Source organism: Pseudomonas sp. ADPe, from assembly GCF_014843515.1.
Taxonomy (GTDB): Bacteria; Pseudomonadota; Gammaproteobacteria; order Pseudomonadales; family Pseudomonadaceae; genus Pseudomonas; species Pseudomonas citronellolis.
Window position 1 is genome coordinate 170,499 of sequence record NZ_CP062122.1, and the last position, 55,708, is coordinate 226,206.

Annotated in this window: 55 protein-coding genes and 1 tRNA gene (2 of these 56 only partly in view); 32 read left to right on the plus strand and 24 right to left on the minus strand. The window is 66.5% G+C overall.

The features are described 5' to 3' along the window. Positions 1 to 242: the end of a sulfite exporter TauE/SafE family protein gene (locus tag IG194_RS00680; protein WP_058490135.1), read on the plus strand. 553 nt of this gene lie to the left of the window's left edge; the window shows 242 of its 795 coding nt (coding positions 554-795); its start codon lies off the left edge, out of view; the stop codon is at positions 240 to 242. Between the two features lie 20 nt (positions 243 to 262). Here IG194_RS00680 and IG194_RS00685 read toward each other — a convergent pair whose 3' ends face one another. Further along, the gene (locus IG194_RS00685) at positions 263 to 496 is read right to left on the minus strand and encodes a metal-sensing transcriptional repressor (protein ID WP_009623131.1); all 234 of its coding nucleotides are present in this window, start codon (positions 494 to 496) and stop codon (positions 263 to 265) included. Positions 497 to 680: 184 nt separating this feature from the next. After that, complete coding sequence (locus tag IG194_RS00690) at positions 681 to 878, minus strand: DUF2892 domain-containing protein (RefSeq protein WP_043272038.1); 198 nt, start codon at positions 876 to 878, stop codon at positions 681 to 683. 182 nt (positions 879 to 1,060) lie between these two features. Here IG194_RS00690 and cydP point away from each other — a divergent pair, with 182 nt between their 5' ends. The 5 genes from cydP to IG194_RS00715 are packed head-to-tail and all read left to right on the plus strand — an operon-like array spanning position 1,061 to position 4,400. Further along, a complete protein-coding gene (cydP, locus tag IG194_RS00695) occupies positions 1,061 to 1,270 on the plus strand; it encodes a cytochrome oxidase putative small subunit CydP (protein ID WP_225617154.1) in 210 nt (69 codons plus the stop codon). Beyond that, entirely contained in the window at positions 1,270 to 2,844 is a 1,575-nt protein-coding gene (locus IG194_RS00700; RefSeq protein ID WP_064987542.1) for a cytochrome ubiquinol oxidase subunit I, read from the plus strand. Before cydP ends, IG194_RS00700 begins: the two co-directional genes overlap by 1 nt. Positions 2,845 to 2,854: 10 nt before the next feature. Next, on the plus strand, positions 2,855 to 3,991 hold the full coding sequence (gene cydB / locus IG194_RS00705) for a cytochrome d ubiquinol oxidase subunit II (protein WP_058490137.1): 1,137 nt from the start codon (positions 2,855 to 2,857) through the stop codon (positions 3,989 to 3,991). 12 nt (positions 3,992 to 4,003) lie between these two features. Further along, positions 4,004 to 4,120: a cytochrome bd-I oxidase subunit CydX gene (cydX, locus tag IG194_RS00710; RefSeq protein ID WP_009623142.1), complete on the plus strand. Its 117-nt coding sequence runs from the start codon at positions 4,004 to 4,006 to the stop codon at positions 4,118 to 4,120. Next, on the plus strand, positions 4,101 to 4,400 hold the full coding sequence (locus IG194_RS00715; RefSeq protein ID WP_043318342.1) for a cyd operon YbgE family protein: 300 nt from the start codon (positions 4,101 to 4,103) through the stop codon (positions 4,398 to 4,400). Before cydX ends, IG194_RS00715 begins: the two co-directional genes overlap by 20 nt. A 1,095-nt stretch (positions 4,401 to 5,495) precedes the next feature. Here the strand turns inward: IG194_RS00715 and IG194_RS00720 are convergent. The 12 genes from IG194_RS00720 to IG194_RS00775 all read right to left on the minus strand — a co-directional run bounded on the left by IG194_RS00720 (position 5,496) and on the right by IG194_RS00775 (position 18,634). After that, the gene (locus tag IG194_RS00720) at positions 5,496 to 6,773 is read right to left on the minus strand and encodes a putative porin (protein WP_058490138.1); all 1,278 of its coding nucleotides are present in this window, start codon (positions 6,771 to 6,773) and stop codon (positions 5,496 to 5,498) included. Positions 6,774 to 7,123: 350 nt separating this feature from the next. After that, a complete protein-coding gene (locus tag IG194_RS00725) occupies positions 7,124 to 8,512 on the minus strand; it encodes a 4Fe-4S binding protein (protein WP_058490139.1) in 1,389 nt (462 codons plus the stop codon). Then, positions 8,509 to 9,360 carry an FTR1 family iron permease gene (locus tag IG194_RS00730; protein WP_058490140.1) on the minus strand — a complete coding sequence of 284 codons (852 nt, stop codon included), beginning with the start codon at positions 9,358 to 9,360 and terminating at the stop codon, positions 8,509 to 8,511. Before IG194_RS00730 ends, IG194_RS00725 begins: the two co-directional genes overlap by 4 nt. Before the next feature lie 13 nt (positions 9,361 to 9,373). Next, on the minus strand, positions 9,374 to 9,700 hold the full coding sequence (locus IG194_RS00735; RefSeq protein WP_009623168.1) for a cupredoxin domain-containing protein: 327 nt from the start codon (positions 9,698 to 9,700) through the stop codon (positions 9,374 to 9,376). A 60-nt stretch (positions 9,701 to 9,760) separates the two neighbouring features. Continuing rightward, positions 9,761 to 10,291, minus strand: coding sequence for an iron transporter (locus IG194_RS00740; RefSeq protein WP_009623170.1), 531 nt, complete (start codon positions 10,289 to 10,291; stop codon positions 9,761 to 9,763). A 233-nt stretch (positions 10,292 to 10,524) separates the two neighbouring features. Further along, on the minus strand, positions 10,525 to 11,775 hold the full coding sequence (locus IG194_RS00745; protein WP_058490141.1) for an OprD family porin: 1,251 nt from the start codon (positions 11,773 to 11,775) through the stop codon (positions 10,525 to 10,527). A 76-nt stretch (positions 11,776 to 11,851) separates the two neighbouring features. After that, positions 11,852 to 12,781 carry an electron transfer flavoprotein subunit alpha/FixB family protein gene (locus tag IG194_RS00750; protein ID WP_058490142.1) on the minus strand — a complete coding sequence of 310 codons (930 nt, stop codon included), beginning with the start codon at positions 12,779 to 12,781 and terminating at the stop codon, positions 11,852 to 11,854. Then, positions 12,781 to 13,530: an electron transfer flavoprotein subunit beta/FixA family protein gene (locus IG194_RS00755; RefSeq protein ID WP_058490143.1), complete on the minus strand. Its 750-nt coding sequence runs from the start codon at positions 13,528 to 13,530 to the stop codon at positions 12,781 to 12,783. Before IG194_RS00755 ends, IG194_RS00750 begins: the two co-directional genes overlap by 1 nt. A gap of 291 nt (positions 13,531 to 13,821) precedes the next feature. After that, a complete protein-coding gene (locus IG194_RS00760) occupies positions 13,822 to 15,057 on the minus strand; it encodes a CaiB/BaiF CoA transferase family protein (protein WP_058490144.1) in 1,236 nt (411 codons plus the stop codon). Between the two features lie 22 nt (positions 15,058 to 15,079). Next, on the minus strand, positions 15,080 to 16,282 hold the full coding sequence (locus tag IG194_RS00765; RefSeq protein ID WP_058490145.1) for a 3-oxoadipyl-CoA thiolase: 1,203 nt from the start codon (positions 16,280 to 16,282) through the stop codon (positions 15,080 to 15,082). A gap of 33 nt (positions 16,283 to 16,315) precedes the next feature. Then, positions 16,316 to 17,845 (minus strand): 3-hydroxyacyl-CoA dehydrogenase, encoded by a 1,530-nt coding sequence (locus tag IG194_RS00770; RefSeq protein ID WP_058490146.1) that lies wholly within the window; start codon positions 17,843 to 17,845, stop codon positions 16,316 to 16,318. Positions 17,846 to 17,848: 3 nt separating this feature from the next. After that, a complete protein-coding gene (locus IG194_RS00775) occupies positions 17,849 to 18,634 on the minus strand; it encodes an enoyl-CoA hydratase (RefSeq protein WP_009623183.1) in 786 nt (261 codons plus the stop codon). A gap of 243 nt (positions 18,635 to 18,877) precedes the next feature. On the opposite strand from IG194_RS00775, the gene IG194_RS00780 reads away from it, so the two are divergent. The 3 genes from IG194_RS00780 (at position 18,878) to IG194_RS00790 (ending at position 22,329) form a co-directional block, all read left to right on the plus strand. Further along, entirely contained in the window at positions 18,878 to 19,744 is an 867-nt protein-coding gene (locus IG194_RS00780) for an IclR family transcriptional regulator (RefSeq protein ID WP_043272054.1), read from the plus strand. A 59-nt stretch (positions 19,745 to 19,803) separates the two neighbouring features. Beyond that, on the plus strand, positions 19,804 to 20,958 hold the full coding sequence (locus IG194_RS00785; RefSeq protein WP_058490147.1) for an acyl-CoA dehydrogenase family protein: 1,155 nt from the start codon (positions 19,804 to 19,806) through the stop codon (positions 20,956 to 20,958). Between the two features lie 99 nt (positions 20,959 to 21,057). Continuing rightward, positions 21,058 to 22,329 carry an MFS transporter gene (locus IG194_RS00790; protein ID WP_009623190.1) on the plus strand — a complete coding sequence of 424 codons (1,272 nt, stop codon included), beginning with the start codon at positions 21,058 to 21,060 and terminating at the stop codon, positions 22,327 to 22,329. 444 nt (positions 22,330 to 22,773) lie between these two features. Here the strand turns inward: IG194_RS00790 and IG194_RS00795 are convergent. Beyond that, positions 22,774 to 22,861, minus strand: a tRNA-Ser gene (locus tag IG194_RS00795). 129 nt (positions 22,862 to 22,990) lie between these two features. On the opposite strand from IG194_RS00795, the gene IG194_RS00800 reads away from it, so the two are divergent. The 7 genes from IG194_RS00800 (at position 22,991) to IG194_RS00830 (ending at position 27,237) form a co-directional block, all read left to right on the plus strand. Beyond that, a complete protein-coding gene (locus tag IG194_RS00800) occupies positions 22,991 to 23,656 on the plus strand; it encodes a Bax inhibitor-1/YccA family protein (protein WP_009623200.1) in 666 nt (221 codons plus the stop codon). Between the two features lie 115 nt (positions 23,657 to 23,771). Then, positions 23,772 to 24,164: a sulfurtransferase complex subunit TusD gene (gene tusD / locus IG194_RS00805; RefSeq protein ID WP_058490148.1), complete on the plus strand. Its 393-nt coding sequence runs from the start codon at positions 23,772 to 23,774 to the stop codon at positions 24,162 to 24,164. Then, positions 24,164 to 24,523 (plus strand): sulfurtransferase complex subunit TusC, encoded by a 360-nt coding sequence (tusC, locus tag IG194_RS00810; RefSeq protein WP_043272058.1) that lies wholly within the window; start codon positions 24,164 to 24,166, stop codon positions 24,521 to 24,523. Before tusD ends, tusC begins: the two co-directional genes overlap by 1 nt. Next, positions 24,523 to 24,822, plus strand: coding sequence for a sulfurtransferase complex subunit TusB (gene tusB / locus IG194_RS00815; protein WP_043272059.1), 300 nt, complete (start codon positions 24,523 to 24,525; stop codon positions 24,820 to 24,822). The genes tusC and tusB overlap by 1 nt, the downstream gene beginning before the upstream one ends. After that, complete coding sequence (locus tag IG194_RS00820) at positions 24,819 to 25,154, plus strand: TusE/DsrC/DsvC family sulfur relay protein (RefSeq protein WP_009623204.1); 336 nt, start codon at positions 24,819 to 24,821, stop codon at positions 25,152 to 25,154. Before tusB ends, IG194_RS00820 begins: the two co-directional genes overlap by 4 nt. Then, positions 25,151 to 26,152, plus strand: coding sequence for a glycosyl transferase family protein (locus IG194_RS00825; protein WP_058490149.1), 1,002 nt, complete (start codon positions 25,151 to 25,153; stop codon positions 26,150 to 26,152). Before IG194_RS00820 ends, IG194_RS00825 begins: the two co-directional genes overlap by 4 nt. An 83-nt stretch (positions 26,153 to 26,235) precedes the next feature. Continuing rightward, the gene (locus tag IG194_RS00830) at positions 26,236 to 27,237 is read left to right on the plus strand and encodes a glutathione S-transferase family protein (RefSeq protein ID WP_058490150.1); all 1,002 of its coding nucleotides are present in this window, start codon (positions 26,236 to 26,238) and stop codon (positions 27,235 to 27,237) included. Positions 27,238 to 27,561: 324 nt separating this feature from the next. On the opposite strand, the gene IG194_RS00835 is transcribed toward IG194_RS00830, so the two are convergent. Genes IG194_RS00835 through ftsK form a run of 6 tightly spaced genes read right to left on the minus strand, consistent with a single transcriptional unit; the run spans position 27,562 to position 35,057 of the window. Continuing rightward, positions 27,562 to 27,891: a lysozyme inhibitor LprI family protein gene (locus IG194_RS00835; RefSeq protein WP_058491017.1), complete on the minus strand. Its 330-nt coding sequence runs from the start codon at positions 27,889 to 27,891 to the stop codon at positions 27,562 to 27,564. Between the two features lie 17 nt (positions 27,892 to 27,908). Next, entirely contained in the window at positions 27,909 to 29,294 is a 1,386-nt protein-coding gene (gene cysG, locus IG194_RS00840) for a siroheme synthase CysG (protein ID WP_058071887.1), read from the minus strand. A 1-nt stretch (position 29,295) separates the two neighbouring features. Continuing rightward, positions 29,296 to 30,576 carry a serine--tRNA ligase gene (gene serS / locus IG194_RS00845; RefSeq protein WP_009623213.1) on the minus strand — a complete coding sequence of 427 codons (1,281 nt, stop codon included), beginning with the start codon at positions 30,574 to 30,576 and terminating at the stop codon, positions 29,296 to 29,298. A 42-nt stretch (positions 30,577 to 30,618) separates the two neighbouring features. Then, entirely contained in the window at positions 30,619 to 31,944 is a 1,326-nt protein-coding gene (locus IG194_RS00850; protein WP_043318300.1) for a replication-associated recombination protein A, read from the minus strand. A gap of 38 nt (positions 31,945 to 31,982) precedes the next feature. Further along, positions 31,983 to 32,606 (minus strand): outer membrane lipoprotein chaperone LolA, encoded by a 624-nt coding sequence (lolA, locus tag IG194_RS00855; RefSeq protein ID WP_058071886.1) that lies wholly within the window; start codon positions 32,604 to 32,606, stop codon positions 31,983 to 31,985. Positions 32,607 to 32,618: 12 nt separating this feature from the next. Further along, positions 32,619 to 35,057, minus strand: a complete 2,439-nt coding sequence (gene ftsK, locus IG194_RS00860) for a DNA translocase FtsK (protein ID WP_009623226.1) — start codon at positions 35,055 to 35,057, stop codon at positions 32,619 to 32,621. 193 nt (positions 35,058 to 35,250) lie between these two features. Between ftsK and trxB the strand changes: the two genes are divergently transcribed. The 4 genes from trxB to infA all read left to right on the plus strand — a co-directional run bounded on the left by trxB (position 35,251) and on the right by infA (position 38,005). Continuing rightward, complete coding sequence (trxB, locus tag IG194_RS00865; protein WP_009623228.1) at positions 35,251 to 36,204, plus strand: thioredoxin-disulfide reductase; 954 nt, start codon at positions 35,251 to 35,253, stop codon at positions 36,202 to 36,204. 37 nt (positions 36,205 to 36,241) lie between these two features. After that, entirely contained in the window at positions 36,242 to 36,946 is a 705-nt protein-coding gene (gene aat / locus IG194_RS00870) for a leucyl/phenylalanyl-tRNA--protein transferase (protein ID WP_058490151.1), read from the plus strand. 31 nt (positions 36,947 to 36,977) lie between these two features. After that, positions 36,978 to 37,685, plus strand: coding sequence for an arginyltransferase (locus tag IG194_RS00875; RefSeq protein WP_043272068.1), 708 nt, complete (start codon positions 36,978 to 36,980; stop codon positions 37,683 to 37,685). Positions 37,686 to 37,786: 101 nt separating this feature from the next. Next, on the plus strand, positions 37,787 to 38,005 hold the full coding sequence (gene infA / locus IG194_RS00880) for a translation initiation factor IF-1 (protein WP_002553999.1): 219 nt from the start codon (positions 37,787 to 37,789) through the stop codon (positions 38,003 to 38,005). Between the two features lie 87 nt (positions 38,006 to 38,092). On the opposite strand, the gene clpA is transcribed toward infA, so the two are convergent. After that, positions 38,093 to 40,366, minus strand: coding sequence for an ATP-dependent Clp protease ATP-binding subunit ClpA (gene clpA, locus IG194_RS00885; protein WP_043272069.1), 2,274 nt, complete (start codon positions 40,364 to 40,366; stop codon positions 38,093 to 38,095). Between the two features lie 27 nt (positions 40,367 to 40,393). Beyond that, the gene (gene clpS, locus IG194_RS00890) at positions 40,394 to 40,756 is read right to left on the minus strand and encodes an ATP-dependent Clp protease adapter ClpS (protein WP_024128657.1); all 363 of its coding nucleotides are present in this window, start codon (positions 40,754 to 40,756) and stop codon (positions 40,394 to 40,396) included. 227 nt (positions 40,757 to 40,983) lie between these two features. Between clpS and cspD the strand changes: the two genes are divergently transcribed. Further along, positions 40,984 to 41,259 (plus strand): cold shock domain-containing protein CspD, encoded by a 276-nt coding sequence (gene cspD / locus IG194_RS00895; protein ID WP_058490152.1) that lies wholly within the window; start codon positions 40,984 to 40,986, stop codon positions 41,257 to 41,259. An 80-nt stretch (positions 41,260 to 41,339) separates the two neighbouring features. Here cspD and icd read toward each other — a convergent pair whose 3' ends face one another. Continuing rightward, complete coding sequence (gene icd / locus IG194_RS00900; protein WP_058490153.1) at positions 41,340 to 42,596, minus strand: NADP-dependent isocitrate dehydrogenase; 1,257 nt, start codon at positions 42,594 to 42,596, stop codon at positions 41,340 to 41,342. A 397-nt stretch (positions 42,597 to 42,993) separates the two neighbouring features. Here icd and IG194_RS00905 point away from each other — a divergent pair, with 397 nt between their 5' ends. The 11 genes from IG194_RS00905 to IG194_RS00955 all read left to right on the plus strand — a co-directional run. Next, positions 42,994 to 45,216, plus strand: a complete 2,223-nt coding sequence (locus IG194_RS00905; RefSeq protein WP_058490154.1) for an NADP-dependent isocitrate dehydrogenase — start codon at positions 42,994 to 42,996, stop codon at positions 45,214 to 45,216. A gap of 424 nt (positions 45,217 to 45,640) precedes the next feature. Continuing rightward, complete coding sequence (locus tag IG194_RS00910; protein WP_043318288.1) at positions 45,641 to 46,108, plus strand: NUDIX hydrolase; 468 nt, start codon at positions 45,641 to 45,643, stop codon at positions 46,106 to 46,108. A gap of 40 nt (positions 46,109 to 46,148) precedes the next feature. Beyond that, entirely contained in the window at positions 46,149 to 47,288 is a 1,140-nt protein-coding gene (gene mnmA, locus IG194_RS00915) for a tRNA 2-thiouridine(34) synthase MnmA (RefSeq protein WP_058490155.1), read from the plus strand. Beyond that, a complete protein-coding gene (hflD, locus tag IG194_RS00920) occupies positions 47,285 to 47,911 on the plus strand; it encodes a high frequency lysogenization protein HflD (protein WP_009623241.1) in 627 nt (208 codons plus the stop codon). The genes mnmA and hflD overlap by 4 nt, the downstream gene beginning before the upstream one ends. Before the next feature lie 114 nt (positions 47,912 to 48,025). Next, positions 48,026 to 49,396, plus strand: a complete 1,371-nt coding sequence (gene purB, locus IG194_RS00925; protein ID WP_009623243.1) for an adenylosuccinate lyase — start codon at positions 48,026 to 48,028, stop codon at positions 49,394 to 49,396. Between the two features lie 60 nt (positions 49,397 to 49,456). After that, complete coding sequence (locus IG194_RS00930) at positions 49,457 to 50,632, plus strand: cupin domain-containing protein (RefSeq protein ID WP_043272074.1); 1,176 nt, start codon at positions 49,457 to 49,459, stop codon at positions 50,630 to 50,632. Continuing rightward, entirely contained in the window at positions 50,625 to 51,053 is a 429-nt protein-coding gene (locus IG194_RS00935; RefSeq protein ID WP_009623246.1) for a GNAT family N-acetyltransferase, read from the plus strand. Before IG194_RS00930 ends, IG194_RS00935 begins: the two co-directional genes overlap by 8 nt. 10 nt (positions 51,054 to 51,063) lie before the next feature. Then, entirely contained in the window at positions 51,064 to 51,681 is a 618-nt protein-coding gene (locus IG194_RS00940) for a hypothetical protein (RefSeq protein WP_058490156.1), read from the plus strand. Beyond that, complete coding sequence (locus IG194_RS00945; protein WP_058490157.1) at positions 51,678 to 52,493, plus strand: secretin N-terminal domain-containing protein; 816 nt, start codon at positions 51,678 to 51,680, stop codon at positions 52,491 to 52,493. The genes IG194_RS00940 and IG194_RS00945 overlap by 4 nt, the downstream gene beginning before the upstream one ends. A 489-nt stretch (positions 52,494 to 52,982) precedes the next feature. After that, a complete protein-coding gene (locus IG194_RS00950; RefSeq protein ID WP_058490158.1) occupies positions 52,983 to 54,578 on the plus strand; it encodes an isocitrate lyase in 1,596 nt (531 codons plus the stop codon). A 938-nt stretch (positions 54,579 to 55,516) separates the two neighbouring features. Next, a protein-coding gene (locus IG194_RS00955) for an NADH-quinone oxidoreductase subunit A (RefSeq protein ID WP_009623254.1) crosses the window boundary here: on the plus strand, positions 55,517 to 55,708 show its 5' end (the start). 222 nt of this gene lie beyond the right edge of the window; the window shows 192 of its 414 coding nt (coding positions 1-192); its start codon is at positions 55,517 to 55,519; its stop codon lies off the right edge, out of view.

Genomic DNA, 55,708 nt, shown 5'->3' on the forward strand with positions numbered 1-55,708 from the left:
TGGTGGCGGTGACCGCCTTCGGCCTGACCACCGCGCTCAACTACGCGCGCTCGGGCCTGGTGGACTGGCCGCTGGCGGTGGTGTTCATCGGCGGCGGGGTGGCCGGCGGGCTGTGCGGCGCCTGGCTGGCGACGCGCCTGTCGCGCAGCCAGGGCACCCTGAACCTGGTGTCGGCGGCGATGATCGGCGCCACCGCGCTGTACATGCTCTACCGCAGCCTGGGGGCGCTGGGCGTCATATGAACGGCCGGGCAGCGCACCGCTCAGGTGTACTTGGTGAAGATCGCCCGGACCCGCTGCAGCGTCTGCGCCGCGTCCTGCTCCTGGTCCTCGAACGCCTCTTCCAGCAGGCAGGCGAGCAGCTCCTGGTAGGCCTTTTCCAGGGCCTTGCGCGCCGCGCGGAACTGCAGCGCGATGGTCTCGCACTCCTCGCCCCGGCGGATCATGGCCTGCAACCCGCGTATCTGGCCCTCGACCCGGGCCAGGCGGTTGAGCATCGCTTCCTGGGGGGTGATATCGCTTTTTCTGCTCACGTGTACCTTCCAACGCGCATCCCGAGGTGAAGGCTCCATGGGGTTCCCATCCACGGCAACCCGGCGCCCGGGCGTGAGGGTAGCGTTGTTCGGCGGGCACAGCCAGCCCGGCGGCGGGGCAGCCGCCGGGCATGGCCCGCGCCCGGCCTCAGGAGCGCTTGCAGCTCCCGCAGGTGCTGATGCCCAGCAGCGGGTAGGCCGGGCAGAAACGGAAGATGCCGGTGGCCAGCGGCACCACGCCGATCCACCCCCACCAGCCGATCACGCCGGCGAGGCTCAGCCCGATCAGCAGCAGCCCCACGACGATGCGCACAACGCGATCGATGGTCCCCACATTCGCTTTCATGACGATCTCCTTGGTCAGGTCCCGCGCTGGCCATCCAGGGCGGTGAAGATGAGCGGCCGGCTTGCCGGGTCGGGCGCCGGACGAGGGTCCAGGCGCCCGCTGCGTCAATCTGCCATCTCATTGGAAGGGCATTTCCAACATACCCTATGGGGTATTACAGCAGTCGCTCCGGAGGTGCACAAGTGAGTGCGTCAATCTGCTACCCGAAGCTGGTGAAGGAACTGGCGGCCATCCTGCTGATCAAGCTGGTGCTGCTCCTGGCCATCAAGGCCATCTGGTTCGACCACCCCACCCTTCCCGCCGAGGGCGAACGGCAGGTCAGCGCGCACCTGCTGGGCACCCCCGACCCCGTATCCACCCCCACCTCATCCCCCGCCAAGGAGTCCCCGTGATGATTTCCGAAGCCGTAGTCGACCTGTCACGCCTGCAGTTCGCGATGACGGCGATGTACCACTTCCTGTTCGTGCCCCTGACGCTAGGCCTCGCCTTCCTGCTGGCGATCATGGAGTCGGTCTACGTGATGACCGGCAAGCAGGTGTACAAGGACATGACGCAGTTCTGGGGCAAGCTGTTCGGCATCAACTTCGCCCTCGGCGTCACCACCGGGCTGACCATGGAGTTCCAGTTCGGCACCAACTGGGCCTACTACTCCCACTACGTCGGCGACATCTTCGGCGCGCCCCTGGCCATCGAGGGGCTGATGGCGTTCTTCCTCGAATCCACCTTCATCGGCCTGTTCTTCTTCGGCTGGGATCGCCTGTCCAAGGTCCAGCACCTGAGCGTGACCTGGCTGGTGGCGCTGGGCTCGAACCTCTCGGCGCTGTGGATCCTGATCGCCAACGGCTGGATGCAGAACCCGGTGGGCGCGGAGTTCAACTTCCAGACCATGCGCATGGAGCTGACCGACTTCGGCGCGCTGCTGTTCAACCCGGTGGCCCAGGTCAAGTTCGTCCACACCGTGGCCGCCGGCTACGTGACCGGGGCGATCTTCGTCCTGGCCATCTCCAGCTACTACCTGCTGAAGAAGCGCGACCAAGGCTTCGCCCGCCGCTCCTTCGCCATCGCCTCGGCCTTCGGCCTGGCCTCGATCCTCTCGGTGATCATCCTCGGCGACGAGTCCGGCTACGAGATCGGCGACGTGCAGAAGACCAAGCTGGCCGCCATCGAGGCCGAGTGGAACACCGAGCAGGCGCCGGCCGGCTTCACCCTGTTCGGCATCCCCGACCAGGAGCAGATGCGCACCCATTACGCGATCAGGATTCCCTATGCGCTGGGCATCATCGCCACCCGCTCGCTGGACAAGGAGGTCACCGGCATCAAGGACCTGCTGGTGCAGCACGAGGCGCGCATCCGCAACGGCATGCAGGCCTACGCGCTGCTGGAGCGGCTGCGCGGCGGCGACACCTCCGCGGCCACCCTCGCCGCCTTCGATGATGTGAAGCAGGACCTGGGCTACGGCCTGCTGCTGAAGAAGTACACCGACAAGGTGGTGGACGCCAGCGAAGAGCAGATCCGCCTGGCCACCCTGGACACCATCCCCGACGTGCTCACGCTGTTCTTCAGCTTCCGCGCCATGGTCGCCTGCGGCTTCCTCATGCTCGCCCTGTTCGCCTGCGCCTTCTGGGCCTCGGCGCGCAAGAACGAGGAGCGCAAGCCCTGGCTGCTGAAGTGGGCGCTGCTGAGCCTGCCGCTGCCCTGGATCGCCGCGCAGACCGGCTGGTACGTCGCCGAGCACGGCCGCCAGCCCTGGTCCATCGGCGAGGTGCTGCCGGTGCACCTGTCCGCCTCCAGCCTGGGCACCCACGACCTGTGGGGCTCGCTGATCGCGCTGGTGGCCTTCTACAGCCTGCTGCTGGTGGTGGAGCTGTACCTGATGATCAGGTTCGCCCGCCTCGGCCCGTCGAGCCTGCACACCGGCCGCTACCACTTCGAGCAGGGCGCCGCGCAGCGCCCGGCCATTGCCTGAGGAGCCCGCCATGGACTACGAAACCCTGAAGATCACCTGGTGGGTGCTGATCGGCGTGCTGCTGATCGGCTTCGCCCTCACCGACGGCTTCGACATGGGCGCCATGGCGCTGCTGCCCTTCGTCGCCCGGGACGACCACGAGCGCCGCGTGGCGATCAACACCATCGCCCCGCACTGGGACGGCAACCAGGTGTGGTTCATCACCGCCGGCGGCGCGCTCTTCGCCGCCTGGCCGATGGTCTACGCCACCGCCTTCTCCGGGCTCTACTGGGCCATGCTGCTGGTGCTGTTCGCGCTGTTCTGCCGGCCAGTGGGCTTCGACTACCGCAGCAAGCTGGAGAACCCGCGCTGGCGCGCGGCCTGGGACTGGGCGCTGTTCGTCGGCGGCTGCGTCCCGGCGCTGGTGTTCGGCGTGGCCTTCGGCAACCTGTTCCTGGGCCTGCCGTTCAACCTCGACGAAATGATGCGGCCGACCTACAGCGGCTCGTTCTTCGCCCTGCTCAACCCCTTCGCCCTGCTCGCCGGGGTGGTCAGCCTGAGCATGCTCTGCCTGCACGGCGGCGCCTGGCTGATGCTGCGCACCGACGGCGCCCTGGCCGAACGCTCGCGCCGCGCCGCGCAACTGTGCGCGCTGGTGTACCTGGCGGCCTTCATCGGCGCCGGGCTGTGGCTCAGCCTGGGCATGCACGGCTTCAGCCTGGCCTCGGCGGTGGACGGCAACGCCGTGCTCAACCCGCTGCACAAGCAGGTGACGCTGGACAACGCCGGCTGGCTGGCCAACTACCACAAGCAACCGCTGACCATGCTGGCCCCGGCGCTGGGCATCCTCGGCGGGCTGCTCGCCCTGGCCAGCGCCAGCGGCAACAGGGGCGGCCTGGCCTTCCTCGGCAGCGCCCTGGCCATCGTCGGCACTATCTGCACCGCCGGCTTCGCCCTGTTCCCCTTCGTCTTCCCCTCCAGCGAGAACCCGGCGGCCAGCCTGACGCTGTGGGACGCGGTGTCCAGCCACAAGACCCTCGGCATCATGTTCGCCGTGGCCTGCATCTTCGTGCCGCTGATCCTCTGCTACACGCTCTGGGGCTACGTGCGCATGTGGGGCCGGCTGAGCCGCGGGCACATCGACGCCAACCCCCACGGACTCTACTGAGGAGCGACAAGCATGTGGTACTTCACCTGGATTCTCGGTGTGCTGCTGGCCTGCAGCTTCGGCATCATCAACGCCCTCTGGCTGGAAACCACCCAGGACCTGGACAGCGATGACCGCCGCCAGTCCTGAGCGCGCCCTGCGCCGCCGCTGGAGCCGCGCGCTGTCGTTGCTGCTGGCGGCGCCGCTGGCGCTGGTGCTGCTGATCCACCCGGCGCTGATGCTCGACGCCAACGGCGGCTACAGCCACGGCCTGCTGATGCTGGTGATGCTCGGCGTGAGCGGCGGCTTCGTCCACGGCGTGGGCTTCGACCCGCGCGGCCGGCTATGGGCGCTGCTGTTCGGGCCGCCCGTGGCCTGGCCGCTGATGCTGCTGGGCTATGGCCTGCTGCTCTATGCGCGGACGAGTTGAGGCCGGCTCACATCGAAAGCGCCAGGCCAAACCTGAACAACAGTTGAACGGTGCGGTCATCGCGCATGGAAACAGTCCGGAAGCCTTGACCCAGGTCATTCGTTTCCGGCCTCCGGCGAAAACATAGTGGAACCGAGCGCCCGAGGGGGCCAGGCATGGACGCCGGCGAGTTATCCCACCCTCGGGCGCTCCCCCATCGCAGCGTAGGGCGCATAACGCCCCAGGGCGTTATCCGCCGTTGGCCCCGACTCCGGCGTTCCGGCCGTCGTAGGATGGGTTGAGCTTGCGATACCCATCGGGCCATGGTGATGGGTATCGCTTCGCTCAACCCATCCTACGAAAAGCGCCTCGCATGGCGGGTAAGACAAGCTGCCACGGCACCGTGCCCATGTAGGAGCGGACCTTGTCCGCGATTTTCGGCTGCGGGCCGGAACATTGGTGACAGGTCTAAGAGCCCCTCTCCCTAACCCTCTCCCTGAAGGGAGAGGGGACCGTTGGGCAGGGTTTGATGTTATGGCGTTAGCCGGCAATCTCGGCAGTTTCCGGCAGGAACCACTACCTTTCTCGGCACGGACAAGCCCCCTCTCCCTTCAGGGCGGGGCGCGCAGCCGAGGGCTGGGGAGAGGGCGCTCCAAAGCCCAACACCCAAAGCCGCAGGCACACACCATTCGCAAGCGCGATTCGCGGATGAGATCCGCTACGGGCGGCCCCGGCACCGTGCCCCATGTAGGAGCGCGCCCTGCGCGCGAAATCGCGGGCAGGACCCTACGGTTCCAGGAAGCACGGCTTTTCGTAGGATGGGTTGAGCTTGCGAAACCCATGCGGTTGCGCTGATGGGTATCGCTTCGCTCAACCCATCCTACGAAGAGCACCTCGGCGCAAGACAGTTGCTCCTACGCAAAGCTCTCCGATCCCCCATGAAAAAGCCGCCACGACGCATGGGGTCGTCGTGGCGGCCAAGGGGAATGAATCGGACGGCCGAAGCCGGCATTCACGAACTCAAGGTGGCTTGAATGAAGTCAATGGACAACCCTCGATATAGGGAGCATGCGGTATCAACTGATACTTCGAAAAATCTTTAAATCCGCAACTAACCTAGAACTTCGCCTCCAGGTCCAATTGCAACGTATCGATATCCGCATCTTTACGCGAACCACTGGCGGCATCCAACCTGGCCATGAAATAAGTGGCACCCAGGGCGAAGTTCTTGTCGATGTCGTAGGCAACCTTGAACTTGTGACCACGAGATGCGGTGTAACCATTGGCGAAGTCCGAATCGGTAAATGCCCCGACCACCGCATTACGCTGCACATCGCGATAGTTGTAGTCGAAGCTGAAGTCACCCACCTTGGTCTTCGCGCCGGTCAGCCAGGCAGTATCTTCGTTGCTATCGGTCGCCTGGTTGACCACGTATTGCCCATAAAGCGAAAGCGGAACCGGCAGGTTGCCGAAGTCCAGCTGGCCGAAGCCTTCGTAGAGGCGGAAGTCCCTGGTGGTGTTGCCGTTGGCGGAAAGCTGGCAGGGCGTCGTGGTGGCCGAGCCGCAGGCACTGTCGGTGTCGTTGTCGTAGGCGTAGAGGCTCGCCCCGAGGGTCGCCTTGATGCCGTCGATGGGCGCGAAGCGGGCGCCGAACTGGCCGCTGTACAGGCGCAGGTCGTGCTGGAAGGCGTAGCCTTCGCCGTCGACGTTGTCCTTCAGGTTGAAGTAGCCGGCGCTGCCGAACAGCTCGGCGCTGCCACCCAGCGGGTATTTGTAGGTGGCGGCGAAGCCTTCGGGGTTGATGTCACCGTCCCAGATGACATCGCCTTCGCTAACCCACGGCTGGTTCATCTTGCCGCCGATCAGGTGCAGGTTCTTCACCACCGCGGGGTGGAAGTCGATGTAGGCCTGGTCCAGCCACAGCTGCTTCTTGTCGAAGTAGTTGTCCATGCTCTGGTTGGTCGAGCGGGCGTCGTCGCCACTGCCGGTGGCGATGCGGATGCCGGTGTCCACCTGCGGGTTGATCTGGCTGTAGAAGGCGACCCGCGCGCGGATGCGCTGGCGGTTCTGGTCGCCCTTGCTGCCGCTGTTCTGCGCATGCACGGTTTCCTGGCGCACGCGGACGTCGCCCTTCACCTGGGTCCTGGCGGCCCAGGCGATGCTCTGCTCGAAGGCGCTCATTTGCTCCTTCTTCGCCTTGGCCTGCTCCGCAGCGGCCTGGTTCTCCCTGTCCAGCTCGGCCGTGAGTTCGGTGTACTGGGCGGCGCTGATCGAGCCATTGGCCTTGAGCATTTCCAACAGCCTGGCATCGACCCCCGCCTGCGCCGGCACACTCAGAACGAGCAATGCCCCGGCACAAATCCCCATCCCGCCCAGTGCAGAAATACTACGCATCAAGAATCTCCTGAAATCCGATAAAGACGGCAACTGCCACCCAATTAATTCGGTTCCCACAAAGTTCTCCGCCACCGGCGAATACCTTGTCCCCAAACCGGGGCCGATTCTTGTTTTTCGAATATTTCAGAATGATTTCAAGCGAAGGCGGAACATGAACCAGCAGAACATCAAGAGCCCCTGCAGCCCTTATGGATTGCGGATTCATATACTATTTGGCGAGGGTGTTTTTACGCGCAGCGGCTATATTGGCGAGCGGGAAATACCTAGCATTTTAAAAGTGAAGAACCCTCCTATCTTCGGTCGAGTGGAAGTTCTTCCGAGTCGCTGGATAGATTGGCCTCGCCGCCTCAGTTCCAACCCCAGAACATCAACCACCAGCCGCCCAGCACCGGCACGCAGGCCAGCGCCAGGCAGGCCAGCGCGGCTGGCTGGCGCAGGGGCGCGACACCGCGGCGACGGAGGATCCGCCAGCCCAGCCACAGCGTCCAGGCACAGGCGCCCGCCAGCAGCAGGGCCCGCGCCGGCTGCACCCAGCCGAGGGCCAGCCCTTCGTAGCGCAGCAGTTTCACCGTGGTGGCAGAAAGCCCCAGGAACAGCCCGCAGCCGCCCAGGGGAATCAGCGCCTGGGCCAGGTGCCCGTGCAGCCCCCGCCCTTTCCCCGACACCCTGCCGGCCAGGCGCAGCAGCGCCGTCAGCCAGGTGCCCATGAGCAGCGCCCAGGCCAGCACGTAGAAAACCAGCACGCCGCCGTCGAGCCAGGTGAAGAGGTCGTTGTTCTGCGGGTAATGCGTCAGCACCCACCAGGGCGCGTTGGCCTCCAGCGGCCAGAGGATGCCCCGCTCCACTAGCCACTCCGCACTCGTCTGCTTGAGCGCGATGAACCAGGGGCTGAGCGTCCAGTTGAAGGCGCCCATGGCCAGGCCGATCACCCCGAACAGCAGCAGGCGCGCCGGCCAGGGGCTTTCCGTGCGCTGGCCGTGCACGACGATTTCCTCGTTCGGCCAGCGCGGGCTCAGGGCCACGGCGCCGCGCTGGCCGCTGCAGCGGCCGCAGGAATGGCAGTCGGCGCAGCCGCTCATGCGGCGGATGTCGATCAGCGGGGCGCAGTTGGGCGTCGGCAGGTGCGGCCCGGCATTGGCCAGCCAGCGCGCCTCGTCGACGCGGAAGTGCACCGGCGCCAGCCGCGCGAGCAGGTTGAACACGCCGCTGACCGGGCACAGGTAGCGGCACCAGACGCGCTTGCCGCGCCCGTAGAGGAAGCCCACCAGCATCGCCGCCAGGGTCGAGCCGCCGAGGATCAGCAGCGCCGGCAGCGCGTAGTCGTAGACGCTGACCAGTTGCCCGTACAGGGTGGTCAGGCAGAAGGCCAGGAACGGCCAGCCGCCCCAGCGCATCCAGCGCGGCACGCCGCGCCCGCGGCCATGCCGGCTCGCCCATTCGCTGAGCGCGCCCTCGGGACAGAACAGCCCGCACCAGAGCCGCCCGAACAGCAGCATCGACAGCAGCACGAAGGGCCACCAGATGCCCCAGAACACGAACTGCGCGAACACCGCCAGGTTGTCCAGCATGCGCGCCTGGGCCGGCGGCAGGTCCAGGCACGCCGGGACGATCAGCAGCACCGCGTAGAACAGCACCACGGTCCATTGCAGGGCGCGGATCAGCCCGGCATGCCGGCGCATGCCGTCCCCCAGCCGGGCCAACGACCGGGTCAGCAAGAGGGAAGGCGCGCCCTTCATGCCAGCCGGGCCTCGACACGGCGCTCACCGCGCCGGCACAGGTAGCTCGCCAGCGCCCAGTAGGCCGGCAACAGCAGCACCGCCAGCAGCGAGGGCGCGGCGCGGTATCCGGCGAAGCCGGCCAGGGCGGCACCCAGGCCGTGGCCGTCACTGAGCCAGGCGGAGGTGTCCCAGAGCGGATCGCCGAACAGCCCGTAGCACCATTCGGGCAGGTCCAGCGCCATGACCTGCCCCGCCACCCGGTCCAGCGCCGCCATCAGCAGGGCGCCGCCGAGCAGCAGCAGGAGGACTTCGCTGACGCGGAAGAAGCGCCGCCAGGTGAGTATCCGCGAGGACCACTGCAGCGCGGCGTAGGTGGCCAGCGCCAGCAGGAAGCCGAGCACGCCGCCCAGGGCGAACCAGCTCCAGTCCGCCCCCTGCTGCGCGCCGATGCCATAGAGGAACACCACCGTCTCGCTGCCTTCGCGGGCCACCGCCAGCATCGCCAGCAGCAGCACGCCCCAGCCGCCATCCTCGGTGATGCTGCGCTCGGCGTCCCGCTCCAGCTGGCGCTTCATGCCGCGCCCATGGCGGTGCATCCACACCACCATCTGCAGGATCAGCAGGCTGGCGCAGAGCACCATGGCGGCCTGGAACCATTCGCCGGACGGCCCCGCCAGCCACTCCCCGGCGAGCATGAACAGCGCGGCCAGCGAGCAGGCCAGCACGACGCCCAGCCCTACCCCGCTCCAGAGCATGCGCAGGCCACGCGCCGGCTCCGGGCGATGGCAGAGCCAGGCATGCAGGATGCCGACGACCAGCAGCGCCTCGACGCTCTCGCGCCAGACGATGAACAAGGATTGCAGCATGCTTGGCTCCCGGTCAGTGCGCCACGATCTCGCCTTGCGGCAGGTCCATGTGGAATTCGTCGAAGAAGGGATAGCGGCCGGGACGCAGGGGGTGGATCACCACGAACGAGGTGACGCCCGGCGAGAGCACCTTCTCCACCCGCAGCGGCGTGCTCTCGAACTCGGCCGGCCCGCTGCCGGCGTTGCGCACCACGACCTTGAAGCGCTGCCCGGCGGGCACTTCCAGGGTCTGGGGGGTGAAGTGGCCATCGTTGATGGTCAACTCATAGGTGGGAAGCGGCGCTGCCTGCGCGGCAACGGCGAACGACAGTGCCAGCAGGCAGAAGAACGAGCGCAACATGACGGCCTCGCGACTCTCGGGGAAGGTAACGCCGCACCCGCAACGGGTGCGGCCCGCGCATCAATAGCCGCCTTTCTTGCCGATGCCGGCGTAGGTGAAGTCGTATTCCACCTTGCAGGTCTCGAACCAGGGCGCCACGCCGGTTTCCTTGTCGACGTGGCGGCCGAACATGGAGGCCTCCGACGGCGGCAGGATGGTGTAGGTCAGGTGGTACTTGCCCGGGCCGAGCAGCTTGATGTTGTCGCCGTAGTGCGGGCCGTCGCTGGCCACCATGCCGTGGAAGTCGCCCTTGAGGACCTGGTCGCTGCCGTCCTTGCGCAACTCGTAGGCCACCCGCAGGTAGGGAATCCAGCTGCCTTCCTGGAAGCCGTTGGGGTTGTCGGCGGTGGCGGCGATGTCGGCCTCAAGGTGCACGTCGGACTGCGCGGCGGCGCGCATCATCCCGGGCGGGTCCATCTCGATCGGCTGCAGGTACACCGCGCCGATCTCCATCCCGCCGCAGGCCTGCGGCGCGCCGATGGGGTACTCCTTGGCCGCCGCGAACGGGGCGGCGAGCGCCAGTATCACGGGAACGGCGCGGTTGATTCGCATGGTCTTCTCCTTGGCTCGACAGATGAGGAATCGCGAGCTCGCATTTAGGGACCAAACGACGCCATTGAGAATGATTTGTATCAAGAATTCCTGAAGTAAATCCGCAAACCTGCGCGGCGAGGACAGGAAGACCAGGGCTGTCCACTTCCAGGCTCACGGCGTTGATCGCCGATAGGCCTGCCCGGCGCAGAAGAGGGAGCGCCAGGCGGCGCTCCCCTTTTCCCGGCCCTGCCCTACCAGAGCGGCAAGGTGTAGCTGGCGATCAGCCGCGTCTCGTCCAGGTCGTTGCCGAAGCTGCTGCGGAAGGTGCTGTTGCGCACCTTGAAGCCGAGGTTCTTCAGCGCCCCGTCCTGCACCACGTAGCCGATGTCGGTGTCGCGCTCCCACTCCTTGCCGTCGCCCTGGCCGTTGAGCAGGTCGACGTTGTCGCCGCGCAGGTAGCGCGTCATCAGGCTCAGGCCGGGCAGGCCGAGGGCGGCGAAGTTGTAATCGTAGCGCAGTTGCCAGGAGCGTTCGTCCTTGTTGGCGAAGTCGCCGATCTGCACGTAGTTGACCAGGTACGGATCGGTGCCGGTCAGGTAAGCGAAGCCGGTGTCGCCGGACATGCGCTGGTAGCCCAGGCCGAAGGCGTGGTTGTCGAGCCTGTAGGTGAACATCGCGTTGAGCGCGCGGTTGTCGATGTTGCTGCCGCCGTCGTCGGTGGAGCGTGCCCAGCGGATGTCGGACTTCAGCGACTGGCCGGCGGCGATCGGCAGCACGTGCACCAGGCCCAGGTAGTGCTGGCGGTAGAGGTCTTCGAGATTGGCGTAGTGGTAGCTGGTGCTCAGGCGCTCGCTCCAGCGGTAGGTGCCGCCGGCCAGGTTGAAGCGGTCGCTGCTGAGGTGGCTGCCGGCGTCGATGTTGCGCTTGTTGCCGCGGGTGACGCTGAGGTCTTCGGCGTTGGACGAGTCGCGCTGCTTGACCTGGCGCAGCTGGCCGGCCTGCAGGTCGAGGTCGTCGAGTTCCTTCGACTCCACCAGCGCGCCCTGGAAGGTCTGCGGCAGCAGGCGGGTGTCGTTGTACTGCACCACCGGCAGCTTAGGCAGCAGGGTGCCGACTTTCAGGGTGCTGCGGGAGAAGCGCAGCTTGGCGGTCAGGCCGAGGTCGCTGTAGTCGTCGGCGGCGCGGCCGCTGCTGGCGGAATACGGCAGCAGCCCGGAGCCGGAGCGGTCGGGGCTGGAATCGAGCTTGAGGCCCAGCAGGCCGAGGGCATCGATGCCCACGCCGACGGTGCCGTCGGTGTAGCCGGACTCGTAGCGCAGCAGGAAGCCCTGCGCCCACTCCTCCGAGTAGGACTGTTTGGCGCCGCTCTGGCGGTAGTCGCGGTTGAAGTAGAAGTTGCGCATTTCCAGGCTGGCCTTGCTGTCGGCCAGGAACCCGGCATGGGCGAACGGGGGCAGCAGCGCCAGTCCGGAGACCAGCACAGGGAGTCGACGAATAGTCATTGTTGTTGTTTCTTTGCAGGGTGTTGGCGAAACGCCGGGCCGGCGGAGTCCGGCCCGGCAAGGGATGGGCTGGGGCTCAGACGGCCTTTTCCAGCGCCGGTACGAGCTCGAACAGATCGCCCACCAGGCCGTAGTCGGCGACCTGGAAGATCGGCGCCTCCTCGTCCTTGTTGATGGCCACGATGACCTTGGAGTCCTTCATGCCCGCCAGGTGCTGGATGGCGCCGGAGATGCCCACCGCGATGTAGAGCTGCGGCGCGACTATCTTGCCGGTCTGGCCGACCTGCATGTCGTTCGGCACGAAGCCGGCGTCGACCGCGGCGCGGGAAGCGCCGACGGCAGCGCCCAGCTTGTCGGCCAGGGCGTAGAGCAGCTTGAAGTTGTCGCCGTTGCCCATGCCGCGGCCACCGGAGACCACGATCCTGGCGGCAGTCAGCTCCGGGCGGTCGGACTTGGCCAGCTCTTCGCCAATGAAAGTCGAGCTGCGGGCATCGAAGACCTCGCCCAGCGCCTCGATGCTGGCACTGCCGCCTTCGGCGCTCACCGCATCGAAACCGGTGGTGCGTACGCTGATGACCTTGATCGGCGCCGAGGACTGCACGGTGGCGATGGCGTTGCCGGCGTAGATCGGGCGCTTGAAGGTGTCGGCGCTGAGCACGTCGACGATCTCGGAAATCTGGTCGACATCCAACAGCGCAGCGACGCGCGGCAGGTAGTTCTTGCCGTTGGTGGTGGCCGGGGCCAGCAGGTGGGTGAAGTTCTGGGCGATGGAAACCACCAGCGGCGCGATGTTCTCCGGCAGCTGGTGGGCGTAGGCGGCGTCGTCGGCGACCAGCACCCTGGCAACGCCCGCGATCTTGGCGGCGGCTTCGGCCACGGCGCCGACGTTCTGGCCGGCGACCAGCAGGGCGACATCGCCACCGATCTTCTGTGCGGCAGCGACAGTGTTCAGCGTCGCCGCGGCCAGCGCGCCATTCGAATGTTCTGCAATAACCAGGACAGCCATCAGATCACCTTCGCTTCGTTCTTCAGTTTCTCGACCAGTTCGGCCACGGACTTGACCTTGATGCCGGCGCTGCGGGCCGCCGGCGCCTCGACCTTTAGGGTCTTGACGGTGGAGCCGGTGGACACGCCGAGAGCGTCCGGGGTGATCACCTCCAGCGGCTTCTTCTTCGCCTTCATGATGTTCGGCAGCGATGCGTAGCGCGGCTCGTTCAGGCGCAGGTCGGTGGTGACGATCGCCGGCAGGTTCAGCGCGACGGTCTGCAGGCCGCCGTCGATTTCACGGGTGACATTCACCTTGTCGCCTGCGACTTCGACCTTGGAGGCGAAGGTGCCCTGGGCATAGCCAGTCAGCGCGGCGAGCATCTGGCCGGTCTGGTTGTTGTCGCTGTCGATGGCCTGCTTGCCGAGGATCACCAGTTGCGGCTGCTCCTTGTCGACCACGGCCTTGAGCAGCTTGGCGACGGCCAGGGAGTTCAGCTCGTCGTTCGACTCGACCAACAGGGCGCGGTCGGCGCCCAGGGCCAGGGCGGTGCGCAGTTGTTCCTGGGCGGCGCCGGGGCCGACCGAGACCACCACGATCTCACTGGCGACGCCCTTTTCCTTCAGGCGCACAGCCTCTTCCACGGCGATTTCGCAAAAGGGGTTCATGGACATCTTCACGTTGGCGAGATCGACGCCGGAGTTGTCCGCTTTCACCCGGACCTTCACGTTGTAATCGACCACGCGCTTTACCGCGACCACTACCTTCATTCGACTCTCCTCTGGGTTGCAGGTGCGTAGGGCGAATAACCGTTCGCGGTTATCCGCCGCTTGACCTTGGTTTGGCGACGCGCGGGGCTAGACCTCGGCAGCACCGCCCGCAATTGGTGTGGGCTCGCGAGCAAGCTCGCTCCTACGATGCGTCCGCCTCCGAGCCCACCTGTCGTACCAACCGCGCCGAAGGGCTCTTCGTAGGATGGGTTGAGCTTGCGATACCCATCGGCCCCCAGTGATGGGTATCGCTTCGCTCAACCCATCCTACGAAGCTTGCTCGCGAACGCTTCACTCGCCGAGCTGCTCGATCACGCCCTTGGCCTTGAGCTCCGCCAGGCGCGCCTCGTCCAGCCCCAGCCGGCGCTTGAGCACCTCGTCGGTGTGCTCGCCGAGCATGGGTGCCGGGCGCTGGTACTGCACCGGCGTCTCGGACAGCTTGAGCGGGCTGCCGACCATCCTGAAGCCGGGGTTGAGGGCGTGGGGAATCTCCACCAGCATGTCGCGCGCCAGCACCTGCGGCTCGTCCAGGGCGCGGCCGATGTCGTTGATCACGCCGACCGGCACCTTGACCGCGTGGATACGGGCCACCCAGTTGTCGGCGCTGTCCTTGCGGAAGTGCTCGGCCAGTTGGCCGACGATGGCCTCGCGGTTGCGCACGCGGTCGGCGTTGCGGGCGAAGCGCGGGTCCTTGGGCAGCTGCGGCAGGCCGATGGCGTCGCACAGGGCGACGAACTGGCTGTCGTTGCCGCAGGCGATGATGAAGTCCCTGTCGCTGCCGGAGAACACCTGGTACGGCACGATGTTGACGTGGGCGTTGCCCTGCCGCCCCGGCGAGCGCCCGGTGGCGAGGTAGTTCTGGCTCTGGTTGCCGAGCATGGCCACCTGCACGTCCAGCAGGGCCATGTCGCAGTGCTGGCCGCGGCCGGTCTTCTCCCGCGCCAGCAACGCGGCCTGGATGGCGACCACCGAGTACAGCCCGGTCATCACGTCGGACACCGCCACGCCGACCTTCTGCGGGCCGGCGCCGGGCACGCCGTCCTTCTCGCCGGTGATGCTCATCAGCCCGCCCATGCCCTGGATGATGAAGTCGTAGCCGGGCTCTTCCGCGCGCGGCCCGGTCTGGCCGAAACCGGTGATGGAGCAGTACACCAGGCGCGGGTTGAGCTTGGACAGGCTTTCGTAGTCCAGCCCGTACTTGGCCAGCGAGCCGGCCTTGTAGTTCTCGATCAGCACGTCGCATTCGCCAGCCAGCGCGCGCACCAGCGCCTGGCCCTCGGGGCTGGCCAGGTTCAGCGCCACCGACAGCTTGTTGCGGTTGGTCGACTGGTAGTACGACGCCTCGGGGCTGTCCGAGCCGTCCGCCGCCTTCATGTAGGGCGGGCCCCAGCCGCGGGTGTCGTCGCCCACGCCGGGCCGTTCGATCTTGATCACCTCCGCGCCCAGGTCGGCCAGGATCTGGCCGCACCAGGGGCCGGCCAGGACACGGCTGAGGTCGAGTACGCGGTATCCGCTCAAAGCGCCCATCTTCATCTCCTCACTGGCGCGCTCACACGCGCTCGATAACCATGGCGAGCCCCTGGCCCACGCCGATGCACAGGCTGATCACCGCATAGCGTTGACCACTGCGCTGCAGTTGTCGCGCCACGCTCAGCGCCAGCCGCGCGCCGGAAGCCCCCAGCGGGTGGCCGACGGCGATGGCGCCGCCGTTGGGGTTGACCCGCGGATCGTCGAAGGCGACGCCCAGGCCGCTCAGGCAGCCGAGCACCTGGGCGGCGAAGGCCTCGTTGATCTCGATGATGTCCATGTCGGCGAGGCCCAGACCGGCGCGGGCCAGCGCCTTGTTGATCGCCTCTACCGGGCCGACGCCCATGATCCGCGGCTCCACGCCCACCGCCGCGGCGGAGAGGATTCGCGCCAGCGGTGCGAGCCCATGGCGCTCGCCGGCCTCTGCGGAGCCGATCAACAGCGCCGCCGCGCCATCGTTCACCCCCGAGGCGTTGCCGGCGGTGACCACGCCGCCCTCGAACAGCGGCTTCAGGCGCGCCAGCGCGGCTTCGTCGGAGTCCGGGCGTGGGTGCTCGTCCTGCTCGATCACCTTCGGCGGCGTCTTGCGTCCGGTGGGCACGCTCACCGGGACGATTTCGCCGGCGAAGAAGCCGGCCTGGCGGGCCGCCTCGTAGCGCGCCTGGGACGCCGCGGCGAAGCGGTCGGCCTGCTCGCGGCTGATGCCGTATTCGCGAGCCACGTTGTCGCCGGTCTGCGGCATGCTGTCGTTGCCGAACCCGGCGACGATCTTCGGATTGGGGAAGCGCGCGCCTATGGTGCTGTCGAACACCGCCAGGTCGCGGCTGTAGGCGGCCTCGGCCTTGGCCATGACGAAGGGCGCGCGGGACATGCTCTCGACGCCGCCGGCGACGAACAGCTCGCCCTCGCCGCAGGTCACGGCGCGCGCGGCATCAATGACCGCAGCCAGGCCGCTGGCGCACAGGCGGTTCACCGTCTGGCCCGGCACCGTCACCGGCAGCCCGGCCAGCAGCGCGGCATGGCGGGCGACGTTGCGGCTGTCCTCGCCGGCCTGGTTGGTATTGCCGAGGATCACGTCCTCGATGGCATCGCCCGGCACGCCGTGGCGGGCGAGCAGTTCACGGATGACGTGGGCCGCCAGGTCGTCCGGGCGCACCGGCGCCAGGGCCCCGGCATGGCGGCCGAAGGGGGTGCGCAGGCCGGCGTAGATAAAGGCATTGAGCATGGAGGTCTCCTTGGATCGGGTGAGCGCCGGGCCTCAGCCCAGCGCGGGCTCGGCATGGCGCAGCGACAGGCCCAGCGCGGCGCGGCGGCGCAGCCACGGGCCGGGGCGGTAGCGGGCATCGCCGGTCAGGTCGGTCATGCGTTCCAGTATCGTCAGCAGCCGCGCGGGGCCGACGGCGTCGCCCCAGGCCAGCGGCCCCTGCGGATAGCCCAGGCCGCGGCGCACGCCTTCGTCCAGGTCGTCGACGCTGGCGATGCGCTGCTGGACGATGTCGCCGGCCAGGTTGACGATCAGCGCCAGCACGCGCTGGGCGACGAAGCCGACGCTGTCGTTGATCAGGCTGACGCCGACGCCATCGGCGGCCAGCAGCGCATGGGCGGCAGCGCGCATGGCCGGGGCGGTAGCCGGGTTCTGCATCAGGCAGCGGTGGCGCTGCAGGTCGAGCAGCAGGTCGATGCACAGGGTGCGCGCCGGGTCGCTGCCGAAACGCCGGCAGGCGCTGGTCGCGTCTATGCCGTAGGGGGCCAGCAGGCAAAGGGCCTCGCTGCTCGGCTGCTCGCCCTGCTCCAGGGTAGCGCCCAGCTTCTCCAGCAACGCGCCGAGCGACTCGCGGTCTTCGGCGGACTCGGCGCCGATCCATACCGGCGGCAGCACGGCCACGCTCGGCACCGGTTGCGGCGCCGGCGGATCGATCATCCTGCCGTCTTCGTAACGGTAGAAGCCACGCCCCACCTTGCGCCCCACGAAACCGGCCTCGAGCATCTGCCGGGTGAGCGCCGCCGGCCGGTAGCGCGGCTCCTGGTAGAACTGGTTGTAGATGGACTCGATCACCGGGTGCGAGACGTCCAGCGCGGTCAGGTCGAACAGCTCCAGCGGCCCCATGCGGAAGCCCAGGCCCTCGCGCAGGATGCGGTCGATGTCGGCCGGCTCGGCGATGCCTTCCTTGAGCATCTGCAGCGCCTCGGTGCTGTAGGCGCGCCCGGCGTGGTTGATGATGAAGCCGGGGGTGTCCTTGGCGCGGATGCCGCGGTGGCCCATACGCGCGGCCAGCGCCTGCAGGCGGTCGCCCACCTGCGGGTCGCTGGCCAGGCCGTCGATCACCTCGACCACCTTCATCAGCGGCACCGGGTTGAAGAAGTGGAAGCCCGCCACCCGCTCGGGGTGCCGGCAGCCGCGGGCGATGCTGGTGACCGACAGCGACGAGGTGTTGGTCGCCAGGATGCAGTCGGCGGCGACCACCGCTTCCAGTTCGGCCAGCAGCGCTTGCTTGGCGTCCAGGCGTTCGACGATGGCTTCGACCACCAGTTCGGAATCGGCCAGTTCGGCCAGGGAGCCGGCGACCAGCAGGCGGGCCAGGGCGGCGTCAGCTTCCCCGGCACTGATCTTGCCCTTCTCCGCCAGCTTGCCGAGGGTGCGCCCGAGGTTGTCGCGCGCGGCCTGCGCCGCGCCCTCGCGGGCGTCGAAGAGTTTCACCTGGATGCCGGCCTGGGCGGCGATCTGGGCGATGCCGCTGCCCATCACGCCGGTGCCGACGATGGCCATGCGTTGGATGTCACGCATCATGGGTCATTCCCCCTGGAAGCTGGCTTGGCGTTTTTCGAGGAAGGCGGCGGCGCCCTCCTTCTGGTCCCTGGAGTCGAACAGCAGCTGGAAGGCCTTGCGCTCCAGAGTCAGCGCGCTGTCCAACGGCAGGTCGGCGCCGGCGAGCATCACTTCCTTGATCTGCGCCACGGCCAGCGGCGGCAGCGCGGCGATCTCGGCGGCCAGTTCCAGGGCGCGCGGCAAGGTCTGCGCATCGCCGACCACCTCGCTGACCATGCCCATCGCCAGGGCTTCCGGCGCCTTGACCAGGCAGCCGGTCAGGGCCATGCGCATCGCCTGGAACTTGCCCACCGCGCGGATCAGCCGCTGGGTGCCGCCGGCGCCGGGCATCAGGCCGAGCTTCACCTCCGGCTGGCCGAAGCGCGCCGACTCGCCGGCGACGATGATGTCGCAGTGCATCGCCAGCTCGCAGCCGCCGCCCAGGGCGAAACCGTTCACCGCCGCGATCACCGGCTTGGGGCAGCGGCCGATGGCATCCCAGAGCAGCTCGGTGTGCCGGCGGTACATCTCGATGGGGCTGGCCTGGGCGAACTCGCGGATGTCCGCGCCCGCCACGAAGCACTGCTCTCCCCCGGTCAGGACGATGGCCCGCACCCGGCTGTCGTCGGCCAGCGCGCGGAAGTGCTCGGCCAGTTGCTGGCGCACGGCGGCATTGAGGGCGTTGCGGGCTTCGGGGCGGTCGATGCGGACCACCGCCACGCCGTCGGCCTGGATCGTTCGGTGGACCACGCTGGGGTGCTGGTTGCTCATGATCGTGCTTGCCTCAGTATTGTTTCGTCTGACGAAACTACATTCCGTATTTACGATTAATCATAGTGAGCCTAGATCGACGCTGTAAACGGCATCCGTTCTGATCAGCTATTTTTATCTTTAAAAACAATTAGTTAGTAAATATCTCAGCGACAATTTTACGCAGACTGGAAAACCCTCTATAATTTCGTCTGACGAAACTGAATTTTATTTTATTGATTTTCTCGGAAAAGGGGTTCTACCATGCGCCGCAACAAGACGGAGCTGGATTCGGCTGCGCCGACGAAAAACGAAGGTGAGATCGGCCTGTTGGAACGGGGGATGTTCGACCCCGCCACGGCGCTGAGCGAGGAGGAAAACAGCGGTCAGTTCGTCACGGCCCTGGCTCGCGGCCTGGAAATCCTGCGCTGCTTCAACCCACGGGAAAACGTGCTGAGCAACCAGGACCTGGCGCGCAAGACCGGCCTGCCCAAGCCGACCGTGACGCGCCTGACCAACACCCTGATGCGCCTGGGCTGCCTCAAGCGCGAGGTGCACTCGGGCAAGTACCAGCTGGACGTCGGCGTGCTGGGCTTCGGCTACGCGATGCTGTCGAACCTGTCGATCCGCGCGGTGGCCCACCCGCTGATGGAGGAACTGGCCAACCACGCCCAGGCGGCGGTGGCCATGGCCGCCCGCGACCGCCTGCAGATGGTGTACCTGGACGTGGTCCAGGGCCAGGGGAACATGACGATGCGCCGGCAGATCGGCAGCTACCTGCCGCTGGCGGTGAGTTCGGTGGGCCGCGCCTGCCTGGCGGCGATGCCGGAGAACGAACGGGAGTTCCTGCTCGACCACATCCGCGAGCGCGAACCGCAACACTGGCCGGCCATCCGCAAGGGCCTGGACCGCGCCTTCAGGGACTTCACCGACTACGGCTACTGCCTGTCGATCGGTGAATGGCACCGCGACGTCAACTCCGTCGCCGTGCCCTTGGTGCATCCGCAGTACGGGCTGCTGGCCTTCAACTGCGGCGGACCGAGCTTCCAGCTGACCCGCGAGAAGCTCGCGGACGACATCGGGCCCCGCCTGATCAACATGGTCAACAACATAGGTGCCGCCGCTCGCTGATGCCCGGGTGACGGTGCCCTGCCAGACAGGCCCGCCCGGCGGGCCCTTGAGGAGAGCACATGATCCGAGACGCAGAGACGCTGCAGATACTTCTGGACTCCATCCACCAGTTCGTCGACGAGGTGCTGATACCGCGCGAGAACGAAGTCGCGGAAACCGACGCCATTCCCCGGGACATCGTCGAGCAGATGCGCGAGATGGGCCTGTTCGGCCTGACCATTCCCGAGGAATTCGGCGGCCTGGGCGTGACCATGGAAGAAGAGGTGAACATCACCTTCGAACTCGGCCGCACCTCCCCCGCCTTCCGCTCCTACATCGGCACCAACAACGGCATCGGCTCCATCGGCATCCTGATCGACGGCACGCCCGAACAGAAAGGCCACTACCTGCCCAAGCTCGCCAGCGGCGAACTGCTCAGCGCGTTCTGCCTGACCGAGCCGGACGCCGGTTCCGACGCCGCCTCGCTGAAGACCAGCGCGGTGCGCGACGGCGACCACTACGTGCTCAACGGCACCAAGCGCTTCATCACCAACGCCCCGCATGCCGGCATCTACACCGTGATGGCGCGCACCAACCCGGAGATCAAGGGCGCCGGCGGCATCAGCGCGTTCATCGTCGAGCGCGGCACCCCGGGCATCTCCCTGGGCAAGCCGGACCACAAGATGGGCCAGAAGGGCGCGCACACCAGCGACGTCATCTTCGACAACGTGCGCGTGCCGGCCAGCCAGCTGATCGGCGGCGTCGAGGGCGTGGGCTTCAAGACCGCCATGAAGGTGCTCGACAAGGGCCGCCTGCACATCGCCGCGCTGAGCGTCGGCGCCGCCGAACGCATGCTCGACGACGCCCTGCGCTACGCCCTGGAGCGCAAGCAGTTCGGCAAGCCGATCGCCGAGTTCCAGCTGATCCAGGCGATGCTCGCCGACAGCAAGGCGGAAATCTACGCCGCCCGCTGCATGGTGCTGGACGCCGCGCGCAAGCGCGACGAGGGCCGCAACGTCAGCACCGAGGCCTCCTGCGCCAAGATGTTCGCCACCGAAATGTGCGGCCGCGTCGCCGACCGCTGCGTGCAGATCCACGGCGGCGCCGGCTACGTCAGCGAGTACGCCATCGAGCGCTTCTACCGCGACGTGCGGCTGTTCCGCATCTACGAAGGCACCACGCAGATCCAGCAGGTGGTCATCGCCCGCAACATGATCCGCGAAGCCACGCACTGAATCCCCCTCGCCGCCCTGCCCCCGCCGGGCGGCGACCCGCAGGCTTACCGATGGGCCGCAAGCGCCGGCCCACGAATAAATACAACAGGTAGTTCGCCCATGGAAACCACTGCTTCGACTTCCCAAGCGACCACCCAGAGCAAGACCTGGGTGATCGTGTTCCTGTTCTGCTTCATCGGCCTGCTGATCGATGGCGCCGACCTCATGCTGCTGTCCTACAGTCTCACCAGCCTGAAGGCCGAGTTCGGCCTGAGCAACGTCCAGGCCGGCAGCCTGGGCAGCTTCACCCTGGCCGGCATGGCCATCGGCGGCATCTACGGCGGCTGGGCGTGCGACCGCTTCGGCCGGGTGCGCACCGTGGTCTGGACCATCGTGCTGTTCTCGGTCGGCACCGCCGCGCTGGGCCTGACCCACAGCTACTGGCAGTTCGCCGCGGCGCGTTTCGTCGCCTCCCTGGGCCTGGGCGCGCTCTACGTCGCCTGCAACACCCTGATGGCCGAATACGTGCCCACCAAGTACCGCACCACGGTGCTGGGCACCCTGCAGGCGGGCTGGTCGGTGGGCTACATCGTCGCCACCCTGCTGGCCGGTTGGATCCTGCCGAGCTACGGCTGGCGCTACCTGTTCTACGTCGCCATCATCCCGGTGGTGCTGGCGGTGGCCATGCGCCGCCTGGTGCCGGAACCGGCCGCCTGGGTAGAAGCCCAGGCCGAGCGCAAGCGCCGCAAGGCCCTGGGCCAGGAGGAAGTCGTCGAGAAGAAATCCGCCGGCGCGTTCCGCATGATCTTCGGCGACCGCCGCGCCCGCAGCATGTTCATCTTCTGGTCGCTGACCGCGGGCTTCCTGCAGTTCGGCTACTACGGCGTGAACAACTGGCTGCCGTCCTACCTGGAAACCGAGATGGGCATGAACTTCAAGTCCATGACCGCCTACCTGGTGGGCACCTACGCAGCGATGATCCTCGGCAAGGTCCTGGCCGGCGTCGCCTCGGACTGGCTGGGCCGGCGCAAGGTGTTCGCCTTCGGCGCCCTGGGCACCGCGGTGTTCCTGCCGGTGATCGTGCTCTACCACAGCCCCGAGGCCATTCTCTGGATGCTGGTGGTGTTCGGCTTCCTCTACGGCATCCCCTACGGCGTCAACGCCACCTACATGACCGAAAGCTTCGCCGCCCGCTACCGCGGCACCGCCGTGGGCGGCGCCTACAACATCGGCCGCATCGGCGCGGCCATCGCCCCGGCGGCCATCGGCTTCCTGGCCACCCAGGTGTCCATCGGCGCGGGCTTCCTGGTGATGGGCGCGGCCTACTTCGTCTGCGGCATCATTCCCGCCCTGCTGATCCGCGACAAGCAGTTCGACCCGCAGACGGAGTGACGCACGAGCGGAGCCCGGCGCCGAAATAGTGCCGGGCTCCGCAGATTTCTCCCACAGCTGGCTTGCATGCGCAGGGCCTGCGTCACGCGGGTGACGTCAGCCGTATGAGCTTGAGGTTGAGGAACGCGCTAATGCCGACCTCAGCCCCCGCGACCTTTGCGATGGAGAGCTGCTGCAGGAGCGTTTCCAGGGCGAGTGATCATACGGGTGGATGGTGTCGGCAATAGCCTGGAGGCACTGCTCAGGCAGAGCATCGCCCGGCAGCCGGCTGCTCGGACACACCGAGGAGGAGACCACCAAGAAGATCCACATCCGTCGCGGAGCAGTGGCAAAGCCTGCAAAATAGGTGCTATTTCGGAACTCCGCCCATTTTCAGCCCATCATCGAGCCTTAATGTTGGCCGCCGAAAATGAAAAAGGCCCTGAAAAATCAGGGCCTTGGAGATGGCGGAAGCGCAGAGATTCGAACTCTGGGGGCTGTTACACCCGGCGGTTTTCAAGACCGCTGCCTTAAACCACTCGGCCACACTTCCTTTCGGGGGCGCATAGTACCGGATCGCAACACACTGTCAAACTCTGATCCTACGTCTGACAGGCGGCTTTGATATCATCACTGCAACTATGGTCACGGAATCCCATTCCGCTTACAGGAGTGTCTAGCCATGCAAGAACGGCAATATCTCAACCCCGCCGCGGCGGAACAACGGGAAGTCAGCGGAGTCCTGCGCAACACCTACGGCCTGCTGGCCATGACCCTGGCCTTCAGCGGCCTGGTCGCCTACGTCTCGCAACAACTGCACCTGCCCCACCCGGGCCTGCTGCTGACTCTGGTCGGCTTCTACGGCCTGTTCTTCGCCACCCTCAAGCTGCGCGACAGCGGCTGGGGCCTGGTCACCACCTTCGCCCTCACCGGCTTCATGGGCTACACCCTCGGCCCGATCCTGAACCTGTACCTGGGCATGGCCAACGGCGCCAGCATCATTTCCTCGGCGTTCTTCATGACCGCCCTGGTGTTCTTCGGCCTGTCCGCCTACGTGCTGACCACCCGCAAGGACATGAGCTTCCTGTCCGGCTTCATCACCGCCGGCTTCTTCGTCCTGCTGGGCGCCATGCTGGTCTCGCTGTTCTTCCAGATCAGCGGCCTGCAACTGGCGATCAGCGCCGGCTTCGTGCTGTTCTCCTCGGCGGCCATCCTGTTCCAGACCAGCGCCATCATCCACGGTGGCGAGCGCAACTACATCATGGCCACCATCAGCCTGTACGTGTCGATCTACAACATGTTCCTCAGCCTGCTGCAGATCTTCGGCATCATGGGCAGCGACGACTGACGCTTCCCGGCAACACCGGAAAAGCCCGCCTTGGCGGGCTTTTTCCTTTTCCGGCGCAGCAAAATCCCCGCGCTGGCCTTATCATCGCGCTGTAATCCGCCGACCGGCCCATGCCATGAAATTCGCCATCGCCCTCTTCGCCCCGCCCCACTCGCCCGCCGCACGACGCGCCCTGCGCTTCGCCGAGGCGGCGCTCGCCGGCGGCCACGAGATCGTCCGCCTGTTCTTCTACCAGGACGGCGTGCACAGCGCCTCGAGCAACCCGGTGAGCGGCCAGGACGAACTGGATGTGGCAGCAGCCTGGACGCGCTTCGTCGGCGAGCACCGCCTCGATGCCGTGGTGTGCATCGCCGCCGCCCTGCGCCGCGGCGTGCTCAACGCCGAGGAAGCCGCCCGCTACCAGCGCCCGGCGGCCAACCTGCAGGCGCCCTGGGAGCTGTCCGGCCTCGGTCAGTTGCATGAAGCGACGCAGATGGCGGACCGCCTGGTCTGCTTCGGAGGAAACTGATGGCCAAGTCCCTGCTGATCGTCAGCCGCCAGGCCCCGTGGAGCGGCCCCGGCGCCCGCGAGGCGCTGGACATCGCCCTGGCCGGCGGCGCCTTCGACCTGCCCATCGCCTTCCTTTTCCTCGATGACGGGGTGTTCCAGTTGGCTCCGGGCCAGGCTCCCGCCAACCTCGAACAGAAGGATCTGCAGGCCAACCTGCAGGCCCTGCCGCTGTTCGGCGTCGAAAGGCTCTACGCCGCCGAGCGCAGCCTCGCCGAGCGCGGCCTGGCCGATGCCAGTCTGAGCCTGCCGGTGGAGGTGCTGGACGACCTCGCATTGCGCCAGCTGACCCAGCAATACGACCAGGTGATCACCCTCTGATGAGCACGCTGCATCTGCTTTCCCATTCCCCGTTCGGCGACGGCCGCTTCGACAGCTGCCTGCAGCTGCTGTGCCACGACGACGGCCTGCTGCTCAGCGGCGATGCCGTCTACGCCCTCGCCGCCGGCAGCGCCCCGCGCCAACGCCTGGAGTGTCTGCCCAACGCCTGCTACGCCCTCGCCGAGGACTTGCAGGCGCGCGGCCTGCAGGAACACCTGCCGGCCAACCTGAAGGCCGTGGACTACCCCGCCTTCGTCGAACTCTGCACCCGCTACGACAAGGTCAACGCCTGGCTATGACTACCCTCACGGTGGAAGGGCGCGCCATCGCCCTGGACAAGGACGGCTACCTGCAATACCTGGACGACTGGTCGGTAGCCGCCGCCGAAGCCCTGGCCCGCCAGGAAGGCCTGCACCTCACGCCGGAACACTGGGAAATCCTCCACCTGCTGCGCGAGTTCTATGCGCAGTTCCAGCTGTCGCCGGCCAACCGCCCGCTGATCAAGTACGTGGCCCAGCGCCTGGGCGCGGAAAAGGGCAGCAGCCTGCACCTCAACCTCCTGTTCAAGGGCACCCCGGCCAAGCTTGCCGCCAAGCTCGCCGGCCTGCCGAAGCCGACCAATTGCCTATGACCGCCACGCCTCTCGTCCTGCAGACACCCGCCGAACACCCTTTCGCGCAGTTCGTGCGCATCCTCGGCAAGGGCAAGCGCGGCGCGCGCAGCCTGACCCGCGAGGAAGCCCGCGAGGCCCTGGGCATGATCCTCGACGGCCAGGTCGAAGAGGCGCAGCTGGGTGCCTTCCTGATGCTGCTGCGGCACAAGGAGGAAAGCGCCGATGAGCTGGCCGGCTTCACCGAGGCCGTGCGCGCGCGCCTGGACGCGCCGCGGATCGCCGTCGACCTCGACTGGCCCAGCTATGCCGGCAAGAAGCGCCACCTGCCCTGGTACCTGCTCGCCGCCAAGTGCCTGGCCGGCAGCGGCACGCGCACCCTCCTGCACGGCGGCGGCGCGCACACCGCCGGGCGCCTGTACACCGAGCAGTTGCTGCAGACGCTGGACATCCCGCTGTGCCGCGACTGGAACGCCGTGGGCGAAGCGCTCGACCGGGGCGGCCTGGCCTTCGCCCCGCTGATGGACTGGATGCCGGCGCTGCAGCGGATGATCGACCTGCGCAACACCCTCGGCCTGCGCTCACCCATCCATTCCCTGGTGCGCCTGCTCAACCCGCTGGGCGCGCGCTGCATCCTGCAGAGCATCTTCCACCCCGGCTACCAGGAAACCCACCGCGAAGGCAGCCGCCTGCTCGGCGACCGCGCCATCGTGATCAAGGGCGAAGGCGGCGAGATCGAGATCAACCCGGACAGCCCGGCGCACCTCTATGGCACCGAGTCGGGCGCCAGCTGGGACGAGGAATGGCCGGCCCTCTCGGCGCTGCGCCACGTCAAGCCGGAGCGCCTGGAGCCGCAGGTGCTGGCCGAGTTCTGGCGCGGCGAACGGGAGGACGCCTACGGCGAACTGGCAGTGATCGCCACCATCGCCCTGGGCCTGCGCGGGCTGGGCCGCGACCGCGAGGCGGCCTTCGCCGAGGCCCGGCAACGCTGGGCCGCTCGGGACAGATCGATCGGCTAGATAGCTTCTACCCTGTTTTTGCGGCGATCCATCGATGGCAAGGGCGTAGACTGGCTTCCATACCCTTTCCTGAGGAGCCAGTCATGGGACAGCTCATCGATGGCCGCTGGCAAGACCAGTGGTACGACACCAGCAAGGATGGCCGCTTCCAGCGCGAGAACGCGCAACGCCGCAACTGGGTCACCGCCGACGGCCAGCCCGGCCCCAGCGGCGAAGGCGGTTTCCGCGCCGAGGCCGGGCGCTACCACCTGTATGTTTCCCTCGCCTGCCCCTGGGCGCACCGTACGCTGATCTACCGCCAGCTCAAGGGCCTGGCCGGGCTGATCGACGTTTCGGTGGTCAGTTGGCTGATGCGGGAGAACGGCTGGACCTTCGACCGCAGCCTGGGCTCCACCGGCGATGCCCTGGATGGGTTGCAGTTCCTGCACCAGCGCTACACCCGCGACGATCCGCACTACACCGGCCGCGTCACCGTGCCGGTGCTGTGGGACAAGCAGCGCAAGCGCATCGTCAGCAACGAGTCGGCGGAAATCATCCGCATGTTCAACTCGGCCTTCGACGGCCTGACCGGCAACGACCTGGACCTCTACCCCACCCCGTTGCAGGGCGAGATCGACGCGCTGAACGAACGCATCTACCCGGCGGTGAACAACGGCGTATACCGCGCCGGCTTCGCCACCAGCCAGGAAGCCTACGAAGAGGCCTTCGTCACTCTGTTCGAGGAACTGGACTGCCTGGAGAAGCGCCTGGGCGAACGGCGCTACCTGACCGGCGAATACCTGAGCGAGGCCGATATCCGCCTGTTCACCACGCTGATCCGCTTCGATGCCGTGTACCACGGACATTTCAAGTGCAACCTGCGGCGCCTGGCCGACTACCCGAACCTGTCCGGCTGGCTGCGCGAGCTGTACCAGTTGCCGGGGGTGGCTGGCACGGTGAACTTCCAGCACATCAAGAATCACTATTACGGCAGCCACCGCACCATCAATCCAACCGGCATAGTGCCGCTGGGGCCGCAGCAGGATTTCAGCGGGCCGCACGGGCGCGAGCATCTGCCGGGCAAGGGGATTGCGCGCAAGGGCTGAGACCCGGGTTATTCGTAGGATCGAGGGGGACGCCTAGTCCTTGCTCGCGAAGGGGTTTGCCGGGGGAGTAGGTGCTGGGTTTAGAGCACCCTCTCCCCAACCCTCTCCCTGAAGGGAGAGGGGGCTGTCCTGAGTGGACAGTGAGTTCGGAGTCATCCTCAAAGCCCTCTCTATCCCTGCCCTTCTCGCGAGCACGGAAACGTAGGGCGTATAACCGTTCGCGGTTATACGCCGTTGGCCCGAGCATCGAAGCCAAGGACGGCAGCGCATTCGCCCCCGTAGGAGCGGGCCCTGCCCGCGATTCGCAGGTGAATAGAGCGAGGCTCAGAGCGGCTTGTCGATGCCGTCGTAGATCTTCTGCAGGGCGTCCAGGCGTTCCTGGTAGCGCTGCTTCAGGCAGGCCTTGTCGCGGCCGCAGGCGCGGCGCTGGTCCAGCCAGGCGAGTTGGGCGTCGCCCATGTTGCCGCGCATGCCCATGGCGAACAGGCCGCTGAGCAGGCGGTAGGTGGTGGCCATCTGCACGTCCAGCTCGGACAGCTGGCGGTCGGCGCAGATGGCTTTTTCGTCGGCGTGGCGGGCCTTCTTGCAGTCGAAGCTGGCGGCGCCGGCCGGCAAGGCGGCGGCAGCCAGGATGCAGACCGCGCCCCAGGCCATCGCCGCATGCCAAGCCTTCATTGCTGACCTTCGAACCAGGCGAGCTTGTCGCGCAGGGTGACCACCTCGCCGACGATTACCAACGTCGGCGCGTGCACTTCATGCTCGGCGACCAGTTTCGGCAGGTTGGCCAGGGTGCCGGTGAACACGCGCTGGTGTTCGGTGGTGCCCTGCTGGATCAGCGCGGCAGGCGTATCGGCGGCGCGGCCGTGGCGCACCAGTTCCTCGCAGATCACCGGCAGGCCCACCAGGCCCATGTAGAACACCAGGGTCTGGCCCGGCGCCACCAGGTCGTTCCACGGCAGGTCGGTGCTGCCGTCCTTCAGGTGGCCGGTAACGAAGCGCACCGACTGCGCGTAGTCGCGGTGGGTCAGCGGAATGCCGGCATAGGCCGCGCAGCCGCTGGCCGCAGTGATGCCCGGCACCACCTGGAAGGGAATGCCGTTGGCCGCCAGTTCGTCGATCTCTTCGCCGCCACGGCCAAAGATGAACGGATCGCCGCCCTTCAGGCGCAGCACGCGCTTGCCCTGTTTGGCCAGCTCGACCAGCTTGCGGTTGATCTCGTCCTGGGGCACGGCGTGGTCGGCGCGGCGCTTGCCGACGTACAGGCGGTCGGCGTCGCGGCGGCACAGTTCGAGGATGGCCGGGGCCACCAGGCGGTCGTAGAGCACCACGTCGGCCTGCTGCATCAGGCGCAGGGCGCGGAAGGTCAGCAGGTCCGGGTCGCCCGGGCCGGCGCCGACCAGGTAGACCTCGCCGCGGGCCTCGGCCTGGCCGTTTTCCAGCTTGTCGGCCAACAGGCGCTCGGCTTCCGCCGGCTGCCCGGCGAGCATGCGTTCGGCCACCGGGCCCTGGAACACTTCCTCCCAGAACTGGCGGCGCTGCTGCAGGTCCGGCAGGCGCTGCTTGACCGCTTCGCGGAAGCGGCTGGCCAGCCCGGCCAGTTGGCCGTAGGCGGCGGGAATCCAGGTTTCCAGCCTGGCCCGCAGCAGGCGTGCCAGCACCGGCGCGTCGCCGCCGCTGGAAACCGCCAGCAGCAGCGGCGAACGGTCGACGATGGCGGGGAAGATCACGCTGCACAGCGCCGGCGCGTCCACCACGTTGACCGGCACGCCGCGGGCGTGGGCATCGCGGGACACCTGGGCGTTCAGCGGCTCGTCGTCGGTGGCGGCGATGACCAGCACGCAGTCGCCGAGATCGGCCTCGGCGTAGCGGCGTTCCAGCAGTTCGCCACCGCCCTGCTCCACCAGCTCGCGCAGCTCGCTGTGGACCTGCGGCGCGACCACACGCAACACGGCGCCGGCACTGTCGAGCAGGCGCGCCTTGCGCAGGGCGACCTCGCCGCCGCCGACCAGGAGTGCGCGACGCCCGCGCAGGACGTGGAACAGCGGCAGCGCATCCATCTCAGCCGATCACCTCGATGCCGCCCATGTAGGGCTTGAGCACCTCGGGCACGCGGATGCTGCCGTCGGCCTGCTGGTAGTTCTCCAGCACGGCGACCAGAGTGCGGCCCACCGCCAGGCCGGAGCCGTTGAGGGTGTGCAGCAGTTCCGGCTTGCCGGTTTCCGGGTTGCGGAAGCGCGCCTGCATGCGGCGGGCCTGGAAGTCGCCGCAGTTGGAGCAGGAGGAAATCTCGCGGTACTTGTCCTGGCTCGGCACCCAGACTTCCAGGTCGTAGGTCTTGGCCGCGCTGAAGCCCATGTCGCCGGTGCACAGGGCCAGCACTCGGTACGGCAGTTCCAGGGCCTGCAACACTTTCTCGGCGTTGCCGACCAGGCTTTCCAGGGCTTCCCAGGACTTCGTCGGCTCGACGATCTGCACCATCTCGACCTTGTCGAACTGGTGCTGGCGGATCATCCCGCGGGTGTCGCGGCCCGAGGCACCGGCTTCGCTGCGGAAGCATGGGGTGTGGGCGACGAACTTCAGCGGCAGCTCCTTGGCGTCGAGGATCTGCCCGGCGACGATGTTGGTCAGCGAGACTTCGGCGGTGGGGATCAGGTACAGGTCGGCTTCGCCGTCGCGGCCGATCTTGAACAGGTCTTCCTCGAACTTCGGCAGCTGGCCGGTGCCCTGCAGCGCCGGCGCCTGCACCAGGTACGGGGTGTAGGCTTCCTCGTAGCCGTGCTCGCGGGTGTGCAGGTCGATCATGAACTGCGCCAGGGCGCGGTGCAGTCGGGCGATCGGGCCGCGCATCAGAGCGAATCGGGCGCCGGACAGCCGCGCGGCGGTCTCGAAGTCCAGCCAGCCGTGCTGCTCGCCGAGGGCGACGTGGTCCTGGATGGGGAAGTCGAAGCTGCGCGGGGTGCCCCAGCGGCGCACTTCCAGGTTGTCTTCTTCGTCCGCGCCAACCGGCACCGACTCATGGGGCAGGTTGGGGATGGTCAGCAGCAGGGCGTCCAGCTCGGCCTGAATGCCATCCAGCTCGCGCTTGCCGGCCTCCAGCTCGTCGGCCATGCGGTTGACCTCGGCCTTGAGCGGCTCGACGTCCTCGCCACGCTTCATGGCCTGGCCGATCGCCTTGGAGCGCGCGTTGCGCTCGGCCTGCAGGGTTTCGGTGCGGGTCTGCACGGCCTTGCGCTGGTTCTCCAGCGCTTCGATGCGCGCCACGTCCAGGGTGAAGCCACGGGCGGCGAGGCGGTCGGCCACTTCCTGCGGCTGGGTGCGTACCAGTTTGGAATCGAGCATGGTCTGTTCTCGTGTCTAGTGTCGGCGGCGTGCGGGCGCCGCTCAGGATTTTCTGCGTTTTCTCGGGCTGGCCCGGTCCAGGGCCGCCAGGTGCTTGAGCTTCTCGCCGATCTTCAGTTCCAGGCCGCGGGGCACGGGCTGGTAATACTGGCGCGGTTCGAGCTGTTCGGGGAAGTAGTCTTCCCCGGCGGCATAGGCGTCGGGCTCGTCATGGGCATAACGATACTCCTCGCCGTAGCCGAGGTTCTTCATCAGTTTGGTCGGTGCGTTGCGCAGGTGCAGCGGCACTTCCAGCGAGCCGTTCTCGGCCACGTCGCGGCGCGCCGTGTTGTAGGCGTTGTAGACGGCGTTGCTCTTCGGCGCGCAGGCCAGGTAGACGATGGCCTGGGCGATGGCCAGCTCGCCTTCGGGGCTGCCCAGGCGCTCCTGCACGTCCCAGGCGTGCAGGCACAGGGTCAGCGCGCGGGGGTCGGCGTTGCCGATGTCCTCGCTGGCCATGCGCACCACGCGGCGGGCGATGTACAGCGGGTCGCAGCCGCCGTCGAGCATGCGCGCGTACCAGTAGAGCGCGCCATCGGGGCTGGAGCCGCGCACCGACTTGTGCAGCGCGCTGATCTGGTCGTAGAAGGCCTCGCCGCCCTTGTCGAAGCGCCGGCGGCTGTCGCCCAGCAGGTTCTGCAGCAGTTCGGCGCTGATCTCGCCGCCGTCCTCGGCCAGGTCGGAGGCGTTCTCCAGCAGGTTGAGCAGGCGCCGGCCGTCGCCGTCGGCGGCGGCCATGAGGATGGCGAAGCTCTCCTCCGGCAGGCTCAGGTGGCGCCTGCCCAGGCCCTTGTCCTCGCTCAGGGCGCGCTGCACCAGCTTGCGCAGGGCGGCTTCGTCCAGGCTTTTCAGCACGTAGACGCGGGCCCGCGAGAGCAGCGCGTTGTTCAGCTCGAACGAGGGGTTCTCGGTGGTGGCGCCGATGAAGATCAGGGTGCCGTCTTCGACGTAGGGCAGGAAAGCGTCCTGCTGGCTCTTGTTGAAGCGGTGCACCTCGTCGACGAAGAGGATGGTGCGGCGCCCGTACTGCGCGGCCTGCTGCTTGGCCATCTCCACCGACTGGCGGATTTCCTTCACCCCCGAGAGCACCGCGGAGATGGTCTCGAAGTGGGCGTCGGAAACCTGCGCCAGCAGCTTGGCCAGGGTGGTCTTGCCCACGCCCGGCGGGCCCCAGAAGATCATCGAGTGCAGCGCGCCCTGCTCCAGCGCCTCGCGCAGCGGCTTGCCGCGGGCGAGCAGGTGCTCCTGGCCGACGTATTCGTCCAGGCTGGTGGCGCGCAGGCGCGCGGCCAGGGGCTGGGCTACGGGTTCGGAACGGAACAGGTCCACGCTGCTACCTCATGGGCGCCGCGCCAGGCGGCGGCCCTTCACTCCTGGATGACGTCGACGCCCTTGGGCGCCTCGAACACGAACTGCTTGGCGTCCACCGGCTGGTTCATCTTCACGTCGAAGAACAGGATGTTGGTGCGCTGGCCGACGCTGTCGATCAGTTGCATGTCGTTGACCACCCCGTTGCGGAAGGAAATCCGCAGGCTGTCGAACAGGGTGTCCTTGTCCTTCGGCTTGAGGATGAAGTCGACCACGTTGCCGCCGTCCTTGCTGGTGATGTCGAAGCTCTCGTGGATCTTCGAGATGTCGCCGGAAAGCAGCAGCGCCGGGGTCTGGGTCAGGCGCTGGTCGAGCTTCTGGATGGTCACCTGCTGCAGGTCCGGGTCGTACAGCCAGATCTTCTCGCCGTTGGAGATCAGCAGTTGCTCCTGGGGCGCGTCGGTGTGCCAGCGGAACAGGCCCGGGCGCTTGAGCGCCAGGTTGCCGGCGGTTTCCTGCAGGCGGGTGCCGCTGCCGTCCAGGGTCAACTGGGAGAAGCGCGCGCTCAGGGTCTGGGCCTTGCTCAGCATGGCGCTCAGGCGCTGGGTGGCGGCGTCGTCGGCGTGGGCCTGGACGCCGGCGACGGCCAGCGCAGCAAGCACGAGCATGCGGATCAGTCGCATGGAAATCCTCGATCAGTCGCGGATGGGAGCCGGCGCGACCACTTCGCGCGAGCCGTTGGTATTCATCGGGGTGACCACACCGGCCATTTCCATCGCCTCGATCATGCGCGCGGCGCGGTTGTAGCCGATCTTCAGCTTGCGCTGCACCGCGGAGATGGAGGCGCGGCGGCTCTCGGTGACGAAGCGCACGGCCTCGTCGTACAGCGGGTCGTCCTCGCTGCCCTCGCCGCCTTCGCCACCACCACCGCCGCCACCGTCGAAGCCGCCGCCACCGCCTTCATCGGCGCCGGCGAGGATGTCCTCGATGTAGTCGGGCGCGCCGCGCAGCTTCCAGGCCTCGACCACGCGGTGCACTTCCTCGTCGGAGACGAAGGCGCCATGCACGCGGATCGGCAGGCCGGTGCCCGGCGGCAGGTAGAGCATGTCGCCGTGGCCGAGCAGCTGTTCGGCGCCGCCCTGGTCGAGGATGGTCCGCGAGTCGATCTTGCTCGACACCTGGAAGGCGATACGCGTGGGGATGTTGGCCTTGATCAGGCCGGTGATCACGTCCACCGACGGGCGCTGGGTGGCGAGGATCAGGTGGATGCCCGCAGCCCGCGCCTTCTGCGCGATACGGGCGATCAACTCTTCGACCTTCTTGCCGACGATCATCATCATGTCGGCGAATTCGTCGACCACCACGACGATGGTCGGCAGCGTCTGCAGCAGCGGCGCCTCGTCTTCCATGCTCTCGCGGCGGTACAGCGGGTCGGTCAGCGGCGTGCCGGCTTCCTCGGCATCCTTCACCTTGCGGTTGAAGCCGGCCAGGTTGCGCACGCCCATGGCGGCCATCAGCTTGTAGCGCCGCTCCATCTCGGCGACGCTCCAGCGCAGGGCGTTGGCCGCCTCCTTCATGTCGGTGACCACCGGGCAGAGCAGGTGCGGGATGCCTTCGTAGATCGACAGTTCGAGCATCTTCGGGTCGATCATGATCAGCCGCGCGTCCTGGGGCGTGGACTTGAACAGGATCGACAGGAGCATGGCGTTCACCCCCACCGACTTACCCGAGCCGGTGGTACCGGCCACCAGCAGGTGCGGCATGCGCGCCAGGTCGGTGATGACCGGGTTGCCGCCGATGTCATGGCCCAGGGCCAGCGGCACGGTGGACTTGTGCTCGTCGTATTCCGGCGACATCAGCACTTCGGAGAAGCGCACCATCTGCCGGTCTTCGTTGGGGATCTCGATGCCCACGGTGGTCTTGCCGGGGATCACCTCGACCACCCGCACGCTGATCACCGCCAGCGAGCGCGCCAGGTCCTTGGCCAGGTTGGAGATGCGGCTGACCTTGACGCCGGCCGCCGGCTGGATCTCGAAGCGGGTGATCACCGGGCCCGGATGGACCGACTCGACCACCACCTCGACGCCGAACTCCTTGAGCTTGATCTCCAGCAGGCGCGACATGGCCTCCAGGGATTCGGGGGAGTAGCTGCGCTTCTTCTCGCCGGCCGGGTCGAGGATCGACAGCGGCGGCAGGGTGCCCTCGACGGCGGTGTCGACGAACAGCGGCGCCTGTTTTTCCTTGAGCACGCGCTTGCTGGGCTCGACCGGCTTGGGCGGCGGCGGCGCGTCGATCTTCGGCGCCGTGCGCTTCTCGCGCTCCTGCACGCTCTTGACCAGGGCTTCCTCGCGCTCGATCAGGCGCTCCTTGACCTTGGCCTGCTCGCGGCGGTCCGGCACCACGGGCGCGGCCACCTCGGCGACGCGCTCGTCCACCTCGCGCAGCTGGGCGACCAGTTGCTTGCGCTCGCTGCGCGCGCTCAACCAGCGGTTGAAGGCGTTCTGGATCAGCTCGAAGAGGTCGAGGGTGATCTTCCCGGTGACGTCCATCACCTGGAACCAGGACAGGTCGGCGAACACCGTCAGGCCGAACAGGAACAGGGCGATGAACAGCAGGGTGCTGCCCTGCACGTTGAGGGCGTTCAGCGCCAGTTGGCCGAGGCTTTCGCCCACGGCGCCGCCGGCGGAGGCCGGCAGGTGGCCGCCGCCGATATGGAAATGGATGTAGGCCAGCGCCGAGCCGGAGAGGATCAGGAACACCAGGCCGATCAGCCGCCAGGAGAACAGCCAGCCGCTGAACTCCCAGGCCATGTGGCGCTTGCGGAAGATCTGCCAGGTCTTGACCCCCAGCAGCAGCGGGAACAGGTAGGCGAAGTACCCCAGCGCGACGAAGAGGATGTCGGCGCTCAGGGCCCCCAGGCGACCAGCGGCATTCTGCACCTGCTCGACGTGGCTGGAATGGCTCCAGCCCGGATCGGACGAATCGTAGGTGAGCAGCGCCATCCACAGGTAAAGGCAGAGCGCGCCGAGCGCGATCAGGGCCCCTTCCTTCAGGCGAATGTGCAATTGCTGACGCCAGGCTGCGGCGTGGCTAGCGGTGGTCGAGTCCTTCAAAACGCGTCTATTCCTGCGCACTGGGCGCGTCCGAGAGTCATCTGGCGACAAAACGGGCCTATTGTACGGCTTTGGCCGCTCGATGCCACAGGGCCCGCCGCGGCGCCTTTTGCCGCCTTTTCCAGGTTCGGTGTAGCATAGCCCACCAAGGTTTCACGGCTGCTCAATTGGAGCATGCATTCTCTTACGTGACAAAGGCTTATGGAGTCTTTTTATGAGTGAAGTCAAGCATTCGCGCCTGATCGTCCTGGGCTCCGGCCCGGCGGGTTACACCGCTGCCGTGTACGCCGCGCGGGCCAACCTCAAGCCTGTTGTCATCACCGGCATCCAGCCCGGCGGCCAGCTCACCACCACCACCGAGGTCGACAACTGGCCGGGCGACGTCGAAGGCCTGACCGGTCCGGCCCTGATGGAGCGCATGGAGCAGCACGCCAAGCGTTTCGATACCGAGATCGTCTACGACCACATCCACACCGCCGAGTTGCAGGGCAAGCCGTTCATCCTCAAGGGCGACAGCGGCACCTACAGCTGCGACGCGCTGATCATCGCCACCGGCGCCTCCGCGCAATACCTGGGCATGAGCTCGGAAGAGGCCTTCATGGGCAAGGGCGTCTCCGCCTGCGCCACCTGCGACGGCTTCTTCTACCGCAACCAGGTGGTCTGCGTGGTCGGCGGCGGCAACACCGCGGTCGAGGAAGCGCTGTACCTGGCCAACATCGCCAAGGAAGTGCACCTGATCCACCGCCGCGACAAGCTGCGCTCGGAGAAGATTCTCCAGGACAAGCTGTTCGAGAAGGCCAAAAACGGCAACGTGCGCCTGCACTGGAACACCACCCTGGACGAGGTCCTGGGCGACGAGATGGGCGTGATCGGCGTGCGCCTGAAGGACGTGAACAGCGGCGAGACCCGCCAGTTGGACCTGGCCGGCGTGTTCATCGCCATCGGCCACAAGCCCAACACCGACCTGTTCACCGGCCAGCTGGAAATGCGTGACGGCTACCTGGTGGTCAAGGGCGGCGGCGAAGGCAACGCCACCGCCACCAGCATCCCCGGCGTGTTCGCCGCCGGCGACGTGGCCGACCACGTCTACCGCCAGGCCATCACCTCGGCCGGCGCCGGCTGCATGGCCGCGCTGGACGCCGAGAAATACCTCGACGACAGCCACTGACAGGCCCGGGGAGGGCCCCGCCCTCCCCTACCCCGCCATGCTCAGTTGGCTTTCCCGCGGCAATTTCGACTTCCCCCCCCTCGAACAGGCCCTGCACGAGCCCAACGGCCTGCTCGCGGCCGGCGGCGACCTCGACTCGCGCCGCCTGGTGGCCGCCTACCGCCACGGCTGCTTCCCCTGGTACCAGGACGACCAGCCGATCCTCTGGTGGTCGCCGGACCCGCGCACCGTACTCTTCCCCGACGAACTGCACGTTTCCCGCAGCCTGGCCAAGTGCCTGCGCCAGGGCCGCTACCGGGTGACCTTCGATACCGCCTTCGACCGGGTCATCGCCGCCTGCGCCGCGCCGCGCGACTACGCAGACGGCACCTGGATCACCCAGCCGATGCAGGACGCCTACCGCCAGCTGCACCGCATGGGCATCGCCCACTCGGTGGAAAGCTGGGACGGCGACGACCTGGTCGGCGGCCTCTACGGCCTGGCCATGGGCCGGCTGTTCTTCGGCGAGTCCATGTTCAGCCGCGCCGACAACGCCTCCAAGGTGGCATTCGTCACCCTGGTGCAACATCTGCGCGCCGCCGGGTTCGTATTGATCGACTGCCAGATGCCCACCCAGCACCTGCACAGCTTCGGCGCCCGCGCCATCAGCCGTGCCGATTTCGCCAGCCACCTGCGCCGTCATCTCGACGAAACGCCGCTCTGCGACTGGCGTTCGCAAGCGGACTCGCGCGGACTGGCATAAACTTGCCAGAGGGTTATCGCGGGGGTTGACCATGACCGAACTGGCCCGACTGAAGTTCTACGCGACGCAGCCGCATCCATGCAGCTATCTGCCCGAGGAGCAGGCCACCACCTTGTTCCTCGATCCCAGCCAGCCCATGGACGCGCAGCTGTACGCTTCGTTGTCGGAAGTCGGTTTCCGCCGCAGCGGCGAGCACCTCTATCGCCCGCACTGCCAGCACTGCACCGCCTGCATCCCGGCGCGCATCCCCGCCGCGGGCTTCCAGCCCAACCGCCAGCAGAAGCGCATCATCAAGCGCAACGCCGACCTCAAGGTGCTCAAGCGCCGCCCGGCCTTCACCGAGGAGTACTACGCGCTGTACATGCGCTACATCGAGCAGCGCCACGCCGACGGCGACATGTACCCGCCCAGCCGCGACCAGTTCAGCACCTTCCTGGTGCGCGACCTGCCGTTCAGCTGCTTCTACGAGTTCCGCCTGCAGGGCCGCCTGCTCGCCGTGGCGGTCACCGACGTGCTGCCCAACGGCCTGTCGGCGGTCTACACCTTCTACGACCCCGACGAGGAACGCCGCAGCCTGGGACGCTACGCCATCCTCTGGCAGATCGCCGAGACCGAACGCCTGGGCCTGTACGCGGTGTACCTGGGCTACTGGATCAAGAACTGCCGGAAGATGAACTACAAGACCCAGTACCGGCCGATCGAACTCTTCGTCAACCAGCGCTGGGTAGCCCTCAGCTGAAGCCGGCACGCCACTTCTGGCGTATGACGCGGATTTCAGGCACAATACTCGCCTTTTTTCAGGCCACCCAGGCCATTCATAGACACCGAGGGCTCTACTGCATGTCGAAAGAAGACAGCTTCGAAATGGAAGGCACTGTCGTCGACACCCTGCCCAACACCATGTTCCGCGTGGAGTTGGAGAACGGGCACGTCGTTACCGCGCACATCTCCGGTAAGATGCGCAAGAATTACATCCGCATCCTCACCGGCGACAAGGTTCGCGTCGAACTGACGCCCTACGACCTGAGCAAGGGTCGCATCACCTACCGCGCCCGTTGAGCGCAAGGTGAATCCGGGCTCGGCCCGGACGAATAGCAAAACGCCCGGCATTGCCGGGCGTTTGCATTTGGGCCGCGAGGCCGACCGTCAGGCCGGCTCCGCGGTGACCACCTCGTACTCGAAGACCAGTTCGCCGTCCTTCAGGTCGATGTGCGCCACGCCGCCGTGCTCGGCCAGTTCGCCGAACAGGATCTGCTCGGCCAGAGGCCGCTTGATCTTGTCCTGAATCAGCCGCGCCATCGGGCGCGCGCCCATCTGCGGGTCGTAGCCCTTCTCCGCCAGCCAGTTGCGCGCCACGTCGCTGACCTCCAGCTGGACGCGCTTGTCCTCCAGCTGCGCCTGCAGCTCGGTGAGGAACTTGTCGACCACGCTCTTGATCGTCTCGTGGCTGAGCCGGCCGAACTGGATGATGGTGTCCAGGCGGTTGCGGAACTCCGGCGTGAAGCTCTTCTTGATCACTTCCATGGCATCGCTGGCGTGGTCCTGCTGGCTGAAGCCGATGGAGGCCCGCGCCGCGGTTTCCGCGCCGGCGTTGGTGGTCATGATGACGATGACGTTGCGGAAGTCCGCCTTGCGCCCGTTGTTGTCGGTCAGGGTGCCGTGGTCCATCACCTGCAGCAGCAGGTTGAAGACTTCCGGGTGGGCCTTCTCGATCTCGTCCAGCAGCAGCACGCAGTGCGGCGTCTTGGTGATGGCCTCGGTGAGCAGGCCGCCCTGGTCGAAGCCGACGTAGCCCGGAGGGGCGCCGATCAGCCGCGACACGGTATGCCGCTCCATGTACTCGGACATGTCGAAACGCACCAGCTCCACGCCCATCGCCTTGGCCAACTGGCGGGCGACCTCGGTCTTGCCCACCCCGGTGGGGCCGGCGAAGAGGAACGAGCCGACCGGCTTGTCCGGCGACTTCAGGCCCGCGCGGGACAGCTTGATGGCGGTGGACAGCGACTCGATGGCCGCATCCTGGCCGAACACCGTCAGCTTGAGGTCGCGCTCGAGGTTGCGCAGCAGCTCCTTGTCCGAGCTGGTGACGTGCTTCGGCGGAATCCGCGCGATCTTCGCCACTATGTCCTCGACCTGGGCCACCTCGATGCGCTTCACGCGCTTCTCTTCCGGCTGCAGGCGCTGGTAGGCGCCGGCTTCGTCGATGACGTCGATGGCCTTGTCCGGCATGTGCCGGTCGTTGATGTAGCGCGCGGCCAGTTCGGCGGCGGCGCGCAGGGCCTCGTCGCTGTACTCGATGTGGTGGTGCTGCTCGAAGCGCGGCTTCAGCCCCTTGAGGATGCCCACGGTGTCTTCCACCGACGGCTCGGTGACGTCCACCTTCTGGAAGCGCCGCGCCAGGGCGCGATCCTTCTCGAAGATGCCGCGGAATTCCTGGAAGGTGGTCGAGCCGATGCAGCGGATTTCCCCGGAGGACAGCAGCGGCTTGAGCAGGTTGGACGCGTCCATCACCCCGCCGGACGCCGCGCCGGCGCCGATGATGGTGTGGATTTCGTCGATGAACAGCACCGCGTGCGGGCGCTTGCGCAGCTCGTTGAGCAGCGCCTTGAAGCGCTTCTCGAAGTCGCCGCGGTACTTGGTGCCGGCCAGCAGCGCGCCCAGGTCCAGGGAGTAGACCACGCTGTCGGCCAGCAGGTCCGGCACCTGGCCGTCGACGATGCGCTTGGCCAGGCCTTCGGCGATGGCGGTCTTGCCGACGCCGGCCTCGCCCACCAGCAGCGGGTTGTTCTTGCGCCGCCGGGCGAGAATCTGCGCCACGCGCTCCACCTCGGCCTCGCGGCCGACCAGCGGGTCGATGCGGCCCTGGCGCGCCAGATCGTTGAGGTTGCTGGCGTAGGCGTCCAGCGGGTGGCTGGAGGTGGAGGACTCGCCGCCCTCCTCGTCCTGCATTTCCTGGTCGCTTTCCGGGTGCTCGGCATGGCCCGGCACCTTGGAGATGCCGTGGGCGATGTAGTTCACCACATCTATACGGGCCACGCTCTGCTGCTTGAGCAGGAACACCGCCTGGCTCTCCTGCTCGCTGAAGATCGCCACCAGCACGTTGGCGCCGGTCACTTCGCGCTTGCCCGAGCTCTGCACGTGGAACACGGCGCGCTGCAGCACGCGCTGGAAGCCCAGGGTCGGCTGGGTCTCGCGGTCCTCGTCGTGCTGCGGGATCAGCGGCGTGGTGGAATCGATGAATTCCTGCAGATCACGACGCAGCTTGTCCAGGTTCGCCCCGCAGGCGCGCAGCACCGTGGCCGCCGCCTCGTTGTCCAGGAGCGCCAGCAGCAGGTGCTCGACGGTCATGAACTCATGCCGTTTTGCCCGCGCTTCCTTGAAGGCGAGATTGAGGGTGACTTCGAGCTCTCGATTCAACATGGCTTCACCTCGCTCCAAACATCCGCATCAGCTTTCTTTCTCAATCTCACACAACAGTGGATGCTGGCTCTCCCTCGCATATTGATTGACCTGCATGGCCTTGGTCTCGGCGATGTCACGGGTGAACGTGCCGCAGACCGCCTTACCTTGAGTATGTACCGTCAACATGACCTTGGTCGCCTGCTCCCGGTTCATGTTGAAGTACAGCTCCAGTACCTCTACCACGAAATCCATCGGCGTGTAGTCATCGTTGAACATGATGACCCTGTACATCGGCGGAGGTTTCAGGGCCGGCTTGGATTCCTCGACCGCAAGCCCGGCCCCCTCTTCCTCGAGGGGATCGGGACGGTCCTGATTGAATGTTAGTCGAATCTGGCTACTTGCATGCATGCTGGAATAAATGGGTTCGCAACGTGGGAATTAAAGGCCTGAGTGGAGTTTGACCGGAATCTCAGGCACGGACGAGAGCGCCTTGACTAACCCCGAAACGGTGTTACAAACAAAGGATACCCCATAGCGGGTATCAGGCGTTCTGCGGCCCTGGAACCTCTGGGGCTGGAGCGGAATCGTAGTGGATGATACTCCAGCGATGGAGTCCTTTGCAGAGGGATATCAGCATGCTCAGCGGTAAGGTCAAGTGGTTCAACAACGCCAAGGGCTATGGATTCATCCTGGCCGACGGCCGAGATGAGGACCTGTTCGCTCATTACTCGGCAATCCAGATGGATGGCTACAAGACGCTCAAGGCCGGCCAGCCGGTCAGCTTCGAGATCCTGCAAGGTCCGAAGGGTCTGCATGCGGTGAACATCCAGCCGATCGGCGCCAGCGCGCCGGCCAGCGCCGCCCAGGCCAGCCCCAGCAGCGAGGTGCAGAGCGTCACCGCAGAAGCCTGATTCCCCCTGCCCCGCCATTTCCGGCGAAGCGATGAAGAAAGGCCGGTGAGAACCGGCCTTTTTTCGTTGTCTCACGCCCGTTACATCTTGGCGATCATGGCCTCGCCGAACTCCGAGCAGGACACCAGCTTGGCGCCGTCCATCAGCCGCTCGAAGTCGTAGGTCACGGTCTTGGCCGCGATGGCGCCGTTCATCCCCTTGATGATCAGGTCGGCCGCCTCGGTCCAGCCCATGTGGCGCAGCATCATCTCGGCGGAGAGGATCAGCGAGCCGGGGTTGACCTTGTCCTGCCCGGCGTACTTGGGCGCGGTGCCGTGGGTCGCCTCGAACATGGCCACCGAATCCGACAGGTTGGCCCCCGGCGCGATGCCGATGCCGCCCACTTCCGCCGCCAGGGCGTCGGAGAGGTAGTCGCCGTTCAGGTTCAGGGTGGCGATCACGTCGTACTCGGCCGGGCGCAGCAGGATCTGCTGCAGCATGGCGTCGGCGATCACGTCCTTGACCACGATGTTCTTGCCGGTCACCGGGTTCTTGAACTGCATCCAGGGGCCGCCGTCCAGCAGCTCGGCGCCGAACTCCTCGCGGGCCAGCTCGTAGCCCCAGTCCTTGAAGGCGCCCTCGGTGAATTTCATGATGTTGCCCTTGTGCACCAGGGTGACCGAGCTGCGGTCGTTGTCCACGGCGTACTGCAGGGCCTTGCGCACCAGGCGCCTGGTGCCGTCGCGGGAGACCGGCTTGATGCCGATGCCGCAGTCCTCGGTGAAGCGGATCTTCTTGACGCCCATCTCCTCGGTGAGGAACTTGATGACCTTCTCGGCCTCGGGCGAACCGGCCTTCCACTCGACGCCGGCGTAGATGTCCTCGGAGTTCTCGCGGAAGATCACCATGTCCACGTCGCCGGGCTTCTTCACCGGGCTGGGCACGCCCTCGAACCAGCGCACCGGGCGCAGGCAGACGTAGAGGTCGAGCTGCTGGCGCAGGGCCACGTTGAGGGAGCGGATGCCGCCGCCGACGGGGGTGGTCAGCGGGCCCTTGATGGACACCACGTAGTCGCGCACGGCTTCCAGGGTCTCTTCGGGCAGCCAGGTGTCCTGGTCGTAGACCTGGGTGGCCTTCTCGCCGGCATAGACCTCCATCCAGGCGATCTTGCGCTGTCCGCTGTAGGCCTTTTCCACTGCCGCATCGACGACGTCGATCATGACCGGACTGATGTCCACGCCTATGCCGTCGCCTTCGATGTAGGGAATGATCGGGTTGTTCGGTACCTTCAGGGAATTGTCGGCATTGACGGTGATGCGCTCACCTGCGGCCGGCACCTGGATCTTCTGGTATCCCATGCTGAACTCCGTGCTGTGGTTGAACCTCAGGGACCAGCCCCGCTTCGTCGCGGTGTGACGGGAACAGGCCCGGGTTCCTGAGGGTAGCCCAGTTGCCGGTCCCTAACCACAATCTTATGCCTTAGTCTAAAAGCCGCGGGTGCGTCACCCCGCCGCGAGAGTGGTATACTGCGCGCCGTGACTTCACAGTCATCGAGGTCCGAGCCGTCTGGGACCAGACCCCCTCCCCTCGCAACGGCCACGTCGCCACCCTGACGCGGTCGTACAACGCTCTACTGGCGCCCCTATATCCCCGCGGCAATTCTCGAATGCCGGCACCTTGCCGTGTCGGACGAAAGCGCCCACCAAGGCGTATCGAGACTCTGTGCGCGCCCAGCAAAGAAGAGAGTCATAGTAGATGTCCAACCGCTCGAAGATCACCTACACCTTCACCGACGAAGCACCCGCCCTCGCCACCTACTCGCTCCTCCCGATCGTCAAGGCGTTCGCCGCCTCCGCCGACATTGACGTCGAAACCCGCGACATCTCTCTTGCAGGACGCATCCTCGCCGCCTTCACCGACAAGCTCGGCGACAAGGCCATCGAAGACGACCTGGCCTACCTGGCCAAGCTGGCCACCGCCCCCGACGCCAACATCATCAAGCTGCCGAACATCAGCGCGTCGGTGCCCCAGCTCAAGGGCGCCATCGCCGAGCTGCAGGCCCTGGGCTACGCCGTCCCGGACTTCCCGGAAGACCCGCAGACCGACGAAGAGAAAGACACCCGCGCCCGCTACGCCAAGGTCCTGGGCAGCGCCGTGAACCCGGTCCTGCGCGAAGGCAACTCCGACCGCCGCGCCCCCGCCGCGGTCAAGGCCTATGCCCGCAAGCACCCGCACAGCATGGGCAAGTGGAGCATGGCCTCGCGCTCCCACGCCGACTACATGCGTGGCGGCGACTTCTTCTCCAGCGAGCAGTCGGTCACCATTCCCAAGGCCGGTGAAGTTCGCATCGAGTTCGTCGGCAAGGACGGCAAGGTCGAGCTGAAGAAAACCCTAAAGATGCAGGAAGGCGAAGTCCTCGACAGCATGTTCATGAGCTGCAACAAGCTGCGCGCCTTCTTCGAGAAAACCCTGCAGGACTGCAAGGAAACCGGCGTCATGTGGTCCCTGCACGTCAAGGCGACCATGATGAAGATCTCCCACCCGATCGTCTTCGGCCACGCCGTGACCGTCTACTACAAGGACGTGTTCGACAAGTGGGGCCAACTGTTCGACGAGCTGGGCGTGAACCCGAACAACGGCATCTCCAGCGTCTACGACAAGATCAAGTCACTGCCGGCCTCGCAGCAGGAAGAGATCCTCCACGACATCCACGAGGTGTACAGCCACCGTCCGGAAATGGCGATGGTCGACTCGGTCAAGGGCATCACCAACCTGCACATCCCCAGCGACGTGATCGTCGACGCCTCGATGCCGGCGATGATCCGCAACTCGGGTCAGATGTGGGGCAAGGACGGCAAGCAGAAGGACACCAAGGCGGTGATGCCGGAGAGCACCTACGCCCGCATCTACCAGGAGATGATCAACTTCTGCAAGACCAACGGCGCCTTCGACCCGACCACCATGGGCAGCGTGCCGAACGTCGGCCTGATGGCGCAGAAGGCCGAGGAATACGGCTCCCACGACAAGACCTTCGAGATGGAAGCCGACGGCACCATGCGCGTGGTCGACGAAGACGGCAAGGTGCTGATGCAGCACGAAGTCGAAGCCGGCGACATCTGGCGCGCCTGCCAGACCAAGGACGCCCCGATCCGCGACTGGGTCAAGCTGGCCGTCACCCGCGCCCGCCAGTCCAACACCCCGGCCATCTTCTGGCTGGACCCGGAGCGCGCCCACGACAACGAGCTGCGCAAGAAGGTCGAGCTGTACCTGAAGGACCACGACCTGACCGGCCTGGACATCAGCATCAAGGGCTACAACGAAGCCATCCGCACCAGCATGGAGCGCATGATCCGCGGCCAGGACACCATCTCGGTGACCGGCAACGTCCTGCGCGACTACCTGACCGACCTGTTCCCGATCATGGAGCTGGGCACCTCGGCCAAGATGCTGTCCATCGTTCCGCTGATGGCTGGCGGCGGCATGTACGAGACCGGCGCCGGCGGCTCGGCGCCCAAGCACGTGCAGCAGCTGGTGGAAGAGAACTACCTGCGCTGGGATTCCCTGGGCGAGTTCCTGGCCCTGGCCGTGTCCCTGGAAGAAGAAGGCATCAAGACCGGCAACGCCAAGGCCAAGGTCCTGGGCAAGACCCTCGACGAGGCCACCGGCAAGCTGCTGGACAACAACAAGTCCCCGGCGCGCAAGGTCGGCGAGATCGACAACCGCGGCAGCCACTTCTACCTGGCGCTGTACTGGGCCCAGGCCCTGGCCGCGCAGAACGAAGACGCCGAGCTGAAAGCCCACTTCACCCCACTGGCCAAGACCCTGACCGAGCAGGAAGCAACCATCGTCGCCGAACTGAACGGCGCCCAGGGCAAGGCCGTGGACATCGGTGGCTACTACCGCTCCAACCCGGAGAAAACCAGCCAGGTGATGCGCCCCAGCGCCACCTTCAACGCCGCCATCGACTCGCTGAACTGAATCGAAGGCTAGCGTGACCGACGAAAACCCCGGCCCGGCGCCGGGGTTTTTGCTTTTCCGGGGCTGCGCCGGGCTTTTCGTAGGAGCGAGCTTGCTCGCGAATGGTGCTATCCGGCGACTCCGTTGCCAAACCCACCCCTGATCCCCTCTCCCTAACCCTCTCCCTGAAGGGAGAGGGGACCGTTCGGCGTGCTCGGTTGTTTTCGAGTCAGCCGGCAACGCCGAAGTTGCCGACTGAAACCAGGTCCTCTCTCGGCACGGACAAGCCCCCTCTCCCTTCAGGGAGAGGGTTGGGGAGAGGGAGCGGAGTTCAGCCTGGCACCGAAGCAACCGGGAGGCACTGTTCGCGAGCAAGCTCGCTCCCCCCCCCCACACCACCCCACCTTCCAGGGTTATCATGCCCATTTCCCCCGGAGGACCACCCATGCGCTGGCAACCGCATATCACAGTCGCAACCATCGTCGAAGATCAGGGCCGCTTCCTGCTGGTGGAGGAAACCTCCCACGGCAAGACCGTGCTGAACCAGCCCGCCGGCCACCTGGAGGCCGACGAGAGCCTGCTGCAGGCCGCCGTGCGCGAGACCCTCGAGGAAACCGGCTGGGAAGTCGAGCTGACTGCGGTCACCGGCATCTACCTCTACACCGCGCCCAGCAACGGCGTGACCTACCAGCGCGTGTGCTTCGCCGCGCGGCCGCTGCGGCACCGCCCGGAACTGCCGCTGGACGACGGCATCATCGGCCCGCGCTGGCTGACCCGCGACGAGCTGGAAGCCTGCCGGGACAGCTGGCGCAGCCACCTGGTAGCGCGCTGCATCGACGACTACCTGGCCGGCGGACGCTTCCCCCTGGCGCTGATCCGCGACGCCGAACTGCCCGTGCCGAACCCGGCCTGATAGAATCCCGCTTTTGCACCGACGCCTGCGATAGCCCGCCATGTCCGATTCCAGCACCACCTCCCCCGTCCAGCCCGGCAAGGGCCGCGTCATCGTCGGCATGTCCGGCGGCGTGGACTCCTCGGTTTCCGCCCTCCTGCTCAAGGAGCAGGGCTACGAGGTGGAAGGCCTGTTCATGAAGAACTGGGAAGAGGACGACGGCACCGAATACTGCACCGCCATGACCGACCTGGCCGACGCCCAGGCCGTCTGCGACCGCATCGGCATCAAGCTGCACACCGCCAACTTCGCCGCCGAGTACTGGGACAACGTCTTCGAGTACTTCCTCGCCGAATACCAGGCCGGGCGCACGCCGAACCCGGACATCCTGTGCAACCGCGAGATCAAGTTCAAAGCCTTCCTCGACTACGCCCTGGCCCTGGGCGCCGACCTGATCGCCACCGGCCACTACGTGCGCCGCCGCGACATCGACGGCCGCACCGAGCTGCTCAAGGGCCTGGACCCGAACAAGGACCAGAGCTACTTCCTCCACGCCGTGGGCGGCGAGCAGATCGCCAGGACGCTGTTCCCGGTCGGCGAGCTGGAGAAGCCGGAAGTCCGCGCCATCGCCGAGAAATACGGCCTGGCCACGGCGAAGAAGAAGGACTCCACCGGCATCTGCTTCATCGGCGAACGGCGCTTCAGCGACTTCCTCAAGCAGTACCTGCCGGCCCAGCCGGGCGACATCGAGACCACCGACGGCCAGGTCATCGGCCGCCACGCCGGGCTCATGTACCACACCATCGGCCAGCGCCAGGGCCTGGGCATCGGCGGCATGAAGAACGCCGACGACAGCCCCTGGTACGTGCTGGAGAAGGACCTGGCGCGCAACGTGCTGATCGTCGGCCAGGGCAACGACCACCCCTGGCTGTTCTCCCGCGCCCTGCACGCCTCCAGCATCTTCTGGGTGAACCCGCTGGAGCTGCCCGAGCCGCGCGCCCTGCGCGCCAAGGTACGCTACCGCCAGGCCGACCAGGACTGCGTGCTGGAGCGCACCGTCGACGGCTACCGCGCGTTGTTCGACCAGCCGCAGCGCGCCGTCACCCCGGGCCAGTCCGTGGTGTTCTACGACGGCGAGGTGTGCCTGGGCGGTGGTGTGATCGAATCGGCCGAACCGGCCTACGCGAAGGAGCGTGCATGAGCGAGTTGCGCGACCAACTGATCGCCCTCGCCGGCGTCTTCGAAGCCGCCGCCCTGGTGGACCGCCTGGCCCGCACCGGGCAGATTCCCGAAGCCCCGCTGGGCTGCATGCTCGGCAGCCTGCTGGTGCGCGAGCCGAAGACCACCCTGGACGTGTTCGGCGGCGACATCCACAACCTGCGCGAGGGCCTGCGCGCCCTGGCCAGCGCCCTGGAGCGCGACCCCAACAGCCTGCAGCGCGAACCGCTGCGCTACGCGCTGTCGCTGATCGGCCTGGAGCGCCAACTGGCCAAGCGCGACGACATGCTCGACCTGATCGGCTCGCGCCTGGACCAGGTGCAGCAGCAGGTGCAGCATTTCGGCCTGGTCCACGAGAACGTCATCGCCTCCTGCGCCGGCCTCTACCAGGACACCCTGAGCACCTTCCGCCAGCGCATCCAGGTGCACGGCGACATGCGCTACCTGCAGATCAACGCCAACGCCGCGCGCATCCGCGCCCTGCTGCTGGCCGGCATCCGCTCGGCGCGCCTGTGGCGGCAGCTGGGCGGCAACCGCTGGCAAATGGTGTTCGGCCGGCGCAAGCTGCTGGGCGAGCTGCGCCCGATCCTGCGCGGCACCGACTGATCCGCCGAGGCGCCCGCCCGGGCGTCTTCGTGCGGCAGCGAGTACGGGCGAAAGCGCGTTCGTTCGTGTATGATGTGCGCCCTTTTCGTTGACCGACAGCCACGAGAACGCCCCATGCAGCTTTCCTCCCTCACCGCGGTTTCCCCCGTCGACGGCCGTTACGGCAGCAAGACCAGCGCCCTGCGTCCGATCTTCAGCGAGTACGGCCTGATCCGTTTCCGCGTCCTGGTAGAGGTCCGCTGGCTGCAGCGCCTCGCGGCGCACGCCGGCATCCCCGAGGTGGCGCCCTTCTCCGGCGAAGCCAACGCCCTGCTCGACAAGCTGGCCGAGGACTTCCAGCTGGAGCACGCGCAGCGCATCAAGGAAATCGAGCGCACCACCAACCACGACGTGAAAGCCGTGGAGTACCTGCTCAAGGAACAGGCGGCCAAGCTGCCGGAACTGGCCAAGGTCAGCGAGTTCATCCACTTCGCCTGCACCAGCGAGGACATCAACAACCTGTCCCACGCCCTGATGCTGCGCGAAGGCCGCGACCAGGTGCTGCTGCCGCTGATGCGCCAGATCGCCGAGGCGATCCGCGAGCTGGCGGTCCAGTTCGCCGACGTGCCCATGCTCTCGCGCACCCACGGCCAGCCGGCCTCGCCGACCACCCTGGGCAAGGAACTGGCCAACGTGGTCTACCGCCTGGAGCGGCAGATCAAGCAGGTCGCCGCGGTCGAGCTGCTGGGCAAGATCAACGGCGCCGTGGGCAACTACAACGCCCACCTGTCGGCCTACCCGCAAGTGGACTGGGAAGCCAACGCCCGCGAATTCATCGTCCATGACCTGGGCCTGGCCTGGAACCCCTACACCACCCAGATCGAGCCGCACGACTACATCGCCGAGCTGTTCGACGCCATCGCCCGCTTCAACACCATCCTCATCGACTTCGACCGCGACGTCTGGGGCTACATCTCCCTGGGCTACTTCAAGCAGAAGACCGTGGCCGGCGAGATCGGCTCCTCGACCATGCCGCACAAGGTCAACCCGATCGACTTCGAGAACTCCGAAGGCAACCTGGGCATCGCCAACGCGATCTTCCAGCACCTGGCCAGCAAGCTGCCGATCTCCCGCTGGCAGCGCGACCTGACCGACTCCACCGTGCTGCGCAACCTCGGCGTCGGTTTCGCCCACAGCGTCATCGCCTACGAGGCCAGCCTCAAGGGCATCGGCAAGCTGGAGCTGAACGCCGCGCGCATCGCCGAAGACCTGGACGCCTGCTGGGAAGTCCTGGCCGAGCCGGTGCAGACCGTGATGCGCCGCTACGGCATCGAGAACCCCTACGAGAAGCTCAAGGAGCTGACCCGCGGCAAAGGCATCAGCGCCAAGGCCCTGCAGGTGTTCATCGACGGCCTCGACATGCCCGCCGAAGCCAAGGCCGAGCTGAAGAAGCTGACCCCGGCGAACTACATCGGCAACGCCGCCGCCCAGGCCAAGCGCATCTGACATGCGCTGAACATTTGCACGCCCGGCTGTGCCGGGCGTTTTTGTTTCAAGGACTTACATATGAATCCTGCTATTCCTCTTCAGCTCCTGGGCGGCATCAGCGCCGATGAATTCCTCCGCGACTACTGGCAGAAGAAACCCCTGCTGGTGCGCCAGGCCATCCCCGGTTTCGAAAGCCCGCTGGAGGCCGACGAGCTGGCCGGCCTGTCCCTGGAAGACAGCGTCGAGTCGCGCATCGTCCTCGAACACGGCAATACCCCCTGGGAAATGCGCCGCGGCCCCTTCAGCGAGGACACCTACAAGGAACTGCCCGAGCGCGACTGGACCCTGCTGGTGCAGGCCGTCGACCAGTTCGTGCCGGAAGTCGCCGAACTGCTGGAGCACTTCAAGTTCCTGCCCAGCTGGCGCATCGACGACGTGATGATCAGCTACGCAGCTCCCGGCGGCGGTGTAGGGCCGCACTTCGACAACTACGACGTGTTCCTGCTGCAGGGCCACGGCCGCCGCCGCTGGAAGGTCGGCCAGTTGTGCGACGCCGACAGCCCGATGCTGCAGCACGCCGACCTGCGCATCCTCGCCGACTTCCAGCAGAGCGACGAGTGGGTGCTGGAACCCGGCGACATGCTCTACCTGCCGCCGCGCGTGGCCCACTACGGCATCGCCGAGGACGAGTGCATGACCTACTCGGTCGGCTTCCGCGCCCCCAGCGCCGCCGAGGTGCTGACCCACTTCACCGACTTCCTCGCCCAGTTCCTCTCCGACGAGGAACGCTACAGCGACGCCGGCATGGCCGCCGTGCAGAGCGGCGAGGACCAGCACAAGATCCAGCGCGACGCCCTCGACCGCCTGAAGAACCTGCTGCAGGAGCACATGAGCGACGAGCGCCTGCTGCTCACCTGGTTCGGCCAGTTCATGACCGAGCCGCGCTACCCGGAACTGGTGGCCGGCGAGGAGATCGACGACACGGACCTGCGGCAGGCCCTGGAAGACGGCGCCGTACTGGTACGCAACCCCAGCGCGCGCCTGGCCTGGAGCGAAGTGGACGTCGGCCTGCTGCTGTTCTCCAGCGGCCAGAGCGTGGTGCTGCCCAAGGCCATGGAGCCGCTGCTCAAGCTGGTGTGCTCGGCGGACGCCCTGCACAGCGACAACCTCGGCCAATGGCTGGGCGACGAGGATGGGCGTAAGCTGTTGGCAGAATTGGTCAAACAGGGCAGTTTGGAGTTTGCCGATGAGTAACAAGATCAGGGTTCGCCTGGCCGATTGGCAGAAGGACAATGCCGACCTGCGACGCATCCGCGAGGCGGTCTTCATCGCCGAGCAATCGGTGCCGCCGGAACTGGAGTGGGATGCCGAGGACGCGGAAGCCGTGCACTTCCTCGCCTTCGAGGGGGATTACGCAATCGGCACGGCGCGCCTGCTGCCCGACGGCCACATCGGCCGCGTCTCGGTACTCAAGGACTGGCGCGGGCTGAAGGTCGGCGACCAGTTGATGCGCGCCGCCATCGAGGAAGCCGAGCGCCGCCAGCTCAAGCGTCAGCTGCTCACCGCCCAGGTCTATGCCATCCCCTTCTACGAGCGGCTAGGCTTCAAGGTGGCCAGCGGCGAATTCCTCGAAGCCGGCCTGCCCCACGTCGACATGGTGCGCGAAAGCGCCTGAGGAAGCCGCGATGAAAGACGCCCCGGACCACGAAGGCCAACTCCCGGCCATCGACTTCCAGTCCCCGGGGCGTTTCAGCGTGCACAACCCGGCGTCCGACCTGCCGGCCTCCCAACCCTGGGAACCGGCGCCCTTCCGCCTCGGCGAGGCCAGCGGCCTGCAACGCTTCGGCGAACCGGAGGCCGCCCGCTCCCATGCCCTGGCGCTGATGCAGCAGGCCAGCCGCAGCCTGTGCCTGTACAGCCCCGACCTGGAAGCCTGGCTGTACAACCACAGCAGCATCCAGGAAGCCTGCACCCGCCTGCTGCTGCGCCATCCGCAGAACCGCCTGCGCATCCTCCTGCGCGACAGCACCCGCCCGGTCAGGGAAGGCCACCGCCTGCTCAACCTCAGCCGGCGCCTGTCGAGCAACCTGCACATCCGCCTGCTCAACCCGGACTACCCCAGCCCGGAACAGGCCTTCCTGCTCGCCGACCAGCTCGGCCTGCTGCTGCGAACCGAACCGGCGCTGCCCGCCGGTCACGCCCACTACAACGACCCTGGCCGGGTGCGCCAACTGCAGGCGCAGTTCGACCAGGCCTGGGACACCAGCCTCGCCGACCCGAACCTGCGGAGCTTCCTGCTGTGAGCCATCGCCGAACCGCCCTGCTCCTCGCCTGCGCCATCAGCCTGGCCGCCCAGGCCGCGCCGCGCACCGAGATCCTGCCGCTGAGCTACCGCAGCGCCGACGAAATCCTCCCGGTGGCACAGCAGGTCCTCGGCAACGAAGGCCGGGTGACCGCCTACGGCAACCAACTGGTGGTCAACGCCGAGCCGGCGAAGATTCGCGAACTGCAGCAGGTACTGGAGCAACTGGACACCCGCCCGCACCGCCTGCTGATCAGCGTCGACACCAGCGATTCCAGCCAGCGCAGCCGCAGCGGCTATTCGGTGAACGGCTCGGCCAGCGTCGGCAACGTCGAGATTCAGAGCGGCCGCGGCGAGGTCCACGGCCGCGACCAGGTGCGCATCATCGACAGCTCCACCGCCAGCCGCAGCGGCGGCGTGCAGCAGATCCAGACCACCGAGGGCTCGCCGGCGCTGATCCAGGTCGGCCAGAGCCAGCCGGTGTACAACGTCGGCGTCGGCCCCTACGGCCAGGTCTACAGCCAGACCGAGTACCGCGACGCCAACCGCGGCATGTACGTGACCGCCACCTTGAGCGGCAACATCGTCCACATCGACCTGGACACCCGCAACGACCGCTTCAACGGCAGCGCCCCCGGCGCCATGGACACGGCCGGCGCCAGCACCCGCCTGAGCGGCCGCCTCGGCGAGTGGATCGAGGTGGGCGGCGTCAGCGAAAACAGCCAGGGCAGCCAGGGCGGCCTGACGCGCAATTACAGCACCCAGGGGCGCAGCGACAGCAGCCTGCGGGTGAAGGTCGAAGTGCTCGACTAAGCCTTCCGAAGGTGACCGGAGAGTCCTCCTTAGACCTTCGTGTAGTAGTCCAAAAAAAACACTACAAAACGTTTGACGAACGTTTGTTCGAAAGGCATGATGGCCTCGCTCCCGCTAACCAGGGGCCCTGAACCGGGCCTCCGGATCGAGCCCGCAGCCCACTCGCTGTGCCGGTCCGTGTTGTTACAGCCCACAAGGCGAAATGACGAGGTTGCGACTGGCAAGAAGTTGTCCTGAGGGACGGGGAAGCAACCAACGTATCAGCAAGATGGTCGAATGCAGCCATTCGCCCTCGCCCAACGGCAGCCACGAGCCGGCAAGCGATCCCGGATGCCATCGCTGCGATCATCTACCTGTTCGCCCGCGCCACCCCTCCCCCTCTGTGTCAATCCTTCCAGTCGTCATTTCGCCATCCGCGGCGAGCGATCCCACGAGCCCTGCGTGGGAAGTCGGTGCTCAACCAACACATTTTTTGAAGGATTGTTGACCATGTCCGCATATCAGAACGACATCAAGGCCGTTGCCGCCCTGAAAGAGAAGTTCGGCAGCAGCTGGAGCGCTATCAACCCCGAGTCCGTCGCCCGTATGCGCGCCCAGAACCGCTTCAAGACTGGCCTGGATATCGCCAAGTACACCGCGGCCATCATGCGCAAGGACATGGCCGAATACGACGCCGACTCCTCCGTCTACACCCAGTCCCTGGGCTGCTGGCACGGCTTCATCGGTCAGCAGAAGCTGATCTCCATCAAGAAGCACCTGAAGACCACCAACAAGCGCTACCTCTACCTGTCCGGCTGGATGGTCGCCGCGCTGCGCTCCGAGTTCGGCCCGCTGCCCGACCAGTCCATGCACGAGAAGACCGCGGTCTCCAGCCTGATCGAAGAGCTGTACACCTTCCTGCGCCAGGCTGACGCCCGCGAACTGGACCTGCTGTTCACCGCCCTGGACGCCGCCCGCGAAGCCGGCGACAAGGCCAAGCAGGAAGAGATCCAGAACCAGATCGACAACTACGAAACCCACGTGGTGCCGATCATCGCCGACATCGACGCCGGCTTCGGCAACCCGGAAGCCACCTACCTGCTGGCCAAGAAGATGATCGAAGCCGGTGCCTGCTGCATCCAGATCGAGAACCAGGTTTCCGACGAGAAGCAGTGCGGCCACCAGGACGGTAAAGTGACCGTCCCGCACGAAGACTTCCTCGCCAAGATCGCCGCCGTTCGCTACGCCTTCCTCGAACTGGGCGTTGACGACGGCGTGATCGTCGCCCGTACCGACTCCCTGGGCGCCGGCCTGACCAAGCAGATCGCCGTGACCAAGCAACCGGGCGACCTGGGCGACCAGTACAACTCCTTCCTGGACTGCGACGAGATCAGCCCGGCCGAACTGCAGAACGGCGACGTGGTGATCAACCGCGGCGGCAAGCTGCTGCGTCCCAAGCGCCTGCCCTCCAACCTGTTCCAGTTCCGCAAGGGCACCGGCGAAGACCGCTGCGTCCTGGACTGCATCACCTCGCTGCAGAACGGCGCCGACCTGCTGTGGATCGAAACCGAGAAGCCGCACGTTGGCCAGATCAAGGGCATGGTTGACCGCATCCGCGAAGTCATCCCGAACGCCAAGCTGGTGTACAACAACAGCCCGTCGTTCAACTGGACCCTGAACTTCCGCCAGCAGGTGTTCGATGCGTTCGTCGCCGAAGGCAAGGACGTTTCCGCCTACGACCGCGCCAAGCTGATGAGCGTCGAGTACGACGAGACCGAACTGGCCCAGATCGCCGACGAGAAGATCCGCACCTTCCAGCGCGACGGTTCGGCCCACGCCGGCATCTTCCACCACCTGATCACCCTGCCGACCTACCACACCGCGGCCCTGTCCACCGACAACCTGGCCAAGGGCTACTTCGCCGACCAGGGCATGCTGGCCTACGTGAAGGGCGTGCAGCGTCAGGAAATCCGCCAGGGCATCGCCTGCGTCAAGCACCAGAACATGGCTGGCTCCGACATTGGCGACAACCACAAAGAGTACTTCGCCGGCGAAGCCGCGCTGAAGGCCTCGGGCAAAGACAACACCATGAACCAGTTCCACTAAGAACCGGTTCGCCCGGCCCCTCGGGGCCGGGAAGCGGCCCAGCCGCAAAGGTGTAGCACCAATGAAAACGCCGCTTCCCCAGGGAAGCGGCGTTTTTTCATGTCCGCCGCCGAGATGTGACGGATAACCGCGAACGGTTATGCGCCCTACGCACTCGCCGGCTGACGCTGAACCATCCACCCACTCCGAACGGCCCCTCTCCCGCTTGCGGGAGAAGGCGCTCTTCTGCGAGTACGCGGAGCGAACAACTGGCTTGCCGGCTACGCCGAGATGCCGGACATATCGGCGCGATTCGCGGATAAGATCCGCTCCTACGCTGCCCCACCCACGTCATTCCATGTAGGAGCGCGCCCTGCGCGCGAATCGCGGGCAGGGCCCGCTCCTACAGTTCGCCGGGAAGCACTGCGCTCCGGGCTGACACCCACCTGTAGGAGCGGATTCATCCGCGATCCGGCCGGCAGGCCGGCCCATGCCGACGATTGCCCCTACGCAGCAGCCCCCTAAACAGACCATTGGGAAATTCCCGACACCAATTGACGCCCATAAACCCTTAAAACCGCCGACAATAAAAAGTGCGACGCCTATATGTAGTAAAGTTACGGATAAACGACACCGCGAATGATAATATTTATCATTTAAGGAACGACAGAAATACTTTCTTCTTATCTGCAAAAGTGCCATTCGACCAAAGCCTGAACCGTGCCAGCCCAGGCGCGGAGCGGCCTGCAGCCGGGGCCCGGACAAAAATGCAAAAGCCTTTTGCCCGATTTGGAAGCATCTGTTTGTGTTAGAAAAATTTACTTGCCCGAGGCTTTGGGCATAAAATTGGAAAGATCACTCGAACCCTTAGCTCGCTATCTTGAGCCCGAGGTTCATGCAGCCGGGCGAAGGCCCGGAATCCAAGACCACCGCTAATTTTTGTAGGAAGGAGTATCGGCATGCCCAACCCAGCTGAACTTGCAGCTCAACACTGGGGACTCGCCGCCTTCCTTCTAGGCGTGGTCGGCCTGCTGGCCTTCATGCTAGGGGTTTCCTCGCTGCTGGGCAGCAAGGCATTTGGTCGCAGCAAGAACGAGCCTTTCGAATCCGGCATCGTTCCCACCGGCAGCGCACGCCTGCGCCTGTCGGCA

Coding starts and splice junctions, on each gene's coding strand:
- IG194_RS00685 (WP_009623131.1), bottom strand. CDS start 496: ATGCTCAACCGCCTGGCCCGGGTCGAGGGCCAGATACGCGGGTTGCAG.
- IG194_RS00690 (WP_043272038.1), bottom strand. CDS start 878: ATGAAAGCGAATGTGGGGACCATCGATCGCGTTGTGCGCATCGTCGTG.
- IG194_RS00700 (WP_064987542.1), top strand. CDS start 1,270: ATGATTTCCGAAGCCGTAGTCGACCTGTCACGCCTGCAGTTCGCGATG.
- cydB (WP_058490137.1), top strand. CDS start 2,855: ATGGACTACGAAACCCTGAAGATCACCTGGTGGGTGCTGATCGGCGTG.
- cydX (WP_009623142.1), top strand. CDS start 4,004: ATGTGGTACTTCACCTGGATTCTCGGTGTGCTGCTGGCCTGCAGCTTC.
- IG194_RS00715 (WP_043318342.1), top strand. CDS start 4,101: ATGACCGCCGCCAGTCCTGAGCGCGCCCTGCGCCGCCGCTGGAGCCGC.
- IG194_RS00720 (WP_058490138.1), bottom strand. CDS start 6,773: ATGCGTAGTATTTCTGCACTGGGCGGGATGGGGATTTGTGCCGGGGCA.
- IG194_RS00725 (WP_058490139.1), bottom strand. CDS start 8,512: ATGAAGGGCGCGCCTTCCCTCTTGCTGACCCGGTCGTTGGCCCGGCTG.
- IG194_RS00730 (WP_058490140.1), bottom strand. CDS start 9,360: ATGCTGCAATCCTTGTTCATCGTCTGGCGCGAGAGCGTCGAGGCGCTG.
- IG194_RS00735 (WP_009623168.1), bottom strand. CDS start 9,700: ATGTTGCGCTCGTTCTTCTGCCTGCTGGCACTGTCGTTCGCCGTTGCC.
- IG194_RS00740 (WP_009623170.1), bottom strand. CDS start 10,291: ATGCGAATCAACCGCGCCGTTCCCGTGATACTGGCGCTCGCCGCCCCG.
- IG194_RS00745 (WP_058490141.1), bottom strand. CDS start 11,775: ATGACTATTCGTCGACTCCCTGTGCTGGTCTCCGGACTGGCGCTGCTG.
- IG194_RS00750 (WP_058490142.1), bottom strand. CDS start 12,781: ATGGCTGTCCTGGTTATTGCAGAACATTCGAATGGCGCGCTGGCCGCG.
- IG194_RS00755 (WP_058490143.1), bottom strand. CDS start 13,530: ATGAAGGTAGTGGTCGCGGTAAAGCGCGTGGTCGATTACAACGTGAAG.
- IG194_RS00760 (WP_058490144.1), bottom strand. CDS start 15,057: ATGGGCGCTTTGAGCGGATACCGCGTACTCGACCTCAGCCGTGTCCTG.
- IG194_RS00765 (WP_058490145.1), bottom strand. CDS start 16,282: ATGCTCAATGCCTTTATCTACGCCGGCCTGCGCACCCCCTTCGGCCGC.
- IG194_RS00770 (WP_058490146.1), bottom strand. CDS start 17,845: ATGATGCGTGACATCCAACGCATGGCCATCGTCGGCACCGGCGTGATG.
- IG194_RS00775 (WP_009623183.1), bottom strand. CDS start 18,634: ATGAGCAACCAGCACCCCAGCGTGGTCCACCGAACGATCCAGGCCGAC.
- IG194_RS00780 (WP_043272054.1), top strand. CDS start 18,878: ATGCGCCGCAACAAGACGGAGCTGGATTCGGCTGCGCCGACGAAAAAC.
- IG194_RS00785 (WP_058490147.1), top strand. CDS start 19,804: ATGATCCGAGACGCAGAGACGCTGCAGATACTTCTGGACTCCATCCAC.
- IG194_RS00790 (WP_009623190.1), top strand. CDS start 21,058: ATGGAAACCACTGCTTCGACTTCCCAAGCGACCACCCAGAGCAAGACC.
- IG194_RS00800 (WP_009623200.1), top strand. CDS start 22,991: ATGCAAGAACGGCAATATCTCAACCCCGCCGCGGCGGAACAACGGGAA.
- tusD (WP_058490148.1), top strand. CDS start 23,772: ATGAAATTCGCCATCGCCCTCTTCGCCCCGCCCCACTCGCCCGCCGCA.
- tusC (WP_043272058.1), top strand. CDS start 24,164: ATGGCCAAGTCCCTGCTGATCGTCAGCCGCCAGGCCCCGTGGAGCGGC.
- tusB (WP_043272059.1), top strand. CDS start 24,523: ATGAGCACGCTGCATCTGCTTTCCCATTCCCCGTTCGGCGACGGCCGC.
- IG194_RS00820 (WP_009623204.1), top strand. CDS start 24,819: ATGACTACCCTCACGGTGGAAGGGCGCGCCATCGCCCTGGACAAGGAC.
- IG194_RS00825 (WP_058490149.1), top strand. CDS start 25,151: ATGACCGCCACGCCTCTCGTCCTGCAGACACCCGCCGAACACCCTTTC.
- IG194_RS00830 (WP_058490150.1), top strand. CDS start 26,236: ATGGGACAGCTCATCGATGGCCGCTGGCAAGACCAGTGGTACGACACC.
- IG194_RS00835 (WP_058491017.1), bottom strand. CDS start 27,891: ATGGCCTGGGGCGCGGTCTGCATCCTGGCTGCCGCCGCCTTGCCGGCC.
- cysG (WP_058071887.1), bottom strand. CDS start 29,294: ATGGATGCGCTGCCGCTGTTCCACGTCCTGCGCGGGCGTCGCGCACTC.
- serS (WP_009623213.1), bottom strand. CDS start 30,576: ATGCTCGATTCCAAACTGGTACGCACCCAGCCGCAGGAAGTGGCCGAC.
- lolA (WP_058071886.1), bottom strand. CDS start 32,606: ATGCGACTGATCCGCATGCTCGTGCTTGCTGCGCTGGCCGTCGCCGGC.
- trxB (WP_009623228.1), top strand. CDS start 35,251: ATGAGTGAAGTCAAGCATTCGCGCCTGATCGTCCTGGGCTCCGGCCCG.
- aat (WP_058490151.1), top strand. CDS start 36,242: ATGCTCAGTTGGCTTTCCCGCGGCAATTTCGACTTCCCCCCCCTCGAA.
- IG194_RS00875 (WP_043272068.1), top strand. CDS start 36,978: ATGACCGAACTGGCCCGACTGAAGTTCTACGCGACGCAGCCGCATCCA.
- infA (WP_002553999.1), top strand. CDS start 37,787: ATGTCGAAAGAAGACAGCTTCGAAATGGAAGGCACTGTCGTCGACACC.
- clpA (WP_043272069.1), bottom strand. CDS start 40,366: ATGTTGAATCGAGAGCTCGAAGTCACCCTCAATCTCGCCTTCAAGGAA.
- clpS (WP_024128657.1), bottom strand. CDS start 40,756: ATGCATGCAAGTAGCCAGATTCGACTAACATTCAATCAGGACCGTCCC.
- cspD (WP_058490152.1), top strand. CDS start 40,984: ATGCTCAGCGGTAAGGTCAAGTGGTTCAACAACGCCAAGGGCTATGGA.
- icd (WP_058490153.1), bottom strand. CDS start 42,596: ATGGGATACCAGAAGATCCAGGTGCCGGCCGCAGGTGAGCGCATCACC.
- IG194_RS00905 (WP_058490154.1), top strand. CDS start 42,994: ATGTCCAACCGCTCGAAGATCACCTACACCTTCACCGACGAAGCACCC.
- IG194_RS00910 (WP_043318288.1), top strand. CDS start 45,641: ATGCGCTGGCAACCGCATATCACAGTCGCAACCATCGTCGAAGATCAG.
- mnmA (WP_058490155.1), top strand. CDS start 46,149: ATGTCCGATTCCAGCACCACCTCCCCCGTCCAGCCCGGCAAGGGCCGC.
- hflD (WP_009623241.1), top strand. CDS start 47,285: ATGAGCGAGTTGCGCGACCAACTGATCGCCCTCGCCGGCGTCTTCGAA.
- purB (WP_009623243.1), top strand. CDS start 48,026: ATGCAGCTTTCCTCCCTCACCGCGGTTTCCCCCGTCGACGGCCGTTAC.
- IG194_RS00930 (WP_043272074.1), top strand. CDS start 49,457: ATGAATCCTGCTATTCCTCTTCAGCTCCTGGGCGGCATCAGCGCCGAT.
- IG194_RS00935 (WP_009623246.1), top strand. CDS start 50,625: ATGAGTAACAAGATCAGGGTTCGCCTGGCCGATTGGCAGAAGGACAAT.
- IG194_RS00940 (WP_058490156.1), top strand. CDS start 51,064: ATGAAAGACGCCCCGGACCACGAAGGCCAACTCCCGGCCATCGACTTC.
- IG194_RS00950 (WP_058490158.1), top strand. CDS start 52,983: ATGTCCGCATATCAGAACGACATCAAGGCCGTTGCCGCCCTGAAAGAG.